This window comes from Streptomyces sp. MK7 (assembly GCF_032658145.1).
In the GTDB taxonomy this organism is placed as follows: Bacteria; Actinomycetota; Actinomycetes; order Streptomycetales; family Streptomycetaceae; genus Streptomyces; species Streptomyces spiralis.
Window position 1 is genome coordinate 1 of sequence record NZ_JAVACL010000055.1, and the last position, 41,784, is coordinate 41,784.

Here is a 41,784-nt window from a genome sequence, read left to right on the forward strand (position 1 = left end):
CGCACCGCGCACCGCGCACCGCGCACCGCGCGGCGCGCGGCGCTCGAACCGCGGCCCTGCCGGCCATGGCGAGGGCGGGAGCCGGGGTCAGCGGCCGCGGCGGTGGAGCAGGAGGTCGGCGACCACCGGACGGTGGTCCGACGCCGCGGTCTCGGCGATGTGCGCACCGGTGACGGTGACATCGGGGGAGACCGTCACGAGGTCGATGCGCTTGACCGGGTCGATCGCCGGATAGGTCTTGCCGTCCCGCGGGGCGGCGTCGGCCAACGGGCCCCACAGCTTCGCGAGTTCCGGCGCGTCGGGCTCGGCGTTGAAGTCACCGACGAGGACCTTGGGCCCGCGGTCCTCGGCGAGGATGCCCAGCATGTCGTCCACCTGGGCCCGCCGGACCGAGGGGTCCGAGCGGTAGTCCAGATGGGTCGCGTAGACGTGCACGAACGTGCCCCGCACCTGGACCGTCACCTCGGCGAAGCCCGGTGCGGGGGCCGGCACCGGGTCGGGAACCTGGGTGGACAGCCGGGTGATCTCGTGGTTCTCGGCGGCGATCACCGGGTAGCGGCTCAGGACCGCCACGCCGTACTGGCGCCGCGGCTCGCCCTCGGACGCGGGCGGGAGGTCGTAGATCGGGGCGAAGTAGGCCCGCATGTGCAGCCGTTCGGCCAGCTCCTGGGCCTCGTCGGTGAAGTCGCTGCGGGCGCCCCAGTGCACGTCGACCTCCTCGAGGCCGATCACGTCCGCGTGGAGATCCCGGATCGCCCCGGCGGTGCGGTCCAGGTCGAAGACGCCGTCCTCGCCGGCTCCGGCATGGATGTTGTAGGTGGCCACCCGCAGCGGCAGGGGCGGTGCGGCGGATCCCGCGCCGGCCGGCTCGGCCGCCGAGGCGACGGGGGACGAGACCGCGCCGAGCGCCGCGGCGGTCAGGGCGGCGGCGATCAGGGTGCGACCAGCGGACCGTCGGATCTTGCGATGCACACGAACCTCCCGATCAGAACTGCGGTGAGAATACCCGTGCGTGAGTGTGACAACTGGGACCGGAATGATGAAGTGGTGTGCGCCGCCGGGATGTTGGAACGATAGGTTGTGCGGTGAATGATCCACGCATCGACTCACGACGGACGGTGGCCATGACCGACCCCGCGACCACGCCCGGGACCGCGGCGCATCAGAAGATCGACACTTCGGTGCCGCACTCGGCCCGGATCTGGAACTACTGGCTGGGCGGGAAGGACAACTACCCCGTCGACGAGGAGGCCGGCGACGCGTACACCGCCGTCTTCCCCGGCATCGTCACCATCGCCCGCAGCAGCCGCGCCTTCCTGCGGCGCAACATCACGTATCTGGTCGCCGAGGCGGGCATCCGGCAGTTCCTGGACGTGGGCACGGGCCTGCCGACGGCCGACAACACCCATGAGGTCGCCCAGCGCATCGCCCCCGAGACCCGGATCGTCTACGTCGACAACGACCCCATGGTCCTGGCGCACGCCCGGGCCCTGCTCTACTCCACCCCGGAGGGCGCGACCTCCTACGTCGACGCCGACGTACTGGACCCGGACCGCATCCTGGCGGCCGCCGCCGAGACGCTGGACTTCACCCGTCCCACCGCGCTCATCCTGAGCAACATCCTGGGCCACGTCGCCGACTACGACCAGGCGCGCTCCATCGTCACCCGGCTGATGGACGCACTGCCGCCCGGCAGCTACCTCTCCGTCAACGACGGCTCGCGGGGCGTCGACCCGGTCTTCGAACAGGCCCAGGACGCCTACAACGACAGCGGTGCCGTCCCGTACATCCTGCGCACCGTGGACCAGATCACCGCGTACTTCGACGGCCTGGAACTCGTGGACCCCGGCGTCGTCTCGGTCCCCTTCTGGCGCCCGGACCCCACCGGCCCCGCCCCGCAGCCCATCGGCGAACACGGCGGCCTCGCCCGCAAACTCGCCTAGGGGGTGTCTCGCCGATCATGCCGGGCTCGCGGTGGCCGGTGCCGCACCTCGCCGCGTTGTCGTCGGTCGCCGATGCTCCGCATCGACTCCCTCCTCCGCCTCGTGATGCTCCCCCACTGCCTGAACGGCGTGGGGGGTACCCCCACCGCCGGCCACCGCTCCCTGATCCGGCCTGACCGGAAAGACACTCCCTGGCCCCGCCCGAGGTGACGACCCGTCCGGCGGGCGGCCGCGTGTCGCCCGCCGGACGGCGAGCGTCGTCAGGACCGGGTGCGCCGGCCGGTGGCGGCGGGCTCGGAGACGGCCTCGACGAGCAGCGGCAGATAGGTGACCGCAAGCTCTTCCGGGGCGAGCCGGTCCGGTTCGACCAGGCTCTGGGCCAGGGAGCCCTCGTGGACGGCCGTCGTGAGGCGGGCGAGGGAGTCCAGGTCGACGGTGGGCCTGCGGCCGAGGCGGTCGAAGAGCCGGCCGAGGAGACGGACGATCTCCTCCCGCAGGCGCCGGTCGTGCTCGGCCAGGGTGCGTGCCGTGGCCGGGTGCCTGATGGCATGCAGGGTGAACTCGGTCGACAGCAGGTACCACCGGCGCTCGGCCTCGTCGAGCGCGCTCATACGGCGGAGCACCGCCCGTACCGGGTCCTCGGCGGCGTCCAGTTCGTCGACCGCGGCGGTCAGCCGGTCGACGACGCGCTGCGCGTGCAGGTCGAACAGCGCGAAGAACAGCTCTTCCTTGGTGCGGAAGTTGGAGTAGAACGCGCCGCGCGTGAGCCCCGCGCGTTCGCAGATCACCTCGATGGAGGAGCCGTAGAAGCCGCGCTCGGCGAACGTCTCCTGCGCGGCCGCCAGCAACCGCGCGGTGGTCTGCGGACGGCGTTTGGTGGGCCCCTTCGGCACGGCGCTCCTTCCCGTCCCTGGACTTCCCCCGGGTGACCTACACCCCTGCGAACTGCTTCACGATACAGCACTGCATGGGATACAGATCCGTATCCGACGCGACCGCACGCCGCGGCGCGACGGCCTACGGCGGGCTGTCGCCGTCGCGGGGGTCGTCGGACGCGCGGTCGGTTCGCTCACCGGGCGTTCGCCGCCCGGCGGGCTGCTCCTCGGGCCTTTCGGCGCCGGCCTCACCGGCGGCCGGGCTCGGTGGGCGCAGCAGGCTCCATACGACGGACACGGCCAGGACGGCGATGACGACCGCGAGGCTCACCAGGGAGGGGATCTCCGGAACAGCGCTGTGGATCGTCTTGTGCGCGGCCTGGAGAATCAGCTTCACGGCGATGAAGGCCAGGATGACGGCCAGGCCCTTGCTCAGGTGGTGGAAGCGGTCCAGCATCCCGGCCAGCATGAAGTACAGCGCGCGCAGACCGAGGACGGCGAAGGCGTTGCTGCTGTAGACGATGAAGGCGTTGTCGCTGACCGCCAGCACCGCCGGGACACTGTCCACGGCGAAGACCAGGTCGGCCGCCTCGATCGCGGCGACCACCGCCAGCAGCGGTGTGGCGACACGCCTGCCCCCCTCCTCGACGAGGAACCTCGCCCCGCAGTACTCCTCCCGGACCGGGACGACCCCGCGCAGTATCCGCACCGTGAGACTCCGCCCGGGGTCGAAGCCCTCGTCCTGACCGCGCAGGATCTTGTAGACGCTGTAGAGCAGGATCGCGGCGAAGAGGAACAGCACCGCGGAGAAGCGGGTGACCACCGCGACACCCGCGGCCAGGAAGATCCCGCGGAACACCAGCGCGCCGATGACGCCGAGGAACAACACCCGGTGCTGGTAGGCGCGGGGCACCTTGAAGTACCCGAAGATCAGGGCGAAGACGAACAGGTTGTCGACCGACAGGCTCTTCTCCAGCAGCCACGCGGTGGTGTACTGGACCCCCGCCGTCGCACCGAGCACGGCGAACACCACTGCGGCGAAGACCAGCGCGAGACCGGCCCAGACCACGCTCCACACCACGGCTTCCCGGAAGCCGATGACATGGGTGTCGCGGTGCGCCAGCAGGTCCACCGCCAGCGACACGACAACGGCCGCGGCGAACGCCGTCCACAGCCACAACGGGACGTCGGGCACGCTGTTGCCTCCCGTGGGGCCGGCACGACGGGGATCATCCGCTCTCGGGGACGAGTCTGGGACACGGCGCCGCTCCTGTCCTGCGGACCTGCTCCGTCCCCCCGGCCGTTCAGCGGCCCGGGGACGCGCCCGGACCACCCGTGTCACGCGTCCGGCTGGCAGACCGCGGCCGATGTCCGCAAGTGTGGTGGGTGGGGGGTGCCCACACGACGGCGGGAGCGGCATGTGACACGGCCTGACGATCGCCGTCCCCCGCGAGCCCTGCGGAAGGGCGGCGTCCTGCTGCTTCCCCTGCTGCTGCTCGTCGGCGGCGTCGTTCTCGACCTGGAGACACCACGCGGTGTCAGCGCCGCGGCATGCTTCTCGGCCGCTCCGGTGGTCGCCGCCCCGCTGCTGTCGCTGTCCGGGACCGTGCTCGTCGGGCTGGCCGCGTGCGCCGCCGACCTGGCCGTGATCGCGCACTTCGGCGCTCTGCGGGACCCGGGCGCCTACAGCGAGTGGATCACGGTCGCCGTCATGGCCGTCATCGCCGTGCTCCTCAACCTTCTGCTCCACCACCGGGAGATGCGGTTGCAGTCGGTGCGCAGCGTCGCCGCCGCGGTGCAGCACGCCGTGCTGCCGCAGCCCCCGCCACGCATCGGGACGCTGCGCGTCGCCGCCCGCTACGAGGCCGCCCAGGCCGATGCGCAGCTCGGCGGCGACCTGTACGCGGTGCAGGACACCCCCTACGGGGTGCGCTGCCTGATCGGTGACGTACGCGGCAAGGGAATGGGCGCGGTCGAGGCGGTCACCGTCGTCCTGGGTGCCTTCCGGGAGGCGGCCCAGCACGAACCCACGCTGACCGGGCTCGCCGCACGGATCGACCAGTCACTGCTCCGGGAATCCGCGCTGCGGGACGGAATCGACCAGGTCGAGGACTTCACCACCGCCGTACTGGCCGAGATCCCCCGGCCGGGTGACCGGGTGCGTCTGATCAACCGCGGGCACCCGGCGCCGCTGCTGCTCGCCGAGGGCACGGTGCGCACCCTGGAGCCCGCCCGGCCCGCCCTGCCGCTGGGCCTGGCCATGCTGGCCGCGGATCCCGGCCGCACCGACACCGTGTCCTTCCCGCCGGGAGCCAGCCTGCTGCTGTACACCGACGGGCTGACCGAGGCCCGGGACCCGAGCGGGACCTTCTACGACCCCGCCGACCGGCTCTGCGGACAGGTCCCCCGGAGCCCGGACGCGCTCCTGGCCGCCGTCGTCGCCGATGTCCGCCGGCACACCCGCGGCCGGGTCACCGACGACATGGCTCTGCTCGCCCTCACCCGGGTCATGCCGACAGGCCGTGTTCCGCGGCCCACTGGATCTGGCCGATGACCCACTGGAGACGGGCGTCCTGGTCGTGTCCGTCCGCGGCCCACTGGATCTGGCCGATGACCCACTGCTGACGGGCGTCCTGGTCATGTCCGTCCGCGGCCCACTGGATCTGGCCCATGACCCACTGCTGACGGGCGTCCTCGTCATGACCGTCCGCGACCCTGACGAGGCCGGACTGTCCACTGCCCGGAAGTGTCGCGGCGGAGGCGGTGCCTCCCGTGGCGATCAGCCCTGCCACGGCGACCGCCGCGGAGACGACGGCGACGGCGGCCCGACGTGCGATCTTGTGTGTCATGGTCATTCCTCCTTGACGGTCCCACGATCTCGGCCGTCCGGCGGTGGAGTGGACGAATCATGGTGGTTGTCCCGGTTCGGGCACTGGAGACAGTACTCCCTATTGGTTGAACGCTGAACTAGTTTCTGTGTGAGGTCCGCCATGCCGGGCAGCGGCCGGCGGGCATGCCGGGAGCGGCCCGGTTCCGCGCAGCCACGTCGCACGCCCCGATCGGCACTTCCCGGCCGTCCTCTAGAGTGCTGCCGTCCCCCGCACGCGTCCGCGGTCCCGGCCGGGCGGCGCGTGCCGACCGTGCCCAGGGGCCCGACCGAGGAGCAAGCGTGACCGACCTGGCGACCATGTCCCTGCAACAGGAGATCGCCCGGGATCTCCAGGTGAGCGCGTCCTTCGACGCGCGGGAGGAGATCGAGCGCCGGGTGGCCTTCCTCGCCGGGCAGCTGACCTCGACGGGCCTGCGCTCGTTGGTGCTGGGCATCAGCGGGGGAGTGGACTCCCTGACCGCGGGCCGGCTGTGTCAGCTCGCGGTCGAACGGGTCCGTGCCGAAGGGCGGGAAGCGGTGTTCTTCGCGATGCGGCTCCCCTACGGCGACCAGGCCGACGAGAAGGACGCGCAACTGGCGCTGGAGTTCATCCGGCCCGACCGGGTCCTGACCGTCGATGTGAAGCCCGCGAGCGACGCCGCGCTCCAGGCGGCGCTGGCCGGCGGAACGGAGTTCCGCGACGCGCACCACCAGGACTTCGTGCACGGCAACATCAAGGCCCGGCAGCGCATGATCGCCCAGTACGCGGTCGCGGGCGCGCACGACGGCCTGGTCGTGGGCACCGACCACGCCGCCGAGGCGGTCTCCGGCTTCTTCACCAAGTTCGGTGACGGCGCCGCCGACGTGGTTCCGCTCACCGGCCTCACCAAGCGGCGGGTGCGGGCCGTGGCACAGGCCCTGGGCGCCCCCTCCGCGCTGGTCCTGAAGACCCCGACCGCGGACCTGGAGACCCTGAACCCGGGCAGGCCCGACGAGGACGCGCTCGGCGTCACCTACGACGACATCGACGACTTCCTGGAGGGCGAGCCCGTAGGCGAGGCGGCCTTCGAGGCCATCGCCCGCCGCTACCGGCTCACCGAGCACAAGCGCCGGCCGCCGATCGCTCCCTGACTCCCGCATCGGCGAACCGGCGACCCCTCATGAGCCGCGGGTACCCGGCGTGTCACCGGATCCGGTGACACCCGGCACACGATCCGGTGTGACGCCGGCACACGATCCGGTGTCACGCCGACCCACGATCCGGCGGGAGACCGGCACACCGCTGATGGACGGCACCGCTTTCGGCGGTGGCCGTCCATCAGCACAGCGGTGGCACACGGCCCCTCGACGACGCCCGGTTCAGGCCGGCTGCTGCTCCTCGCTCGGCTCGGCTGCCGCCGCGGGCTCGCTCGGCTCGGCCGTCGTGTAGAAGACGGACGTGCCCTGCTTGGTGCGCTGAGCCTGGTTCTTGGCCACGAGCCCCTCGAGCGTGGTGCGCACGACGGTCGTCTTGACCGTGCGCTCGGGGTGCTGCCGGTCCAGCTCGGTGGCGATCTCGGCCGCGGAACGCGGTTCGCTCTGCGCGGCCAGGTGGGCGCGGACGATCTCGACGAGCGTGGGCCGCGCCGGAGCCGAGCCCGCCGTCCCGTCCTCGGCCTTGCCCTTGGCCTTGGCGTCGGCCTTGCCGGCCGGGGCCTTCTTGGCGGACACCTTCCGGGCCGGCGTGGTGGACTTCTTCGCCTGCGTCCGCTTGCCGCGACCCGCACCGGTGGCCGTGGCCGTCTTCTTGCGCGGGGCGGGCACGGCCACGGCGGCCGGTTCGGCGGCGGGCGTCCGGGGCGCCGCGGCCACCCCCAGCGCCTGCTGGACGTTCACCAGGACGGCGTGGTCCTGCTGGAGGGCGGCCAACTGCTCCTGCAGGGCGGCGATCTCCCCGCTGATGCGTTCCTGTTCCTTCAGATTGTTCTCGAGGTCACCGGCGACCTGGGCGGCGTACTGCGATGTCAGGCCGGAGGCCGCCGTGTCGATCTGCGACATGTTCCTCATAACCCCTTCCGGGTTCGGCGGCTCGCGCGCAGAGGCCAGGACGTGTGCGGTGCCAAACACATGTGCGTGTTCGCCTGGTGCCGCACCAGCGGCGGCGGTTACTGCTGCAAGCCGTTTTCCAGCGATAGTACGGAAGATGGACGCACGGTGGTGTCGGATGTGCCGTGCCCGGTCAACTCCCTTGCCGCGCCACCTCGTCACCGGACCTCCCCGCGCGGCCGCCGCGGCAGCTCGTGGCGGCCTCACCCGGCCGGCGCACAGCCGCGCCGCCGACCCGATGGCGGGCGTGGCAGCCCGCCGCGCGGCGGGCCCGCCGAGGCACACTGGTGACATGGGCGACGCAGGTCATTCGGATGCTGTCTCACGGCGCTTTCCGCAGGCACCCGCGAGCGCGGCCGCGGCTCGGCGGTTCGTGGCGGAGGCACTCTCCGACGCCCCCTCCGACCTGGTCCACACCGCTCAGCTCCTGGTCAGCGAGCTGGTGACGAACGCGGTACTGCATGCGCGCACCCAGGTCGAGGTGGGCGTGCGCGTCCACGGCGGCAGGGTTCGCGTGCAGGTCGATGACGAGCGTCCCAGCCGCGGACTCGTACCGCAGGACTGCCCGCCGTACGCCGGCACCGGACAGGGCCTGGCCCTGGTGGAGCACATGGCGTCGCGCCATGGTGTGCACGCCGACGACCGGCAGAAGACGGTGTGGTTCGAGCTCTGGGCCGGCGGACCGCCACCGCCGTCACCCGGATGGGCAGCCCATCTCCCGCCCTGCGCCACCCAGGGGACGGTGACGCTCGTCGATGTGCCCAGCGCCCTGTACGCGGCCTCCCAGCAGTACCGGCACACACTGCTGCGCGAACTCACCCTCGCCGCGTCCGCCGGTGCCGACGTCGGTGTGCCGTCTCAGGACCTCGTCACCGCCAACGACATCAACAACGTGCTCAGCGCCTGTGTGTCTGCCGCGCTCGAGGAGCCGCTGCCCGACGTGGACCTCCGCGCCCTGTCCCTGGCGCTGCCCGCCGACGCGGCCCCCGCGGTACTCACCCTGCGCCGCGTCCTGGACCTGGCCGAGGACGCCGCACGGGAGGAACGCCTCCTCACCCTGCCGGCTCTGCCGCGCAGCCGCGCCTTTCAGGAGTGGCTGTTCGACCAGATCACCGACCAGTTGACCGGCGGCCGCCCCACCGCCTGGACCGTGCTGCCCCGCGAACCGGACGTCAGCCCCTCGGAACTGGTGCCGTGGGACGCCGGCCACCTGCGGGTCAGCAGGGTGCCGACCATCGCGGCCGACGAGGGCAACCGCATCATCGCGGCCAACGGACCGGCGGCGGAGATGCTGGGCTGGGAGGCGGACGACCTCGTCGGGCGCCCGCTGACCACACTCATCCCGGAGCACCTGAGGCGTCGTCACCTCGCGGCGTTCGGCTCGCTGCTGCTCACCGGGCAGAGCCGCATCATGGGCCGCTCCGTGCCGCTCCCGGCGCTCCACCGCGACGGCCGTACGGTTCCCGTCCGGCTGCTCATCCAGAACCAGGAGATGGCCGACGGACGCAGCGTCTTCGTCGCCCAGCTCGTCCCCCGTGCGGACACGAGCGACGACATGCCGAGCCCACCCGGCGTGGAGAGCCGGGTGGACCACGAGCCCGTCGTGGCCCCTGTGCCGGCCGCCGGCGAGCGCGCCAGGAAGGCGGCCGACACCGGAGGGGACATGTCGGCGATGGAACGGCTCACGCTCCTCGCGGACACCGGAGCCGAGTTGAGCAACACCCTGGAGCTGGCCGACGCGCTGGCACGCGTCGGCCGGCTCGTCACGCGCCGGCTGGCCGACTGGTTCGTGGTCGACATGTTCACCGAGTACGGCCAGGTGAACAGGGTCTGTGTCGTCCACCGCGATCCACCGGGGCCGCGCCCCACGCCGTACGAGGGCAGGCTCCCGCCGCTCTCCGAGGCCTCCCGCGGCCCGCTGGCCCGGGTGCTGCGCGGCGCCGGACCGCTGCTGCTGACGGAGGCACCACCGCCCAGCCGGGCCGACAGCGCGCTCGACGTCCACTACCGGCAGCTGTTCCGGCACCTCGGCGCCGGCAGCGCCGTCGTCGCCCCCATGCGGGCCCGCCGCGAGAACTTCGGCGCTCTGACCGTGGCCCGTGCCCGCGGACGGCAGCCGTTCACCGAAGAGGACCTGTCCCTCATCGACGACGTGGTGCACAACCTCGCCCTGGGCGTGTCCAACACGCGTCTGTACCTGGAGACCCGCAACATCGCCCAGCGCCTCCAGCGCTCCCTGCTGCCCGTGCTCCCGGACGTCGAGCACCTGCAACTGGCCGCGCGCTACGCCGCGTCCTCGACCGCCGCGCAGGTCGGCGGCGACTGGTACGACAGCTTTGTCCTCCCCGGTGGCGACACCGCCGTGGTCATCGGCGACGTCACCGGGCACAACCTCGACGCGGCCATCGCCATGAGCCAGCTGCGCAGCATGCTCCGCGGCATCGCCGTCGACCGCCAGGAGCCGCCCGACATGGTGCTGCGCCGCCTGGACCTGGCGAACCACAGCCTCCACCGGGAGGCCACCGCCACCTGCATCTACGGCCTCGTCAAGGGTTCCGCGCACCGCCCCTGGGAGCTGAGTCACTCCGCCGCCGGTCATCTGCCGCCCCTGCTCACCACCGCGGAAGGCGACACCCGCTATCTGGAGCAGGGCGCGGGCCTGCTGCTCGGCATGGACCCCGACATGCCCCGCCGTACGGCCGTCGACTCCCTGCCGGCCCACTCGACGCTGCTGCTGTACACCGACGGCCTCATCGAGCGGCGCGGCGAACCCCTCGGCCATGCGCTGACCCGGCTGCGCCGGTACACCGCCGACCTGGCACGCGAACCCCTCGACACCTTCTGCGACGAGCTCCTGATCGGCCTCGGTGCCGACAACACCGACGACATCGCCGTCCTCGCCGTCCGCCCCACACCTGCATCGGCCGACGGCGGCGGGTAGTCGGGCTCACCCCGGCGAGGACCGCTCCGGCGCCTCGCGCTGGAAGGTGGCGTACAGCAGCCACAGCGACGGCACGAGCACCACCGCGCCCACCCCCAGGGACACCAGGACCGCCCACAGGACGGAGGAGGTCGCCGCGGCCTGGGACACCGTGGTGCTGCCCACCAGCATGGCCGGGTACTGGGCCGCGCCCCACGCCCACAGGATGGCGGCCACCGCCAGAGCCGCCGCCGCACGGGCCGCCACATAGCGCCGGCGGGTCAGCAGGCCGATGCCGGAGACACCGGCCGCCGCGCTGAGCACGACCAGCGGCAGCGCACGATGGGTCAGTCCGTGGAACAGCACGGGTGCGTCCGCGGCGAGCACCGCGATGCCCGCGAGGGCCACCATGCCCGCCCCCGCGCCGGTGACCACGGCGTCACGGGCGAAGGCGGAGGCCAGCTCCGGCCGCCCCGCGCGGCTCGCGTCGGCGCACAGGTAGACCGCCGCCAGATGCGCGCAGGTCACCACGGCCAGCACCCCGCCGAGCAGCGACGTGGGATTGAGCCAGCTGGTGACCACGTCGCCCGCGGCGAGGCCCGGCGGGACGCGGCCGGAGGCGACGCCGCCCGCCACCGCGCCCAGGAAGAACGGTGTGAGCAGCGACGACAGCGCGAAGCACGCCCCGAACAGCCGCTGCTGCCACAGCTCGGTACTGGCCTTGCGGAAGGCGAAGGCGGCACCCCGGGCGATGATGCCCAGCGCCGCCAGCGTCAGCGGGATGTACAGCGTGGACATCACCGCGGCGAACACGGGGGAGAACGCCGACCACAGCATCACCACCACGAAGATCAGCCACACGTGGTTGGCCTCCCACACCGGTCCGATGCTGTGCTCGATGAGTCGGCGCCGGCCCCGGCCCTGCTCGGCGCCGCCGGCCACCAGATCCCAGACGCCCGCGCCGAAGTCGGCCCCGCCGAACAGGGCATAGCACGTCAGGCCCACCCACATCACGGCGAGCGCCGCATCCGCGAGCACGGTCACCTCCAAGGGCTCGTACGACGGCACGAGAGGGGTCACGAGGGGTCACGAGAGGGATCACACCACCGGATACCGCGCGACGTCCTCCTCCTGCGGGGCGCGCGGCACCGGTGTGCCCCGTGTCATCCGCCGCAGGACGTACACCGTGGCGACGGTCATTGCCGCGTACACCACCAGCACCAGCCACAGTCCGCCCATGAGCCCGGGAGCCGGGTTGACCGCGTCCCGCACGCTCATCACCCCCCACACGATCCACGGCTGCCGGCCCAACTCGGTCACGCTCCAGCCGCACTCCAGCGCCACCACCGACGCCGGTCCTGCCACGGCCGCCGGCGCCAGGAAGAGGCGAGGCATGGACAGCTCGCCACCGGTGCGCCGACGGCGCCACCACAGCCACAGCAGCCACACACCCATCGCCAGCAGGAAGAAGCCGACGGTCACCATCAGGTCGAACGCCCAGTGCACCGCGGTGACCGGGGGCCGCTGGGCCGCCGGCACGCGGTCCAGGCCCTGGACGACCGTGCCGGGGCTGTAGCCGACCAGCAGCGACAGGCCGTCGGGGATCTCCAGGCCGTACTCGAGGCCGTGGTCGCCCGCGACGCCGCCGATCGTCAGCGGGACGTGCGGGCCGGTGCGGTACACGCCCTCGATCGCGGCGAGCTTGGCCGGCTGGTAGTGCGACAGAAACCGTGCCGCCCAGTCGCCCACATACACCTGAAAGGGTGTCACCACGACACCGAGCGTGAACGGAATGAGGAAGCCGGCCCGGTGGTAGGCGTCGCGCCGCCCGCGCAGCATGGCCACCGCGTACACCGAGGCGGTCAGGAAGGACGCCACCATGAACGCGGCCAGGATCATGTGCACGGTCTGCGGTGGGCTCGCCGGGTTGAGCATCGCCGCCCAGGGGTCGACGTGCACCACCTTGCCGTCGCGCAGGGTGAAGCCGCGCGGCTGGTTCATCCAGGCGTTGGCGCACACGACGAAGAACGCCGACAGGGTGCCCGCGACCACGATCGGAATGCCGGTGAGCAGATGACGGCGGGGCGGCAACCGGTCCCAGGCGTAGAGATAGATCCCGAGGAAGACCGCCTCGACGAAGAAGGCGATGCCCTCCAGCGCGAACGGCAGTCCGATGACCTGGCCGAACCTGCCCATCAGCCCCGGCCACAACAGGCCCATCTCGAAGCTGAGGATGGTCCCCGACACGGCGCCCACCGCGAACAGCACGCCCATGGCGCGCGCCCAGTGACGCGCCAGCAGCCGGTGCGCCGGATCGCCGGTGCGGATGCCGTACCACTCGGCGAGCAGCGTCAGGGCCGGCAGCCCGACGCCGAGACAGGCCACGACGATGTGCCAGGCGAGCGAGAAACCCATCTGCGCCCGCGCCGCCGCCAGGTCGCTCTCCTTCACCCGGTCGGCCATGTACACGGCGAGCACCCACGGACCGGAGAGGACAGTACGCATCACGAGAACCGTCACTACCCGGTTCGGACGGCCCACACCGGCGAGCGCCGCAACAGCAACCCGAAGGCGTGAACCTGTGTCAGGCCCGAACCGCAGGAGGCTCGCTGCCCAACTGCCCGGTGCGAACTCTCCTTCCACCACCCCCGCATGGCGACGCATCACCGGTCGTCGTCCCGGCCGGCAGTCGCCCGGACGAGCCCCGACCGTCCGCTGCCGGACGGGGCGGGGTGGTGGCACCACGGCCTGTGACCTGGACCTGTCACCGGTTCCCCGTCGGTGCTCGGGTTCCCTCGCCCGGATGAAGGGAGGGACCGTCAGTAGTCCGAATGCGACGCTCCAATGGTGCGTATCGGTCATTGCGCTGAAGGTGATCACGTCGCACCTGTGATGCCGACTGAGTGGGCGTCGTGCCGACTCTCGCAGTCGCGACGGAAGGACTACCCATGCGCATGACCCGTACTTTGTTCGTCTCCGCGGCGATCGCCACGGCCGTAGCGGTCTCCGCTCCGGTCGCCGGCGCCGTGGAGCTGACGGCGCTCGGCCAGTCCCCCGGCCACACCCCCGTCAGCAGCACCTCCTACGGTGGCGGCTCCGACGACGGCGGCCGCAGCGACGACGGTGGCCGTGGTGACGAGGGTGGCCGCGGTGGTGACGACGGTGGCCGTGGTGACTACGGCCGTGGTGACGACAGTGACCACGGCGGTGACGACGGTGGCCGTGGCGGTCGTGGCGACAAGCCGCACGGTGGCGTGCACGCCGGTGGCGGGGCCCTGGCGCTGAAGGGCACCGACCACGGCGGCGGCCGCGGTGACGACGGTGGCCGTGATGACGAGGGTGGCCGCGGCGGTGACGACGGCGGTCGTGGTGACGACGGTGGCCGTGGTGACTACGGCCGTGGTGACGACAGTGACCACGGCGGTGACGACGGTGGCCGTGGCGGTGGCCGTGGCGGTCGTGGCGACAAGCCGCACGGTGGCGTGCACGCCGGTGGCGGGGCCCTGGCGCTGAAGGGCACCGACCACGGCGGCGGCCGCGGTGACGACGGTGGCCGTGATGACGAGGGTGGCCGCGGCGGTGACGACGGCGGTCGTGGTGACGACGGTGGCCGTGGTGACTACGGCCGTGGTGACGACAGTGACCACGGCGGTGACGACGGTGGCCGTGGCGGTGACCGCGGCGGTCGTGGCGACAAGCCGCACGGTGGTGTCCACGCCGGTGGTGGCGGCCTCGCGCGGTCCTCGGACAACTCGGACACCGCGCTGGAACTGGGTGCGGGGGCCGCGTTGGTGCTCGGCGGCCTCGGAGCGGGCGTGTACATGCTGCGCCGCCGCCGGGCATCGGGCGCCTCCGCGGCCTGAAGTTCCTGAGCGTCACCCCGCTGTCGCGGCCTGCGTCACGTCCCGCGAGGAACGCGCAGGCCGCGGAAGCGGCGCTCTCCCCGGCGCGCACGATCAGCTCCGCTTTTGACGAAAGGCACCGTCCATGGCCTCTCAGCATCCGTCTCGGAGGGGGCAGTGCGGGACCGGGTCCGCCCCGCGGCGCGGCCGGCTCCGTCTGCTGTGGCCTGTGGCAGCGGTCGGGCTGGGATTGATGCTCATTCAGCACTCCCTGGGCAGCCCGGTCAGCGAGGCCAGGCAGCAGCCCCGCCCCGCGGCCGTCGCCTCGCAGGCGGCCCCGTCAGCGCCGCCGTCCACGCCTCCCGCGACCATCGCGATTCCCACGCCGTCCGCACCGTCCGCACCGTCCACGGCCCTCCGCCCCTCCACACCGACCACGCCCGCCGCCGGCGCCCTCGACAAGGGGCTGCCCCGGTCGACACCGGTACGCATCTCCATCCCCGAGATCGGCGTCGACGCGCCCTTCACCAAGCTGTCCCTCGACGCCTCCAAGCACCTGAGCCCGCCACCCGCCGACGACAAGAACCTGGTCGGCTGGTTCCAGGGCGGGGCCTCACCCGGTGAGCGCGGGGCGGCGATCGTCGTGGGTCACGTGGACACCAAGACCGGTCCCGCGGTCTTCGTCGACCTGGCGTCGCTGGAGCCGGGCGATCCGGTGAGCATCACGCGCACCGACGGCGTCGTCGCACGCTTCAAGGTCGACCGCGCGGAGAAATTCAGCAAGGCCGACTTCCCCGACGATCTGGTCTACACCGACACGCCGACCCCCGAACTGCGCCTGATCACCTGCGGTGGCACCTTCGACCGCAGCAAACAGGACTACGAGGACAACCTGGTCGTCTTCGCCCACCTCGACTCGATCAAGATCACCTGACCGCAGGACCCTATTCCTCCGTGGCGCGGCCGACGGGCAGGAGTTCCCGGATGTCCGCCGGCAGCGCCCCGCCGACCTTCTCGGTCAGCTCCGGGGCGAGGGCGGCGTCGAGCACCTCCAGCACCGCGGCGGCCTCGCGTACGGCCGCGTCCTCGTCCGTACCCGCGCGCCCGGCGATCCTCCCGGCGAACACGGTGAGGTCGAACCGCTCACCTGAGGCGTGCGTGCCCCCACCGGCGGCCGACTGCGTCACCTCCCGCATGGGGGCGGCCAGTTCGTGCGGAAGCTGGGCGGCCACGTGGTCCGCGAGCCCGGACGGCAGCCGTTCGGCGAGCGTGCTCAGCACGGCCCGCGTCGCCCGCTCGGCCGATCCCCGGTCCGGCAGCTGAGCGAGCGCCTGCACCTTTCCGATCATCTCGTCGTGCCGCATGAGGCGCGTCTCCTTTCCCAGCGTGTGGTGCGTACGGTCCGGCTGGGAACACCCGTGTCCCGGCACCGGGCGAGTACCCGGTGCGCCGCTCCTACACCGGAGCCGGCCGACGGCGACGCGGGCCGCGCGACCGGCCGGGTGCCACGCGGATCCTCACGCCGGCGCGACGCCCTGCGGCGCACCGCGGCCGTGCACCAGCGCCGCGAACCGCAGCGCCACCTCCCGCCAGACCGGTACGGCGGCCGGGTCCGCACGCACCGCGACGCGGTGCAGCTCCGCCCGGTCCAGCCCGTGGCGCTCCAGCCGGGCCGCGGACCACCGCGCGATGCGCTCCGGTTCCGCCTCGGGGTGGAACTGGACGCCCCACGCCGCCTCGCCGACCCGGAACGCCTGATACGGACACCGCTCGCTGCGGGCCAGCCACCGCGCCCCCTCGGGCAGCCGTACGATCGCGTCCACATGGTGCTCGATCGCCGTCGGCCGTTGCGGCAGCCCGCCGAACAGGGGGTCGTCCGCCGCTTCCGGCCGCAGCGTCAGCGCCGTGCTCCCGAACTCCGGTTCGCCGTGCTCGCCCGCCACCTTCCCGCCCGCCACCTGTGCGAGCATCTGCCCGCCGAGGCAGATCCCGAAGACCGGCACGCCCCTTTGAAGTGCCTGTGCCATCAGGGCCCGAGCCCCCGCAAGCCACGGCGCCCGGTCGTCGTCGTCCGGCAGAAAGGCGCCGCCCAGCACGATCAGCGCGCCGTGCTCCAGCCGCTCGGGCAGGGCCTCCCCGGCGTCCGCCCGCACCACCTCCATGCCGACCCCGCCCTCGGCCAGCCAGTGCGCCCACCGACCAGGCCCGCCGTACGCGCTGTTCTGCACCACCAACGCCGTGGCCGCACTCCGCATGGCCCGATTCCACCCCTCTGCCGCACCGCCCGGCCGACCCGCGCGGCCCCCGTGATCCTGCCCCCCTGACCGACCCGGCCATGCCGGGTACCCGCCCCTCGTAGCGGGAACTCGCCGTTCGAACCCGTCCGGAGCTCGTTCGAACCCGTCCGAACCGCGTCCGAACCCCGTCCGGACCCGTTCGCGTCCTCGGTCCCCAAGGAGGCGATCATGGTGGAAGCGGCGCAGCCGGTGGCCGCGCGGCGGGGCGCGGTGACGCTGTTCCTGTGCGGTGACGTGATGCTGGGCCGCGGGGTCGACCAGATCCTGGAGCACCCCGGCGATCCGGCCCTGCGCGAGGACTGGATACGGGACGCGCGGGCCTATGTCGAACTGGCGGAGGCGGCCTGCGGCCCGATCCCCGCGCCGGTCGCGCCCGCCTGGCCGTGGGGCGAGGCACTGACGGTGCTCCGGGAGGCCGCACCGGACGCACGGATCGTGAACCTGGAGACGGCCGTGACCTGCAGTGACGCCTTCGCCCCCGGCAAGGCGGTCCACTACCGGATGAACCCGGCCAACCTGCCCGCCCTGACGGTGGCCCGGCCCGACGTCTGCGTGCTGGCCAACAACCACGTGCTGGACTTCGGCCGCGCCGGTCTCCTGGAGACCCTCGACGTCCTGCGCGCCGCCGGACTGCGGTCGGCGGGCGCGGGCCGCAACACCGAGGAGGCGTACGCGCCCGCCGTGTGCCCCGTGGCGGACGGCGCCCGCCTGCTGGTGTTCGCCCTCGGGACGATGTCCAGCGGCATACCGCCGAGCTGGGCGGCCACGGCCGACCAGGCGGGCGTCGCCTACGTCGCGGAGCCGACGGAGCGGGCCGCCGCCGCGGCGGCCGGACGGGTCCGGGAGTTCAGGCGGCCCGGCGACATCGCGGTGGTCTCCGTGCACTGGGGGTCGAACTGGGGCCACCACATCCCCCGGGAGCAGATCCGCTTCGCGCACACCCTGGTCGACGGCGGGGTGGACGTCGTCCACGGGCACTCCTCGCACCACCCGCGCGCCGTCGAGGTCTATCGCGACCGGCTGATCCTGTACGGCTGCGGCGACTTCATCGACGACTACGAGGGCATCACCGGCTACGAGCAGTACCGCGACGACCTGCGTCTGGCCTACCTCGTCTCGCTGGAGGCGGAGACGGGCCGGCTGCGGGACCTGCGCATGACGACGCTGCAGGCCCGCAGGATGCGGCTGGAGCCCGCCGCCGAGGAGGACCGGACGTGGATGGCGGCCATCCTCGCCCGGACCAGCCCCGGCACGGCCGTCGTACCCGATCCCGACGGCGTGCTCCACGCGGTGCCGGACACGCCGGACACCGGCGGCCCGAAGGGGCGGTGAGGGCGGTGGATCCGGCTGCGCCCGTCACCCGCCGGGATCCGCGGATTCCGGCGGCACGGGCAGCGGCTGCCGCCAGGGCGTGGACTCGTCGATCCTCGGGGCGGCCCGGCGCACCGCGCGTGCCAGCGCCTCGGCCTGGGACGCGGTGCGCGCGGCGACGACGAGCAGACGCAGCGGGGCGGAGGGCCGGAGCTCGACACACACCAGGGGCCTCCCGGGCCGTACCGCGACGAAGTCCTCCCCGCCCTGATGGGCGCGGGTGCCGATGCACATCAGGCCGGGCACGCAGGTGCCACGCCGCTGGCTTCCGCGCACCGTGCGCCACCAGTCGGTCTCGACCGTCACACGGCACACCGCGGTCAGCGGCACCCGCACGTTCCCATGACGGGCCGCCGCCTTCTCCCACAGCGCCGGACGGACGACCAGATCGTCACCCTCGACGCGTATGCGTGCCATCGCTCCACCCCTCCCTTCCATCGTCGCTCCGCCCTGCCACCGCCGCTTTGGACGACGACGGCGACCGCCGTCGGCCGGCACGGGCGCACACTGGAAGCAGAAGCTGTACGCACACCAGTCGTACGTGGAGGCCGGCCATGAGCACCCTCGAAGAACACGTGGACGTCGGAGTTCCGATCGACGAGGCCTGGGACGGCCTGCACCGGGTCGAGAACTATCCGCGCTTCGTGGCCGGAGTCCGCGAAGCCCGCACGGAGTCGGGCGGCCGGGCGCGCCTCGACATCGAGGCCAGTGGCCGGTCCCGGGAGATCGAGGCCGAACTGTCCGACCGCGCGGCGGAACGTGTGATGGAGTGGCACACCACTGGCGCTCCCGACCTCATGGGCTCCTTCACCCTTCAGCCCATCGACGACAACCACACCCGCATCCAGGCACGGCTGGAGTACGACCCCGACACCGTCAGGGAGACCCTGGGCGGACCGAAGGGCTTCGCCCAGGCCAGCGCGATCGAGCGGACGGTCCGCGGCGATCTGGAGCATTTCAAGGAGTGCGTGGAACAGGGGCGGTGACCGCGATGAGCCGCCGCCGAACGGGCACCCGGTGAGCATGGTCGGCGACACGGGTGACGACAGGGAAGCGCGGCGGCAGGGCGAGAACGGCCACCGGGCCGTGCCGCACACCGCCGATGTGCGCCTCGAGGCCTGGGCCACGAGCCGGGAGCGCTGTCTGACGGAGGCGGCGCTGGCGATGGTGGACTGCTTCGCCGACGTGTCCGGGGTGCGGCCCGCCGCCGTGGAGCACGTACGGCTGGCCGAGGGCAGCGACGAGGATCTGCTCGCGGCGCTGCTGGACGAAGTGATCTACCGGCTCGAGGTGCAGGGCCGGATACCGGTCGACGTGGCGGCCGCCGAGGTCGACGACGGACTCGACGTCCATCTGGCGATGGCCCCGCTCGCGGACGTGGAGATCATCGGCGCCGCGCCGAAGGGCGTCTCGTGGCACGGAATGCACATCGGCCCCGATTCCTACGGCTGGTCCTGCGCGGTGACCGTCGACGCCTGAACCGGGGGCCTGAGCCGCAGCGCCTGAACCGGGGGGCTCGAAGGGGCAGGGCGGGGCTTCAGCCCTTGACGACGCCCAGCGGCACCAGGCGCGCCACCGTGCGGCACAGCCCCGCCGCCTCGCTCACCGCGACCACCACGCCGACGTCCTTGTACGCCTCGGGCGTCTCCTCCGCCAGACTGCGCAGCGAGCGCGGCCGCACCGCGATGCCCTCGTGCTCCAGCCGCGCCCGCAGCTGCCTGCCGCTGATCGTGCGGGCGGCCTGATGGCGGCTCAGCGTACGGCCCGCGCCATGGCAGGTGGAGGCGAACGCGTCCCCGCCGGGCACGCCCGCCAGCACGTACGAGGCGGTGCCCATGGTGCCGGGGATCAGCACCGGCTGCCCCGCCGCGCGCAGATCCTCGGGCAGGTCGGGGTGGCCGGGCGGGAATGCGCGGGTGGCGCCCTTGCGGTGGACGCACAGCCGGCGCCGTACCCCGTCGACCGTGTGGCTCTCGATCTTGGCGAGGTTGTGCGACACGTCGTACACGAGCGAGAGCGAGGTGCCCGCGCTGCGCCGGAAGATGGTGCGGGCCGCGTCGGACAGCAACTGGCGGTTGGCCCGGCCGTAGTTCGCGGCCGCGGCCATCGCCCCGAGATAGGCCTGTCCCTCGGGCGACTCCACGGGCGTGCAGGCCAGTTGCCGGTCGGGTACGGAGATGCCGTACCGGGCCATGGCCCGGTCCATCGCCTTGACGTGATCGGTGCAGATCTGGTGACCGAGGCCGCGGGAGCCGCAGTGGATCATCACGCACACCTGGTCGCGGGCGATCCCGAAGGCCGCCGCCGCCTTCTCGTCGTACACCTCGGCGACCTGTTGCACCTCCAGGAAGTGGTTCGCCGACCCCAGACTGCCCACCTGCCCGAGGCCGCGCTCCCGCGCCCGCTCGCCGACCTGCGTCACATCGGCGTCGGCGACCGCCCCGCGGTCCTCGCACCGGATGAGGTCGCGCTCCTCCCCGTGGCCCTGCTCCACCGCGTACCGTGAACCGCCGCGCAGGATCCGCTCCATCTGCTCGGGGCCGGCCAGCCGCCACACACAGCCGGGTCCCGCGCCCCGGGGGATCGCCCGGTCCAGGGCGTCCATCACCGCGGGCAGCGACCGCTCGAACTCCTTGCGTTCGCAGCCGGCGGCCAGCAGCCGCACCCCGCAGGAGATGTCGAAGCCGACCCCGCCGGGCGAGACCACGCCGCCCTCGTCCACCGCGGTCGCCGCCACACCGCCGATGGGGAAGCCGTAGCCCCAGTGGATGTCGGGCATCGCGTACGAGGCGCCGACGATCCCCGGCAGGGTGGCCACGTTCACGACCTGCTGCAGCGACTGCTCGGCGTCGGCGAGCAGCTCCCGCGAGGCGAACACCACCCCGGGCACCCGCATGTCCCCGTGCCGTTCGATGCGGAAACGGTGGGGACGCTCCTCGACCAGTTCCATCGTTCCCGCTCAATCCGCGAGGTCCGCCTTGCCGAACAGGGTGGCGTAGCCGGACGGGAGCCGGCCGACGACCTGGTTGAGTTCGCCGCCGGAGACGGCGTCGGCGACGGTCGTCAGTACGGCGCCGGCGTCCCACTGGGCGGTCCGCGGGTGCGCACCCGTACGCTCCGCCACCCGGTGGTAGAACTCCTCGACACCGAAGCTCTCCGCCCGCTCCCGCTTGGCGTCGGTCAGCGACTGCCCCAGGAACTCGTCGCACTTCATCGCCGCCTCGCTTTCCCGCGCCGTACCCGGCGCGGCACCCTCGGTCGGGACCCCTGCCGGTTCTGCCGACGAGTACCCCGATCGGTCCCGTATGACCGAAGGCGCGAGGGACGACCGAAGGCGCGCGCGATGCCGAGCTCAGTCGTGGTCGACGTGTTCGAGCACGATCTTGCCGCTGGCCGCGTCGACGTCGAAGGTCCTCTTGTTCCAGTTGTCGGTCGTGACCACGTCGACGGACCAGACGAGGCGGTGGTCGTTCTCGTCGAGGCTGATGCCGGTGACGGTGCCCTTGGTCTTGTCCGTGGCCGTCTTCACGGCCTGGGCCGACGTCTGGGTGGCCTTGTGCAACCGGTCGGCGACCTTGCGCTTGTCGTCGGCGTCCTGGTCCGGTTCCGTGCGGCTGCCGAAGACGCTTCCGCTGACCGCGTCGACGTCGACCCGGTGCACCGTCCCGTCGGCGGCGGCGACCTTCGCCTCCCACTCGGGGGCGCCCGCGGAGGGGGCCGGACTCGGGCTGCCGGTGCCGGGACTGGCTGTACCGGGGCTGGCTGTACCAGGACTGGCCGTGCCGGGGCTGGTCGTGCCCGGCGAGGTGGTCGCGCCGCCGGAAGCGGTCTTCAGGTCGAGATCGACGAGCTTGCCCCCGGGCACCTCCTTCCCCGCGGTGGCGGCGGCCTTCTCCCAGCTCACGTGCGTCTTGGTGATGAGGTCCCTGCGGTGTGCCTGGTCCTCGTTCAGCGACGCGGTGGGGGAGGCCGGCGAGGTGGCGGTGGGGGACATGGCGGTGGGGCTCGTCGGGGCGGCCTCGGCGACGCTCGAATGTGTCGAGTCGGTGCCGCAGGCGGCCATCAGCAGGACGGAACTGCCCAGGCAACAGGTCAGGGCCATGGTACGGAGAGGCGGAAGACGTCGCGCAGTGGTCATGCAGCTCTCGGTAACCATGGCCCGATCCCTTGACACCGGCCTGGAGGCGAAACCACCGGAATGGCCGGGCACGCGTCACCGCTCAGCGGCGGGTGTGGACCAGACCGGTCTCGTAGGCCACCGCCACCGCCTGGGCCCGGCTGCTGAGGTCCAGCTTCGCCATCATCCGGTTCAGATGCGTCTTCACCGTGGCGATGGTCACCGTGAGCCGGTCGGCAATCTCCGGATTGGACAGCCCCTGCCCGACCAGACTCAGCACGTCCCGCTCGCGGTTGGTCAGCGACGTCAGGGGTCCGGCACCGGCCACGTCGGGCGACGGGCAGCGCAGATAGGTGTCGATGAGCCGCCGGGTGACCGTCGGCGCGAAGAGCATCTCGCCGTCCGCGATGGCGCGGATGGCGGTGAACAGCCGCTCCGGCCGCGTCTCCTTGAGCAGAAAACCGCTCGCGCCCACCCGCAGCGCGGCGTACACCAGCTCGTCGAGGTCGAACGTGGTCAGCATGATGATGCGCGGCTTGGGCTCGCCCGAGGCGGCGAGGATCCGCTCGGTCGCCGCGACCCCGTCGAGGCCCGGGAGCCGGATGTCCATCAGGATCACGTCCGGCCGCCGCCCGGCGGCCAGTTCGACCGCCTCCTCACCGGTCGCCGCCTCCCCGCACACCTCCAGGTCGGGCGTGGCGCGTAAGAGGGCCGACAGGCCGCTCCGGACGAGTACTTGGTCGTCGACGACGAGCACACGTGTCATCTTGTGCAGTCCCCCGAACTTGGTTCCCTCCACCGGCCCGCAGGGGGCACCGCGTCCGGGTGGTCGTCCCGGTCCGCGCGGTACGGGCCGGCGGCGCGAACGCCACCTGGAACCCGGCCGCGGGCCTGGGCCCGGCGCGGAAACCGCCCCCGTAAAGCCTCACGTGTTCCTACATGCCGATCAACCCGTGCCCGGTTCCCCTTGAGTTTTGTCCGATTCCTGTCGGACAGCCACCGGCTCCTGTGCCGGGCGAGGCGCGGGTGTGCTTGCGGTGAACTCCCGGTCAACCCAGGGGCCGACCCCTCTCAGCCCCTGGGTTGAGTCCAGGCGCGACCGCCCCGGCCGACCCACGGCGAAGACCAACCCGCTGCCCGACGCGCCCGTCGCTGCCGGATCCGTAGTTTCTCCACCGCAACCGGCTCTCGCAGCCGTGCAACCCACCGTTCGGCCCGGCTCCGACGGGGGACCGGACCGGAAAGGAAGGACGTCATGAACGTACGCAAGAGCCTGGCCATCGCGTCGGCGACGGTGGCCCTCGGAGGCGGTCTCGCCCTGGCGGCACCGGCGGCGCAGGCCACGCCGGCATCCCACGGCGGCACCGCCGCCACCGCGGCCATGCAGTGCAAGCAGCACAAGATCACCGTGCCGTCGGACCGGGGCGCCGTGGCGTACTGGGAGTGTCACCGGACGTACCACGGCCACAGGCAGGCCAGCACCCAGATCTGGGTGTACGACAAGAAGGCCGACGGCAAGTGCGTCTACGGCACCGTCAAGATCGGCAGCTGGCGTCACACCTACAAGGCCTGCCCCAAGGGCCACAACGTGAGCGGGGCCCGCTCGGGTTGGCACAACGGCGCCGACGCCCAGGTCATCATGTCCATCCGCTGATCCGGCACCGCCGGTCCGGAGGTCAGGCGGCGGTCGTCGCGGTCTTCTTCCGCCTGCCTCCGGCACGGGCGAGCGCGTCGATGAGCTCCGCGCGGCTCATCTTCGAGCGGCCGGGGACGTTCTGATCGGTGGCCCGCTCGTACAGCTCCGCCTTGCTCAGCCGCCGCAGCTCGCTCTTCTCGCTCTTCTTGCCCTTCGTGCTCTTCGCGCCGCCGGGGTCCCGGCCGGTCCGCGCCGGGACCTCACGGGCGGACTTCCTCGCGGCCTTCGCCGCCGGAGCCTTCCTCTTGGGCTCCTTCTCCCGGGGCCGTTCGGCGCCCTCGCCGCGGGCGCCGCGGGCCTGGTCCACGCTGCCCTGAAGGACCTTCATCAGGTCGATCACATCGGTGGCCGAAGGCGGTGCCTGAGCCGCCACGATCTCCTGGCCCTCCGCCTTCGCCCGCACCGTCTCCCGCACCTTCTCCTGGTACGTGTCGTGGTACCGGGCCGGGTCCCACGGTCCGCTGAGGGCCTCGACCAGCTGGACCGCCATGTCGAGCTCCTTGCCCTTCGCGGCGTGGCCGGAGGGCAGCTCGGGCAGCTCCTTGCCTGGGTCGCGGACCTCGTCGGCCCAGTGCAGGGTCTGGAGCACCAGAAGGCCGTCATCGGCGCGCAGCGCGGTCAGGTACTGCCTGTTGCGCATCACGAACGTGGCGATGCCCGCCTTGCCCGCCTGCGCCAGGGCCGTGAGCAGCAGTTCGTAGACCTTGAGGTACTCCTTGCCGCGGGGCGCGACGTAGTAGGTCCGGTAGAAGTAGACCGGCTCGATGTCCGCGAGGTCGACGAAGTCGGTGATCTCGATGGTCTGGGAGCGGCCCGGCGCGATCTCGTCCAGTTCGTCGGGCTCGACGACGACGTACTCGCCCTCGGCCAGCTCGTAGCCCTTGACGATGTCCTCCGGGGACACCTCCTTGCCGGTGCGTTCGTTGACCCGCCGGTTGCGGATCCGGTCCGTGGTGCCGCGCTGCAGCTGGTGGAAGTGGACGGTGTGGTCCTGCGTCGCGGTGAACAGGCCCACCGGGACGCTGACCAGCCCGAAGGTGATCACGCCGGTCCACATCGCGCGTGCCATGACCACCCGCTCCCGTCCTGCCTGCCCCGGCCGCGACACCCGGCACGACACTCCTGTCCACCACGCTGACACTTCCCCGCCCGGAGCGCGCGTCGAGCACCGGCCGGCGGCGCGCCGCCCACCGTCTACCTGACGCGTGCGGCCAGGCGGTCCACTTCCTTCGCGGCCTTTCGGGCCTCCTCCTCGGCGCGGGCGAGGGCATCGGAGGCCTCCTCGCGCCGCTCCTCGGCGTCCCGCTGGTCGTGCTCGGCCCGGCTCAGGTCCTCGCGGGCCTGGTGCAGTTGCCGCTCGGCGGCGGACACCTGCTGTTCGGCCCGATCACGACGGTCACGGGCCTGCGCCACCGCCGCGTCGGCGTCCGCCTGCTCGGTCTGCAGGGCGGCAAGGCGCCGCTCGGCCTCCTCGGCCGCCTTCCGGGCGGCCGCAGCCGGGCCTGCCGCTCGCGGCGCCGTTCGGCGAGTTCGTCCTTCGGCGCCGGCCGCTGCGGTGGAGTCGCCGTCCGTGCCGGTCGGGGCGCCGACCGGGGCCGCTTCGGGGCTGCCGCTCCCGCCTCCCCGCCGTCGGCGGGGAACACCGACGGCGGGGTCAGGGCACTGTGCAGGCGGCCCGTCGCCCACTGCTCGGCCGCCTCGGGATCGGTGAGTACCGCGAGCAGCGTGGATTCGACGTCCTGCCGTACGGCGTCGGACAGCCGGTGACCGCTGTCCTGAGCGAGCTGTGCGGCCTGCCGGGACAGGCCGGAGACGACCTGCCGGCGCCGCGCGGACAGCTCCTTGAGCCCCGCGGCGTCCAGGGTGCGGTACGCCTCGCGCAGCGCCTCCCCGAGCTCGAGGAAATGCCGGCTCTCCTCCGGCCGGGAGCGCAGCAGCAGGTTCGCGGCCCAGGCCGCCAGAGTGGGACGGCGCGCGCCGTGGATCCGGCGGGCGTCCGCGACCCGGCCGTCCGCCTTGAGGGCGGCGGCCAGCTCTTCACGGCGGGCGACGAAGTCGGCCGGCGGCGTGGTGTGGAGCTCGTCGAGGACCGCCTCCACATCCCGCGGTCCGCCGCGTCGCCCACCCTTGCGCCGCATGGTGCTCGTCGCCGGTCACTCACACGCTGTCGCAGATCCGTTCCGCCTGCGCGGCAGCCGTGCTGCGTGCGACGTCGGCGTCCGCCGCCTGGCGTTGGGAGGCGTCCGGGTGGCCCCCGGCGGCGACGAGGTCCTGGAGCTCCTTCTTGAGCTGGTCGTAGTCGCGCGCGGCCTGTTCGGCAGCCGCCATGGCCCTGTCGCAGTCCTGTGGGGTGGCGGCGGGCGCGGTGGGGACGGCCTTGGCCGAGTGGGCTGCCCCGGAGAGGGCGAGGACCAGGGTGGCACCGGTCGTCGTGACGAGCATGCGTACCGAAGTCATGGGGGTGACCTCCAGTCCTGCGGTCCGGCGTGCAGACGCCGCCTGACCACCATGAGCCAAGAGCCCTGCCGCTGCCACTCGCACGGCATCGAAGGAGAGCGCGCGCTCTCGGACCGCGCGCTCTCGGGCCGCGCGCTTTTGGACAGCACGGCTTCGGGCCGCGCGGTTTCGGGTCACTGTTCACGCCTACGGGTGAATCTGGGAATGGATGTCCAGACCGATCCCGGTCGGTGCGGTGTCCTGAGGCACGGACGCCGCGAGGCGTGTGAACGCCCCGGGGGACGGGACGGGGCGCGACGGGACCCTGACCGAGGGGGGAGCGAGGGGCATGCGTGTCTTCGTTCTGGGGGTGTGGCTGCTGACCGCGAGCCTGGGCGGCTATCTCGCCACCGTGTGGATCCGCCACGGCGGTCTGCGGCAGCGTACGCCCGGCGTGACGCGGCTGCCGCTGTGGCTCGTCGTGGGACATGTGGCGCTCGCCGTGGCCGGGCTGGCCGCCTGGACGGTGTACCTCGTGGGAGGGCTCAGAGGCTCGGCCTGGACGGCCTGCGCGGTCGTCCTGATCGTGGCCGTCTTCGGCTTCATGATGCTGCTGCGCTGGCTGCCCAGCCCTGGACGGCACTCCCACGGCGGCGTCACCGCCGAGCGGCACTTCCCGCTCACGGCCGTCGTCGCCCACGGCATGTGCGCCGGAGCCACCGTGCTCCTGGTGGTGCTGGTGGTGCTGGGCCAGATGTGAGACTTCACCCCCGCGTCGTGCCGGTGCCTCACCGTGCCGCCGTCGCCGGCGCCCGCCGCGTCCGCTGCCTGCGACCTCCCTCTCCGGTTCGTACCACGGCCGATTCGGGAGAGCATGGAGGGGCGGCCTCTCAGCAGTCGTAGCCATCGGTTGCTGTCGAGGAGGGAGCTTGAGGATGACCACACAGGAATCGTTCCGGGGCGACGAGGAGGCCCGCCAGGTGGGAGCCTCGCCGCCGGGAGGGCTGCTCGACCTGCTCAGCGTGTCCGCGGTGGTGCTGGACGACCGCGGGCGGATCGTGTTCTGGAGCCCGCAGGCCGATGACGTGTTCGGCTACACCGCCGAGGAGGCGCTGGGCCAGTACGCGGACCGGCTCCTGGTCCACGAGGAGCACCGGGATCTGGTGGTCAAGCTGTTCGCCGAGGTGATGGGCACCGGGGCCAGCTGGGCCGGCGCGTTTCCCATCCGGCACAAGGACGGCAGCAGCCGCCTGGTGGAGTTCCGCAACATGCGGCTGCTGGACGACCTCGGTGACGTCTACGCCCTGGGCATCGCCGCCGACCGGGCCATGCTGGAGCGGGTCGAGACCGAGCTGGCCCTGTCCGAGCGGCTGGTGTCCCAGTCGCCCATCGGCGTCTCGCTCCTGGACACCGAGCTGCGCTACCTGCTGGTCAACCCCGCGCTGGAACGCATCAACGGCATCCCCGCCGCCGACCACATCGGCCGCCGCCCGCGTGACGTCCACCCCCTGACCGGCATCGACACCATCGAGTCCGCCCTGCGGCAGGTGCTGGTCACCGGCACCCCGCTGATCGACCAGTACATCGTCGGCCGTACGCCGGCCGACCCGGACCACGATCACGCCTGGTCGGTGTCGTACTACCGGCTGGAAGGGGCCGGCGGACAGGTGATCGGTGTGGCGAACTCGGTCGTCGACGTCACCGAACGCCACCGGGCCGCGACCGAGGCGGACCGGGCCCGGCGCAGGCTGGCGCTGATCGCCGACGCCGCCGCCCGGGTCGGGACCACCCTGGAGGTGGAGCAGACGGCCCATGAACTGGCGAAGGTGGCCGTGCCCGTCCTGGCCGACGTGGCGGCGGTCGACGTCCTCGACGCCGTGCTGGCCTTCCGGCGCACCGGAGGCCCGCGCGAGGGGCCGGAGCTGTTCCGTGCGCTGGCCGTGGTCTCCGACCACCCCACCGAGGCCACCGCCGCCGCGGACAAGGTCGGCGACCTGGCCGCCTACGGCCCGGACCGTCTGATCACCCGGTGCGTGCACACCGGGCAGCCGGTCATCGTGGCCCACACCGGTGAGGAGGAACTCCAGCGCATCGCCCGCGACCCGGACGCGGCGGAGGCCTTCGCCCGGGCGGGCGTGCACTCCTACCTCGCCGTGCCCCTGATCGCCCACAACGAGGTGCTCGGCGCGTTCGACCTGCTGCGCATCGACAACCCGCTGCCCTTCGACGAGGACGACGCGATCCTCGCCGGGGAGCTTGCCGCCCGGGCCGCGGTGGCCATCGACAACGCCCGCTGGCACCAGAGCGTGCGCAACTCCGCGGAGACCCTCCAGCGCAGCCTGCTGCCCGGGCGTCACCCCCGCCTCGTCGGCCTGGACGTCGCCTCCCACTACCAGCCCGCGCAGGCATCCTGCGAGATCGGGGGCGACTGGTACGACGTCGTGCCGCTGGACGGCGACAAGACCGCCCTGGTGGTCGGCGACGTGATGGGCAACGGCATCGACGCCGCCGCAGCCATGGGCCGTCTGCGCACCGCCACCTGCGCCTATGCCGACCTCGACCTCGCCCCCGACGAGGTCCTCCAGCACCTGGACAAGATCACCCGCGGGCTGGAGCACTACATCGCCACCTGCCTCTACGCCGTCTACGACCCCCACCAGGGCCGCTGTCTCATCGCCAACGCCGGACATCTGCCGCCCGCCCTGATCCGCAGCGGGCAGCGCCCCGAACTCCTCGACCTCCCCACCGGCGCGCCCCTCGGCGTCGGCGGCGTGCCCTTCCGCACGTCCGCCTTCGACTTCCACCCCGGCGACCGGCTCGTCCTGTACACGGACGGCCTGGTGGAGACCCGGCACCACCCGATCGACGAACGCCTGAGCACCCTGCTGCGCGTCCTCGAGGGCGAACCGCGTCCGCTGAAGGACACCTGCCAATGGCTCCTGGACAGACTCCGTGAGCCCGAGGACCACGACGACGTCGCTCTCCTCATCGCGCAGGCCGAGCCGATCACTCCGGCACCTTGACCCCTGGTCGGCCCTCCATGATGCTGTGTTGCGGGACATGAGATGCGTGCCGTATTGAGCAACTTCATGTTCGCCGTGACGAGCACCATCTGACGCGGATTCGTACAGTCGAGGAGTGGTCATGACTCACCAGGTTCGTGCCGTCGTCGCTCGCGGGAAGGGCGCACCCGTCAGCCTGGAAACGATCGTCGTGCCCGACCCGGGTCCGGGCGAGGCACTGGTGAAGATCGAGGCCTGCGGGGTCTGCCACACCGATCTGCACTATCGCGAGGGGGGCATCAACGACGAGTTCCCCTTCCTCCTCGGTCACGAGGCGGCCGGTGTGGTGGAGTCGGTGGGGGAGGGGGTCACGGACGTCGCTCCCGGTGACTTCGTGATCCTCAACTGGCGTGCGGTGTGCGGGCAGTGCCGGGCCTGTCTGCGCGGGCGGCCCTGGTACTGCTTCAACACGCACAATGCCAAGCAGAAGATGACCCTCACCGACGGCACCGAGCTCTCCCCGGCCCTCGGGATCGGCGCTTTCGCCGAGAAGACGCTGGTGGCGGCCGGCCAGTGCACCAAGGTGGACCGGGCCGCCTCGGCCGCGGCCGCCGGTCTCCTCGGCTGCGGTGTGATGGCGGGCATCGGCGCGGCGATCAACACCGGGAACGTCGGCCGCGGCGACTCGGTCGCCGTCATCGGCTGCGGCGGCGTGGGGGACGCGGCCGTCGTCGGGTCTCATCTGGCGGGCGCGGCGAGGATCATCGCGGTCGACGTCGACGACCGCAAGCTGGCCACGGCCCGGAAACTGGGCGCGACCCACACGGTCAACTCCGGGGAGACCGACGCGGTCGAGGCGATCCGGGAGCTGACCGGAGGCTTCGGCGCTGATGTCGTGATCGACGCCGTCGGCCGCCCGGAGACGTACCAGCAGGCGTTCTACGCCCGTGACCTGGCCGGCACGGTGGTCCTGGTCGGCGTGCCGACCCCGGAGATGAAGCTGGAGCTGCCCCTGCTGGACGTGTTCGGCCGGGGCGGCGCGCTGAAGTCCTCCTGGTACGGCGACTGTCTGCCCTCCCGGGACTTCCCGATGCTGATCGACCTCTATCTGCAGGGCCGGCTGGACCTGGACGCCTTCGTCACCGAGACCATCGCCCTCGACGAGGTGGAGAAGGCGTTCGAGCGGATGCACGGCGGCGACGTGCTGCGCTCGGTGGTGGTGCTGTGATGGCCGTTCGCATCGAACGCCTCGTCACCTTCGGGCAGTTCACCCTCGACGGGGGCACCTGGGACGTCGAGAACAACGTGTGGATCGTGGGCGACGACCACGAGGCGATCGTCATCGACGCCGCGCACGACGCCGAGGCCATCGCCGCCGCGGTCGGCGACCGCCGGCTGACCGCCATCGTGTGCACCCACGCGCACAACGACCACATCGACGCCGCACCCGCCCTCGCCGCGCGCACCGGTGCGCCGATGCTGCTCCATGCCGATGACCTTCCGCTGTGGAAGCAGACCCATCCCGACCGGATGCCCGACGGTGAACTGGCCGACGGCCAGGTCCTCTGCGTGGCGGGCGTCGAGCTGACCGTGCTGCACACCCCCGGACACGCCCCCGGCGCGGTCTGCCTGTACGCGCCCGGCCTGACGGCCCTCTTCAGCGGGGACACGCTCTTCGCGGGCGGGCCGGGCGCCACGGGACGGTCGTACAGCGACTTCGGCACGATCGTCGACTCGATCCGGGACCGGCTGCTGACGCTGCCGGGCGAGACGGTCGTCCACACCGGACACGGGGAGACCACCACCGTGGCGGCGGAGGCCCCGCACGTTCAAGAGTGGCTCGACCGGGGCTTCTGACCGGCGTCCCCATCATGGATGCACGCCCTCTCCCGGCCCGGTGGCCGCGGGACCGGCGTGCATCCGCTGACTTCACGCGCGTTTCTCGACGCGCCGCAAGTTCTTTGTGGCGCAACGGGAATCGGCGGGTCGAGGGGCTTCGTGAACGCCTTGACAAGGGTTTTGGCCGACCCCAGACTGATGTTGCGTTTACCGCAATACGTTCCGCTATATGCACCGTCTAGGGAGCCGAGGGGCGGCTGAAGGCGCCCGTAGGCGAACGAGCCATCGAACCGAGGTGTCATGATGATTCCCGCGTGCCGTCTCACGGATCTCCCGCGAGGCGAGGCCTTCCGGCTCGACATCGACCCGCCGGTCTCGGTGTTCCACACCGCCGACGGCGAGGTCTTCGCCATCGACGACACCTGCACCCACCAGGACGCCTCGCTCGCGGACGGCTGGCTGGAGGGCTGCGAGGTGGAATGCCCGCTCCACGCCTCGACGTTCGACCTGAGGACCGGCGCTGTCGACGCCCCGCCGGCCAGGCTCCCGGTCCGGACGCACGAGGTCGTCGTGGAGGACGGCATGGTCTACGTGCGGCTGTCGACGGACGCCCCCAACCTGCCGCCCTGCGTCGCCACCCGGCTCGCCGGAGGGCGCGCGTGAGGACGGTGGCCGTGGTGGGGGCCTCGCTCGCCGGTCTGTCGGCGGCCCGCGCATTGCGGTCACAGGGCTACGACGGGCGGCTGGTCGTCATCGGCGACGAGCCCCACCGCCCCTACGACCGGCCGCCGCTGTCCAAGGAGTTCCTGGCCGGCACCGTCGGCGAGGCGGACCTCGCACTGGAGACGGACGACGAGGACCTGCGGGCGGAGTGGCTGCTCGGCGCCCGCGCCGCCGGACTGGACCGCACCGACCGCGCGATCCGGCTCACCGACGGCCGCCGGGTCCGGGCAGACGGCGTCGTGGTCGCGACCGGCGCCGCCGCCCGCACCCTGCCCGGCACCGACGGCCTGGCCGGAGTGCATGTGCTGCGCACCCTCGACGACGCCCGTGGTCTGCGGGAAGCCCTGGCCCTGCGCGGACGGCTGGTCGTCATCGGCGGCGGCTTCATCGGTGCCGAGGTCGCCTCCACCGCATACGGCCTCGGGCTGGACGTGACGGTCGTCGAGGCGGCCCCGACGCCGCTCGCCGGACCGCTCGGCGACGCCATGGGCGGCATCGTCTCCGCCCTCCACGCCGACCACGGCGTACGGCTGCTGTGCGGGGCGGGCGTCAAGGGGCTCGGCGGCGAACGCCGGGTCGAGGCCGTGCTGTTGGAGGACGGCCGCAGCATCCCCGCCGACATCGTCGTCGTCGGTGTGGGCGCGCGCCCGAACGTCGAGTGGCTTCAGGGATCCGGCGTCGCCCTGGACAACGGCGTCACCTGCGGCGCCGACGGCCGCACCAGCCTGGCCGGGGTCGTGGCGGTCGGTGACTGCGCCGCCTGGTACGACCCACGTGCGGGCGTCCACCGCCGCGTCGAACACTGGACGGGTGCGCTGGAGCGGCCCGCCGCGGCCGTGGCCGCGCTGCTGTCGTCGGGCGCGACGGAACCCGGCGTGCCCCGGCCGCCGTACTTCTGGTCGGACCAGTACGGCGTGAAGATCCAGTTCGCCGGGCACGCGGCCGGCGCCGACACCGTGACCGTCGTGGAAGGCGCCGCGGACGACCGCAGCTTCCTCGCCGTCTACCGGCGCGGCGGTCATCCGGTCGCCGTGCTCGGCATGAACCAGCCGCGGCTGTTCACCCGCTGGCGCAGACGACTGGCGCACACGGCACCGTGACACGGCCCGGGTCAGCCCAGGTAGCCCATCCGGTGGCTGATCTCGTCCGCGCCCTTGACCAGCACCGGAGCGAGCTCGTGCAGGCGCACCTCGGTGAAGCGGTAGGACGGTCCGGAGGCGCTGAGCGCCGCGACGACCTCGCCGTCCCGGTTGCGGATCGGCGCGGCGATGGCGTGCAGACCGATCTCGAACTCCTCCGTGGTCCAGGCGTAGCCACGCTCCCGGGCCTCGGCGAGGTTCTTCTCGAGCTTGGTCTTGGCGGTGATGGTGTGCGGAGTGACCTTCTTCAGGCCCGCCTCGGCCACCAGCGCGGCGCGCTCCCTGGCGGGCAGGTGGGCCAGCAGGATCTTGCCGCTGGAGGTGGCGTGCAGCGGGGTCAGCTGACCGACCCAGTTGTGCGCGGTGACGGCCGCCGGGCCGCGCACCTGGTAGAGGTTGATCGCGTAGTGCTCCTGGAGCACCGCGATGTTGACCGTCTCGCCGATCTCCTCGGCGAGGCGCTCGCAGACCGGGCGGCCCTGCTGGGTGATGTCGATACGCCCCGTGACCGCGCCGGCCAGGCGCACGATGCCGAACCCGAGCCGGTACTTGCCGCGCTCGACGGCCTGCTCCACCAGGCCCCGCGCCTCCAGGGCACCGAGCAGGCGGAACGCGGTCGACTTGTGGACGTCGATCTCGCCGGCCACCTCGCTGACGCCCGCCTCGCCGCGCTGGGCCAGGATCTCCAGCACGCTGATGGCGCGGTCGACCGACTGCACTCCTCCGGTCTGTGAAGTCGACGTTTCAGACTCTGTGCTGTAGTTGCTCATGACGAAACTATACGCTCAGTAAACAACGCCGATGCAAGTGATGCAACGGAAACACGGAAAGGCAAGGTTGCGTTGCGCGCAACCTGGTGCGCATAGCGCTACCGCACTAGCATGCCCCGCGTATCTACGGCGCGAGCGAGACGAGGCACCATGGCTACCCTGCACTACGACTTCGTCATCGTCGGCGGCGGATCGGCCGGCAGCGCACTGGCGAACAGGCTCTCGGCGGACCCGGCGAACCGGGTGCTGGTCCTGGAGGCCGGCCGGTCCGACTACCCGTGGGATGTCTTCATCCACATGCCCGCGGCGCTGACCTACCCGATCGGCAGCCGGTTCTACGACTGGAAGTACGAGTCCGAGCCGGAGCCCCACATGGGCGGCCGCCGCATCTACCACGCGCGCGGCAAGGTGCTGGGCGGCTCCAGCAGCATCAACGGCATGATCTTCCAGCGCGGCAACCCCATGGACTACGAGCGCTGGGCCGCCGACCCCGGGATGGAGACCTGGGACTACGCGCACTGCCTGCCGTACTTCCGGCGGATGGAGAACTGCCTCGCGGCCGACCCGGACGACGAGTTCCGCGGCCACGACGGGCCGCTCGTCCTCGAACGAGGCCCGGCGACCAATCCGCTCTTCACCGCCTTCCTGGAGGCCGTCCAGCAGGCCGGCCACGCCCGCACCGACGACGTCAACGGCTACCGCCAGGAGGGCTTCGCCCCCTTCGACCGCAACGTCCATCGCGGGCGCCGTCTGTCGGCCTCCAAGGCCTACCTCAAGCCCGCGACGAAGCGGCCGAACCTCACGGTCCGCACCCGCGCCTTCGTCACCCGGGTGCTCTTCGAGGGCACGCGGGCCGTCGGCGTCGAGTACCGGCGCGGCAGGGGCGCGCCCCAGCAGGTCCGCGCCGGCGAGGTCATCCTCTGCGGCGGCGCGATCAACTCCCCGCAGCTGCTCCAGCTCTCCGGCGTCGGCGACGCCGACGAACTGCGCGCCCTCGGCATGGACGTCGTCCACGGCCTCCCCGGCGTCGGCGAGAACCTTCAGGACCACCTGGAGGTCTACGTCCAGTACGCCTGCAAGCAGCCGGTCTCCATGCAGCCGTACCTGGCGAAGTGGCGTGCCCCGTTCATCGGACTGCAATGGCTCTTGCGCACCGGGCCCGCCGCCACCAACCACTTCGAGGCGGGCGGCTTCGCCCGCAGCAACGAGGACGTGGACTACCCCAACCTGATGTTCCACTTCCTGCCGGTCGCGGTCCGCTACGACGGCTCCTCGCCGGCCGGCGGTCACGGCTACCAGGTGCACGTCGGACCCATGTACTCCGACGCCGTCGGATCGGTGAAGATCAGGAGCAGCGACCCCCGGGTCAAGCCCGCGCTGCGCTTCAACTACCTCTCCACCGAACAGGACCGCCGCGAGTGGGTCGAGGCCGTCCGCGTCGCCCGCCGGCTCCTCAACCAGCCCGCGCTCGCCCCCTACAACGGCGGGGAGATCTCGCCCGGCCCGTCCGTGGAGAGCGACGAGGAGATCCTCGCCTGGGTCGCCAAGGAGGGCGAGACCGCCCTGCACCCCTCCTGCACCTGCAAGATGGGCACCGACGACATGTCGGTCGTCGACCCGGCGAGTATGCGCGTGCACGGACTGGACGGACTGCGCGTGGTGGACGCCTCCGTGATGCCGTACGTCACCAACGGCAACATCTACGCGCCGGTGATGATGGTCGCGGAGAAGGCCGCCGACCTGATCCTCGGCAAGCAGCCGCTGGAGCCGTCGAAGGCCGCGTACTACCGTCACCGCGACGCCCAGAAGCAGGCGGGGTGAACCCCCGGGACCGAACGGTGGCGCCGCGCGCCGGCTGACCGGCTCGGCGGCTGAACACCGCCCCGGCGGGGCCGTGTTCAGCCGCCGACGTGCCCCGGAGCGGTCGTACACAATCGCCGAACCGCCCCGGCGTGTGTGTCGCAGCGGCCGTATACGACGGCGGGCGGCCCGTGTCCCGGTCCATCCGCCGTCGGCCGAATCGTCATGACCAGACCCCTTGACGTAGGTGGGCGCTTTCGCCAGGGTGTTCCACCACAAGCAATTAGATGCACGATGCGCAACGCATTTCGGCTGAAGGGCTTGGCTCGTGGCAGACCTGTATGTGGACGGGACGTGGCGGAAGCCGGTGTCCGGAGGCCTCCGGGACATCCGCTGTCCCGCCGACGGCACCCTCGCCGCGACCGTGTCGGAAGGAACACGCCCCGACACCGAGGCGGCGATCGCCGCCGCCCGCCGTGCCTTCGACGAGGGACCCTGGCCGCGCACCCCCGAGCGGGAGCGCGGCCGACTGCTTCTGCGCACCGCCGACATCATCGAGCGCGACGCCAAGGAGTTCGCCCGCGCCGAGTCGCTGGACACCGGCAAACGTCTCGTCGAGAGCGAGTACGACATCGCCGACGTCGTCTCCTGCCTCCGCCACTACGGCGGTATCGGCGGCACCGACGCCGGCCGGGTCGTCGACACCGGCCGCGACGACGCCGTCAGCCGTGTCGTGTACGAGCCGATCGGGGTGTGCGGGCTCATCACCCCCTGGAACTACCCGCTGCTGCAGGCCTCCTGGAAGGTCGCGCCCGCCCTCCTCGCGGGCAACACGGTCGTCCTCAAGCCCAGCGAGCTCACCCCCTCCACCTCCGTCCTGCTCATGAAGGCGCTCCAGGAGGCCGGGCTGCCGGCCGGCGCCGCCAACCTGGTGCTGGGCACCGGTCCCGAGGCGGGCGCACCGCTCTGCGAGAGCCCCGCCGTGGACATGATCTCCTTCACCGGAGGCCTGGAAACCGGCAGGCGCATCATGGCGACCGCCGCCGCGACCGTGAAGAAGGTCGCGCTGGAGCTCGGCGGCAAGAACCCCAACGTCGTCTTCGCCGACGCCGACTTCGACACGGCCGTGGACTTCGCCCTCACGGCCGTCTTCCTGCACTCCGGGCAGGTCTGCTCGGCCGGCGCCCGTCTGATCGTCGAGGACCGCCTGCACGACGCCTTCGTCGACGAGGTGGTCCGCCGCGCCCGGCGGATCCGCCTCGGCGGCCCCTTCGACCCCGAGGCGGAGACCGGGCCGCTGATCTCCGCCGCGCACCGGGAGAAGGTGGAGGCGTATGTCGCGGCGGGCCTCGCCGAGGGCGCCGTGCTGCGCTGCGGCGGCGAACGACCGGCCGATGCCGCCCTCGCGGCCGGCCACTACTACCCGCCCACCGTGCTCGACGAGTGCCGGCAGGACATGCGCGTGGTGCACGAGGAGTCCTTCGGCCCCGTGCTCACCGTGGAGCGCTTCCGGGACGAGGACGACGCCGTACGCATCGCCAACGACACCGAGTTCGGACTCGCCGGAGCCGTATGGACGCAGGACGCCGGAAAGGCCCAGCGGGTGGCCCGGCGGCTGCGCCACGGAACGGTGTGGATCAACGACTACCACCCCTATGTACCGCAAGCCGAATGGGGTGGCTTCGGGCACTCGGGCGTCGGCCGGGAGCTGGGACCCACCGGCCTGGACGAGTACCGGGAGCCCAAGCATATCTGGCAGAACATCCAACCACGGCCGCAGCGCTGGTTCAGCGGCTGAACGCCGAAAAGAGGTCGAACATGACCCCCACACAGACCGAGGTGCCGCAGCGGCGCGGCACACCCCAGGACCCGGACTCCACTCCGGTCATCTCCGTGCGCCGGCTGTGGAAGGTGTTCGGGCCGAAGGCCGACCGGGTGCCGGACTCCGCCGAGTTGTGCGGACTCTCCCGCCGCGAACTCATGGAGCGCACCGGGTGCACCGCCGCCGTACGCGATGTCGACTTCGAGGTCTCCCCGGGCGAGGTCTTCGTGGTCATGGGCCTGTCGGGCTCCGGCAAGTCCACCCTGGTGCGATGCCTGACCCGGCTGATCGAACCCACCGCCGGTGAGGTCGTCTTCGAGGGCCAGGACATCCGCGACGCCGACGACAGGCGCCTGCGCGAACTGCGGCGGCGCAAGTTCTCCATGGTCTTCCAGCACTTCGGGCTGCTGCCGCACCGCCGCGTGGTGGACAACGTGGCCTTCGGCCTGGAGATCCGCGGCATGGGCAGGGCCGAACGCACCAGGCGGGCCCAGGAGGTCGTCGAACTCGTCGGCCTGGCCGGCTACGAGAACTCCTACCCCGACCAGCTCTCCGGCGGCATGCAGCAGCGCGTCGGCCTGGCCCGCGCCCTGGCCGGCGACCCGGACGTGCTCTTCTTCGACGAGCCCTTCTCCGCGCTGGACCCGCTGATCCGCCGCGACATGCAGAACGAGGTCATCCGGCTGCACCACGAGGTCGGCAAGACCATGGTGTTCATCACCCACGACCTCTCCGAGGCGCTCAAGCTGGGCGACCGCATCCTCATCATGCGCGACGGGAGGACGGTCCAGTGCGGCCGAGGCGACGAACTGGTCGGCGCGCCCGCCGACGACTACGTCCGCGAGTTCGTCAAGGACGTGCCGCGCGGCGATGTGCTCACCCTGCGCTGGATCATGCGGCCCGCGGAGCCGGACGACGAGCTGGACGGCCCCGAACTGGGCCCGGACGTGGTGGTGCGGGAGGCCACCCGGGCGGTGCTGGCCGCCGACCGGCCGGTCAAGGTCGTCGAGAACGGCAAGCTGCTCGGCATCGTCGGTGACGAGGAGATCCTCGCGGTGGTGGCGGGACAGGAAGGCGGCGCGTGATGGCCGTCGCCCTGGACAAGACCGCTCCCCTGGCCGGTGCGCGCAGAGTCAGCCGCCGCACGGTGGTGGCCGCGATCCTGGTCGTCTGGCTGGTGCTGTTCGCCGTGTTCCGCGGCCGGCAGACCCTCACCCTGGCGGCGGCGGACCTCACCGGACTGCACCGCTGGTTCAACGACGTCAACGACACCATCGGCGCGAACCGCAACACCAACCCGCTCTTCCTGTACTTCTTCAACGAGATCCGCCTGGTCATCGACAACCTGGTGACCTTCGTCCAGCACCTGATCTCCCAGCCCACCGGCGCCCGTCCCGTCCCGCAGATCGGCTGGCTCGGAGTGGTCGGCCTGACCGGCTACGTCTCGTGGGCCGTGGCCAACTGGCGGGTCGCGCTGCTGGCCGTGGCCGGGTTCACCTTCCTGGGGCTGCAAGGCCTGTGGCAGGAGAGCATGGACACCCTGTCCCTCACCGTCTCCGCGGTCCTCGTGGCGCTGCTGTTCGCGCTCCCGCTGGGCGTGTGGGCGGGGCTGTCCGACCGGTTCAACCGGATCGTGACGCCCCTGCTGGACTTCATGCAGACGATGCCGACCTTCGTCTACCTGGCCCCGCTGACCCTCTTCTTCCTCATCGGCCCGGCCTCCGCCACGATCGCCACCTTGATCTACGCGGCGCCGCCGGCGATCCGCATCACCGCGCACGCCATCCGCTCCGTACCCCAGAGCACGGTCGAGGCGGCCGACTCGCTGGGCGCGACCCGGCGGCAGACGCTGCTGAAGGTGCTGCTGCCGATGTCACGGCGGACGGTGGTGATGGGCGTCAACCAGACCATCATGGCCGCCCTTGCGATGGTGACCATCGCGGCCCTGATCGACGCCCCCGGGCTCGGCAAGACCGTCGTCCAGGCCCTGCAGTCGCTCGACGTGGGAACGGCTTTCAACGCGGGCCTCGCCATCGTGGTCATGGCGATCGTCCTGGACCGGGTGACGACCGCGGCCAGCGGGCGCGAGGAGGCGGCCCGCCGCTCGGGCAGCCGCTTCCTCACCTGGCGCCGGCCCCTGCTGGCCGTGGGTGCCGTGGGCACCGCGATCCTGGTCCATCTGTCGCACACCTACGTGTGGGCGGCCGAGTTCCCCGGCGACGGCGGCACCGGCAGCTCCATCGCGAGCGCGGCGGACACCGCGACCACCTGGGCACAGGACCACCTGTCGGGCATCACGAACACCGTCCGCGACATCATCACCAACGGCTTGCTCAACCCCTTCCAGTCGCTGCTCACCGACTCCCCGTGGTGGCTGGTCGGCGCGGCCCTGGTGGCGCTCGGCGCGGTGCTCGGCGGCCGGTTCGCCGCCATCACCGCGGCGGTGTGCGTGGGTCTGCTGGTGGGCACGGGTCTGTGGTCGGACAGCATGACGACGCTGGCCTCGACCGTCGTGGCGACGGTGCTGGTGATGGTGCTCGGCGTCGTCTTCGGCGTGTGGATGGGGCGCAGCGTGCTGGTGGACCGGGTGCTGCGGCCCACCCTGGACGCGGCGCAGGTCATGCCGCCGTTCGTCTATCTGGTGCCGTTCCTGGCGCTGTTCGGGGCGACGCGCTTCACGGCCATCGTCGCCGCCGTCGTCTACGCGGCACCGGTCGCCGTGAAGATCATCGCGGACGGGGTGCGGGCCGTGCCCGAGACCACCGTCGAGGCGGCCACCTCCGCCGGGTGCAACACCTGGCAGATCGTCACCAAGGTCCAACTGCCGATGTCACGCAGTGCCCTGACCCTCGCGACCAACCAGGGCCTGATCTACGTGCTGTCGATGGTGGTGGTGGGCGGCCTGGTGGGGGCCGGCGCCCTCGGCTACGACGTCGTGGCCGGATTCTCGCAGGGACAGCTGTACGGCAAGGGACTGGCGGCAGGACTGGCCATCGTCCTGCTCGGAGTCATGTTCGACCGGATCACTCAGGCAGCGGCGCGACGCACCGGCGCGTAAGGAGCACGACACCATGGCAAGAAACTGGCGAGCCGGCGCGGCCGGCATGGCCGTCCTCGGCCTCACTCTCACCGCGTGCGGGGGAGCGAAGGTCGGTGACAGTTCCTCCGCGGGCTCCAAGAGCTCGGGCGGCAAGTGCGGCACCTTCAACCTCGCCGTCAACCCCTGGGTCGGCTACGAGGCGGACGCGGCGGTCGTCGCGTACGTCGCGCAGCACGACCTCGGGTGCACGGTCGACAAGAAGGACCTCAAGGAAGAGATCGCCTGGCAGGGATTCGGGACCGGAGAGGTCGACGCGATCCTGGAGAACTGGGGCCACGACGACCTGAAGAAGAAGTACATCACCGAGCAGAAGACCGCCGTCGACGCCGGCTCCACCGGCAACAAGGGCGTCATCGGCTGGTTCGTGCCGCCGTGGCTGGCCAAGGCCCACCCGGACATCACCGACTGGAGGAACCTCAACAAGTACGCCTCCCGCTTCCGGACCTCCGAGTCCGGCGGCAAGGGACAACTGCTGGACGGCGACCCGTCCTACGTCACCAACGACGCGGCACTGGTGAAGAATCTGAAACTGAACTTCAAGGTGGTGTACGCGGGCAGCGAGACCGCGCTCATCCAGGCCTACCGGACGGCCGAGAAGAACAAGCAGTGGGTGATCGGCTACTTCTACGAACCGCAGTGGTTCCTGTCCGAGGTGCCCCTGGTCAAGGTCGATCTGCCGAAGTACACCACCGGCTGTGACGCCGACGCGGCGAAGATCGCCTGCGACTATCCCGTGTACGACCTGAACAAGATCGTCAGCTCGAGGTTCGCCCGGTCCGGTAGCCCCGCCTACAAGCTGGTGAAGAACTTCCACTGGACGAACGAGGACCAGAACACCGTGGCCGAGTACATCGCGCAGGACAAGATGTCGCCCGACGCGGCCGCGAAGAAGTGGGTCGAGGCCAACCGCGACAAGGTGGAGGCCTGGCTGCGGTAACCCGCTTCCGGGAGCGGGCGGACACGCCCGGCGGGCGATGCGCAGGGGTGCGCACCGCCCGCCGGGCGTTGCCGTTTTCCGGCCCCTTCCGGCCCCTTCCGCGATGTCACGGACCCCTTGACACCCATCCCCGCGACGGGCACATTGAGTTGCGCAACCTGAATCATGTTGCGCAGAAGGCAACTGAGTGGTTCTGGATTC

The 41,784-nt window shown here is 72.0% G+C and carries 40 protein-coding genes; 20 read left to right on the forward strand and 20 right to left on the reverse strand.

The genetic code is table 11. The annotated features are described in order from the left end of the window. Positions 1 to 87: 87 nt before the first annotated feature. On the reverse strand, positions 88 to 972 hold the full coding sequence (locus tag R2S09_RS35260) for an endonuclease/exonuclease/phosphatase family protein (protein WP_306192317.1): 885 nt from the start codon (positions 970 to 972) through the stop codon (positions 88 to 90). Between the two features lie 152 nt (positions 973 to 1,124). On the opposite strand from R2S09_RS35260, the gene R2S09_RS35265 reads away from it, so the two are divergent. Beyond that, positions 1,125 to 1,943: an SAM-dependent methyltransferase gene (locus R2S09_RS35265; protein WP_306192316.1), complete on the forward strand. Its 819-nt coding sequence runs from the start codon at positions 1,125 to 1,127 to the stop codon at positions 1,941 to 1,943. A gap of 260 nt (positions 1,944 to 2,203) precedes the next feature. Here R2S09_RS35265 and R2S09_RS35270 read toward each other — a convergent pair whose 3' ends face one another. Both R2S09_RS35270 and R2S09_RS35275 read right to left on the reverse strand, forming a co-directional pair. Further along, positions 2,204 to 2,836: a TetR/AcrR family transcriptional regulator gene (locus R2S09_RS35270; protein WP_316745381.1), complete on the reverse strand. Its 633-nt coding sequence runs from the start codon at positions 2,834 to 2,836 to the stop codon at positions 2,204 to 2,206. A gap of 124 nt (positions 2,837 to 2,960) precedes the next feature. Continuing rightward, the gene (locus tag R2S09_RS35275) at positions 2,961 to 4,013 is read right to left on the reverse strand and encodes a TerC family protein (RefSeq protein WP_316745382.1); all 1,053 of its coding nucleotides are present in this window, start codon (positions 4,011 to 4,013) and stop codon (positions 2,961 to 2,963) included. 225 nt (positions 4,014 to 4,238) lie between these two features. On the opposite strand from R2S09_RS35275, the gene R2S09_RS35280 reads away from it, so the two are divergent. Beyond that, a complete protein-coding gene (locus R2S09_RS35280; protein ID WP_306192313.1) occupies positions 4,239 to 5,372 on the forward strand; it encodes a PP2C family protein-serine/threonine phosphatase in 1,134 nt (377 codons plus the stop codon). On the opposite strand, the gene R2S09_RS35285 is transcribed toward R2S09_RS35280, so the two are convergent. Beyond that, positions 5,326 to 5,667 carry a hypothetical protein gene (locus R2S09_RS35285; RefSeq protein WP_316745383.1) on the reverse strand — a complete coding sequence of 114 codons (342 nt, stop codon included), beginning with the start codon at positions 5,665 to 5,667 and terminating at the stop codon, positions 5,326 to 5,328. The two genes, R2S09_RS35280 and R2S09_RS35285, sit on opposite strands and share 47 nt — an antisense overlap. A gap of 320 nt (positions 5,668 to 5,987) precedes the next feature. Here R2S09_RS35285 and nadE point away from each other — a divergent pair, with 320 nt between their 5' ends. Further along, on the forward strand, positions 5,988 to 6,818 hold the full coding sequence (gene nadE, locus R2S09_RS35290; RefSeq protein ID WP_306192311.1) for an ammonia-dependent NAD(+) synthetase: 831 nt from the start codon (positions 5,988 to 5,990) through the stop codon (positions 6,816 to 6,818). 228 nt (positions 6,819 to 7,046) lie between these two features. Here nadE and R2S09_RS35295 read toward each other — a convergent pair whose 3' ends face one another. Beyond that, positions 7,047 to 7,724: a hypothetical protein gene (locus R2S09_RS35295; RefSeq protein ID WP_316745384.1), complete on the reverse strand. Its 678-nt coding sequence runs from the start codon at positions 7,722 to 7,724 to the stop codon at positions 7,047 to 7,049. Positions 7,725 to 8,064: 340 nt separating this feature from the next. On the opposite strand from R2S09_RS35295, the gene R2S09_RS35300 reads away from it, so the two are divergent. Further along, on the forward strand, positions 8,065 to 10,713 hold the full coding sequence (locus tag R2S09_RS35300) for a SpoIIE family protein phosphatase (protein ID WP_316745385.1): 2,649 nt from the start codon (positions 8,065 to 8,067) through the stop codon (positions 10,711 to 10,713). 6 nt (positions 10,714 to 10,719) lie between these two features. Here R2S09_RS35300 and R2S09_RS35305 read toward each other — a convergent pair whose 3' ends face one another. The 3 genes from R2S09_RS35305 to R2S09_RS35315 form a co-directional block, all read right to left on the reverse strand. Next, on the reverse strand, positions 10,720 to 11,730 hold the full coding sequence (locus R2S09_RS35305) for a cytochrome d ubiquinol oxidase subunit II (RefSeq protein WP_306192320.1): 1,011 nt from the start codon (positions 11,728 to 11,730) through the stop codon (positions 10,720 to 10,722). Positions 11,731 to 11,790: 60 nt separating this feature from the next. Continuing rightward, positions 11,791 to 13,197, reverse strand: a complete 1,407-nt coding sequence (locus R2S09_RS35310) for a cytochrome ubiquinol oxidase subunit I (RefSeq protein ID WP_372337830.1) — start codon at positions 13,195 to 13,197, stop codon at positions 11,791 to 11,793. Positions 13,198 to 13,634: 437 nt separating this feature from the next. Then, positions 13,635 to 14,408, reverse strand: coding sequence for a hypothetical protein (locus tag R2S09_RS35315; RefSeq protein WP_316745386.1), 774 nt, complete (start codon positions 14,406 to 14,408; stop codon positions 13,635 to 13,637). Positions 14,409 to 14,679: 271 nt separating this feature from the next. On the opposite strand from R2S09_RS35315, the gene R2S09_RS35320 reads away from it, so the two are divergent. After that, a complete protein-coding gene (locus tag R2S09_RS35320) occupies positions 14,680 to 15,468 on the forward strand; it encodes a class F sortase (RefSeq protein ID WP_399145380.1) in 789 nt (262 codons plus the stop codon). 10 nt (positions 15,469 to 15,478) lie between these two features. On the opposite strand, the gene R2S09_RS35325 is transcribed toward R2S09_RS35320, so the two are convergent. Beyond that, positions 15,479 to 15,898, reverse strand: a complete 420-nt coding sequence (locus R2S09_RS35325) for a DUF2267 domain-containing protein (RefSeq protein WP_306192306.1) — start codon at positions 15,896 to 15,898, stop codon at positions 15,479 to 15,481. Positions 15,899 to 16,051: 153 nt separating this feature from the next. Beyond that, complete coding sequence (locus R2S09_RS35330; RefSeq protein WP_306192305.1) at positions 16,052 to 16,789, reverse strand: type 1 glutamine amidotransferase; 738 nt, start codon at positions 16,787 to 16,789, stop codon at positions 16,052 to 16,054. 210 nt (positions 16,790 to 16,999) lie between these two features. Here R2S09_RS35330 and R2S09_RS35335 point away from each other — a divergent pair, with 210 nt between their 5' ends. Further along, positions 17,000 to 18,163 (forward strand): CapA family protein, encoded by a 1,164-nt coding sequence (locus R2S09_RS35335; RefSeq protein ID WP_306192304.1) that lies wholly within the window; start codon positions 17,000 to 17,002, stop codon positions 18,161 to 18,163. Between the two features lie 24 nt (positions 18,164 to 18,187). Here R2S09_RS35335 and R2S09_RS35340 read toward each other — a convergent pair whose 3' ends face one another. Further along, a complete protein-coding gene (locus R2S09_RS35340; protein WP_306192302.1) occupies positions 18,188 to 18,619 on the reverse strand; it encodes a hypothetical protein in 432 nt (143 codons plus the stop codon). A gap of 137 nt (positions 18,620 to 18,756) precedes the next feature. On the opposite strand from R2S09_RS35340, the gene R2S09_RS35345 reads away from it, so the two are divergent. Both R2S09_RS35345 and R2S09_RS35350 read left to right on the forward strand, forming a co-directional pair. Beyond that, complete coding sequence (locus tag R2S09_RS35345) at positions 18,757 to 19,188, forward strand: SRPBCC family protein (RefSeq protein WP_306192301.1); 432 nt, start codon at positions 18,757 to 18,759, stop codon at positions 19,186 to 19,188. A 37-nt stretch (positions 19,189 to 19,225) separates the two neighbouring features. Next, positions 19,226 to 19,681 (forward strand): archease, encoded by a 456-nt coding sequence (locus tag R2S09_RS35350; RefSeq protein ID WP_189901812.1) that lies wholly within the window; start codon positions 19,226 to 19,228, stop codon positions 19,679 to 19,681. Positions 19,682 to 19,739: 58 nt separating this feature from the next. Here R2S09_RS35350 and R2S09_RS35355 read toward each other — a convergent pair whose 3' ends face one another. The 4 genes from R2S09_RS35355 to R2S09_RS35370 form a co-directional block, all read right to left on the reverse strand. Beyond that, positions 19,740 to 21,152, reverse strand: a complete 1,413-nt coding sequence (locus R2S09_RS35355) for an RtcB family protein (RefSeq protein WP_316745388.1) — start codon at positions 21,150 to 21,152, stop codon at positions 19,740 to 19,742. A 9-nt stretch (positions 21,153 to 21,161) separates the two neighbouring features. Then, entirely contained in the window at positions 21,162 to 21,509 is a 348-nt protein-coding gene (locus R2S09_RS35360) for a DUF2267 domain-containing protein (protein WP_372337831.1), read from the reverse strand. Between the two features lie 45 nt (positions 21,510 to 21,554). Then, the gene (locus R2S09_RS35365) at positions 21,555 to 22,304 is read right to left on the reverse strand and encodes a PepSY domain-containing protein (RefSeq protein WP_316745389.1); all 750 of its coding nucleotides are present in this window, start codon (positions 22,302 to 22,304) and stop codon (positions 21,555 to 21,557) included. 118 nt (positions 22,305 to 22,422) lie between these two features. Continuing rightward, complete coding sequence (locus R2S09_RS35370) at positions 22,423 to 23,085, reverse strand: response regulator transcription factor (RefSeq protein ID WP_306192296.1); 663 nt, start codon at positions 23,083 to 23,085, stop codon at positions 22,423 to 22,425. Positions 23,086 to 23,574: 489 nt separating this feature from the next. Between R2S09_RS35370 and R2S09_RS35375 the strand changes: the two genes are divergently transcribed. After that, positions 23,575 to 23,973, forward strand: coding sequence for a hypothetical protein (locus R2S09_RS35375; RefSeq protein WP_306192295.1), 399 nt, complete (start codon positions 23,575 to 23,577; stop codon positions 23,971 to 23,973). 22 nt (positions 23,974 to 23,995) lie between these two features. Here R2S09_RS35375 and R2S09_RS35380 read toward each other — a convergent pair whose 3' ends face one another. The 4 genes from R2S09_RS35380 to R2S09_RS35390 all read right to left on the reverse strand — a co-directional run bounded on the left by R2S09_RS35380 (position 23,996) and on the right by R2S09_RS35390 (position 26,472). Beyond that, entirely contained in the window at positions 23,996 to 25,084 is a 1,089-nt protein-coding gene (locus tag R2S09_RS35380) for a Ku protein (protein ID WP_306192293.1), read from the reverse strand. Between the two features lie 125 nt (positions 25,085 to 25,209). Next, complete coding sequence (locus R2S09_RS40795) at positions 25,210 to 25,386, reverse strand: hypothetical protein (protein ID WP_399145386.1); 177 nt, start codon at positions 25,384 to 25,386, stop codon at positions 25,210 to 25,212. Next, entirely contained in the window at positions 25,341 to 26,153 is an 813-nt protein-coding gene (locus R2S09_RS35385) for a hypothetical protein (protein WP_399145388.1), read from the reverse strand. The genes R2S09_RS40795 and R2S09_RS35385 overlap by 46 nt, the downstream gene beginning before the upstream one ends. 19 nt (positions 26,154 to 26,172) lie before the next feature. Further along, positions 26,173 to 26,472: a hypothetical protein gene (locus tag R2S09_RS35390; RefSeq protein WP_316745390.1), complete on the reverse strand. Its 300-nt coding sequence runs from the start codon at positions 26,470 to 26,472 to the stop codon at positions 26,173 to 26,175. 328 nt (positions 26,473 to 26,800) lie between these two features. Here R2S09_RS35390 and R2S09_RS35395 point away from each other — a divergent pair, with 328 nt between their 5' ends. The 6 genes from R2S09_RS35395 (at position 26,801) to R2S09_RS35420 (ending at position 33,115) form a co-directional block, all read left to right on the forward strand. Continuing rightward, complete coding sequence (locus R2S09_RS35395; protein WP_316745391.1) at positions 26,801 to 27,211, forward strand: hypothetical protein; 411 nt, start codon at positions 26,801 to 26,803, stop codon at positions 27,209 to 27,211. 175 nt (positions 27,212 to 27,386) lie between these two features. Beyond that, complete coding sequence (locus R2S09_RS35400; RefSeq protein ID WP_306192289.1) at positions 27,387 to 29,474, forward strand: SpoIIE family protein phosphatase; 2,088 nt, start codon at positions 27,387 to 27,389, stop codon at positions 29,472 to 29,474. Positions 29,475 to 29,595: 121 nt separating this feature from the next. Further along, positions 29,596 to 30,681: an S-(hydroxymethyl)mycothiol dehydrogenase gene (locus R2S09_RS35405; RefSeq protein WP_316745392.1), complete on the forward strand. Its 1,086-nt coding sequence runs from the start codon at positions 29,596 to 29,598 to the stop codon at positions 30,679 to 30,681. Next, positions 30,681 to 31,310 (forward strand): MBL fold metallo-hydrolase, encoded by a 630-nt coding sequence (locus R2S09_RS35410; protein ID WP_316745393.1) that lies wholly within the window; start codon positions 30,681 to 30,683, stop codon positions 31,308 to 31,310. The genes R2S09_RS35405 and R2S09_RS35410 overlap by 1 nt, the downstream gene beginning before the upstream one ends. Before the next feature lie 282 nt (positions 31,311 to 31,592). Continuing rightward, on the forward strand, positions 31,593 to 31,955 hold the full coding sequence (locus tag R2S09_RS35415; protein ID WP_306192286.1) for a bifunctional 3-phenylpropionate/cinnamic acid dioxygenase ferredoxin subunit: 363 nt from the start codon (positions 31,593 to 31,595) through the stop codon (positions 31,953 to 31,955). Next, a complete protein-coding gene (locus tag R2S09_RS35420) occupies positions 31,952 to 33,115 on the forward strand; it encodes an FAD-dependent oxidoreductase (RefSeq protein ID WP_316745394.1) in 1,164 nt (387 codons plus the stop codon). The genes R2S09_RS35415 and R2S09_RS35420 overlap by 4 nt, the downstream gene beginning before the upstream one ends. Positions 33,116 to 33,126: 11 nt before the next feature. Here R2S09_RS35420 and R2S09_RS35425 read toward each other — a convergent pair whose 3' ends face one another. Beyond that, the gene (locus R2S09_RS35425) at positions 33,127 to 33,924 is read right to left on the reverse strand and encodes an IclR family transcriptional regulator (RefSeq protein ID WP_306192284.1); all 798 of its coding nucleotides are present in this window, start codon (positions 33,922 to 33,924) and stop codon (positions 33,127 to 33,129) included. A gap of 150 nt (positions 33,925 to 34,074) precedes the next feature. Between R2S09_RS35425 and betA the strand changes: the two genes are divergently transcribed. From betA to R2S09_RS35450, 5 genes are all read left to right on the forward strand, one after another. Beyond that, positions 34,075 to 35,745 carry a choline dehydrogenase gene (betA, locus tag R2S09_RS35430; RefSeq protein ID WP_316745395.1) on the forward strand — a complete coding sequence of 557 codons (1,671 nt, stop codon included), beginning with the start codon at positions 34,075 to 34,077 and terminating at the stop codon, positions 35,743 to 35,745. 307 nt (positions 35,746 to 36,052) lie between these two features. After that, positions 36,053 to 37,522: an aldehyde dehydrogenase family protein gene (locus R2S09_RS35435; protein WP_316745396.1), complete on the forward strand. Its 1,470-nt coding sequence runs from the start codon at positions 36,053 to 36,055 to the stop codon at positions 37,520 to 37,522. A gap of 20 nt (positions 37,523 to 37,542) precedes the next feature. After that, positions 37,543 to 38,631 carry a glycine betaine/L-proline ABC transporter ATP-binding protein gene (locus tag R2S09_RS35440; protein WP_316745397.1) on the forward strand — a complete coding sequence of 363 codons (1,089 nt, stop codon included), beginning with the start codon at positions 37,543 to 37,545 and terminating at the stop codon, positions 38,629 to 38,631. Next, positions 38,631 to 40,604 (forward strand): ABC transporter permease subunit, encoded by a 1,974-nt coding sequence (locus tag R2S09_RS35445; RefSeq protein ID WP_316745398.1) that lies wholly within the window; start codon positions 38,631 to 38,633, stop codon positions 40,602 to 40,604. Before R2S09_RS35440 ends, R2S09_RS35445 begins: the two co-directional genes overlap by 1 nt. 13 nt (positions 40,605 to 40,617) lie before the next feature. Continuing rightward, a complete protein-coding gene (locus R2S09_RS35450) occupies positions 40,618 to 41,583 on the forward strand; it encodes an ABC transporter substrate-binding protein (RefSeq protein WP_306192279.1) in 966 nt (321 codons plus the stop codon). The last annotated feature ends 201 nt before the right edge of the window (positions 41,584 to 41,784 follow it).

Excerpts from the sequence above, each read along its gene's own strand:
- R2S09_RS35355 (WP_316745388.1), bottom strand. The coding sequence starts at position 21,152 with ATGGAACTGGTCGAGGAGCGTCCCCACCGTTTCCGCATCGAACGGCAC.
- betA (WP_316745395.1), top strand. The coding sequence starts at position 34,075 with ATGGCTACCCTGCACTACGACTTCGTCATCGTCGGCGGCGGATCGGCC.
- R2S09_RS35400 (WP_306192289.1), top strand. The coding sequence starts at position 27,387 with ATGACCACACAGGAATCGTTCCGGGGCGACGAGGAGGCCCGCCAGGTG.
- R2S09_RS35440 (WP_316745397.1), top strand. The coding sequence starts at position 37,543 with ATGACCCCCACACAGACCGAGGTGCCGCAGCGGCGCGGCACACCCCAG.
- R2S09_RS35390 (WP_316745390.1), bottom strand. The coding sequence starts at position 26,472 with ATGACTTCGGTACGCATGCTCGTCACGACGACCGGTGCCACCCTGGTC.
- R2S09_RS35320 (WP_399145380.1), top strand. The coding sequence starts at position 14,680 with ATGGCCTCTCAGCATCCGTCTCGGAGGGGGCAGTGCGGGACCGGGTCC.
- R2S09_RS35340 (WP_306192302.1), bottom strand. The coding sequence starts at position 18,619 with ATGGCACGCATACGCGTCGAGGGTGACGATCTGGTCGTCCGTCCGGCG.
- R2S09_RS35295 (WP_316745384.1), bottom strand. The coding sequence starts at position 7,724 with ATGTCGCAGATCGACACGGCGGCCTCCGGCCTGACATCGCAGTACGCC.
- R2S09_RS35325 (WP_306192306.1), bottom strand. The coding sequence starts at position 15,898 with ATGCGGCACGACGAGATGATCGGAAAGGTGCAGGCGCTCGCTCAGCTG.
- R2S09_RS35365 (WP_316745389.1), bottom strand. The coding sequence starts at position 22,304 with ATGGCCCTGACCTGTTGCCTGGGCAGTTCCGTCCTGCTGATGGCCGCC.
- R2S09_RS35310 (WP_372337830.1), bottom strand. The coding sequence starts at position 13,197 with ATGCGTACTGTCCTCTCCGGTCCGTGGGTGCTCGCCGTGTACATGGCC.
- R2S09_RS35450 (WP_306192279.1), top strand. The coding sequence starts at position 40,618 with ATGGCAAGAAACTGGCGAGCCGGCGCGGCCGGCATGGCCGTCCTCGGC.
- R2S09_RS35330 (WP_306192305.1), bottom strand. The coding sequence starts at position 16,789 with ATGCGGAGTGCGGCCACGGCGTTGGTGGTGCAGAACAGCGCGTACGGC.
- R2S09_RS35285 (WP_316745383.1), bottom strand. The coding sequence starts at position 5,667 with ATGACACACAAGATCGCACGTCGGGCCGCCGTCGCCGTCGTCTCCGCG.
- R2S09_RS35425 (WP_306192284.1), bottom strand. The coding sequence starts at position 33,924 with ATGAGCAACTACAGCACAGAGTCTGAAACGTCGACTTCACAGACCGGA.
- R2S09_RS35395 (WP_316745391.1), top strand. The coding sequence starts at position 26,801 with ATGCGTGTCTTCGTTCTGGGGGTGTGGCTGCTGACCGCGAGCCTGGGC.
- R2S09_RS35415 (WP_306192286.1), top strand. The coding sequence starts at position 31,593 with ATGATGATTCCCGCGTGCCGTCTCACGGATCTCCCGCGAGGCGAGGCC.
- R2S09_RS35335 (WP_306192304.1), top strand. The coding sequence starts at position 17,000 with ATGGTGGAAGCGGCGCAGCCGGTGGCCGCGCGGCGGGGCGCGGTGACG.
- R2S09_RS35410 (WP_316745393.1), top strand. The coding sequence starts at position 30,681 with ATGGCCGTTCGCATCGAACGCCTCGTCACCTTCGGGCAGTTCACCCTC.
- R2S09_RS35350 (WP_189901812.1), top strand. The coding sequence starts at position 19,226 with ATGGTCGGCGACACGGGTGACGACAGGGAAGCGCGGCGGCAGGGCGAG.
- R2S09_RS35385 (WP_399145388.1), bottom strand. The coding sequence starts at position 26,153 with ATGCGGCGCAAGGGTGGGCGACGCGGCGGACCGCGGGATGTGGAGGCG.
- R2S09_RS35445 (WP_316745398.1), top strand. The coding sequence starts at position 38,631 with ATGGCCGTCGCCCTGGACAAGACCGCTCCCCTGGCCGGTGCGCGCAGA.
- R2S09_RS35380 (WP_306192293.1), bottom strand. The coding sequence starts at position 25,084 with ATGGCACGCGCGATGTGGACCGGCGTGATCACCTTCGGGCTGGTCAGC.
- R2S09_RS35300 (WP_316745385.1), top strand. The coding sequence starts at position 8,065 with ATGGGCGACGCAGGTCATTCGGATGCTGTCTCACGGCGCTTTCCGCAG.
- R2S09_RS35370 (WP_306192296.1), bottom strand. The coding sequence starts at position 23,085 with ATGACACGTGTGCTCGTCGTCGACGACCAAGTACTCGTCCGGAGCGGC.
- R2S09_RS35265 (WP_306192316.1), top strand. The coding sequence starts at position 1,125 with ATGACCGACCCCGCGACCACGCCCGGGACCGCGGCGCATCAGAAGATC.
- R2S09_RS35405 (WP_316745392.1), top strand. The coding sequence starts at position 29,596 with ATGACTCACCAGGTTCGTGCCGTCGTCGCTCGCGGGAAGGGCGCACCC.
- R2S09_RS35375 (WP_306192295.1), top strand. The coding sequence starts at position 23,575 with ATGAACGTACGCAAGAGCCTGGCCATCGCGTCGGCGACGGTGGCCCTC.
- R2S09_RS35345 (WP_306192301.1), top strand. The coding sequence starts at position 18,757 with ATGAGCACCCTCGAAGAACACGTGGACGTCGGAGTTCCGATCGACGAG.